We start from the raw sequence: 57,464 nt of genomic DNA on the forward strand, positions 1-57,464 counted from the left end.
GGCACCCACGGGCCGCGCCTGGAACGTCTCCCGGGACTGCTCCGGCTTGCGCCAGTACCCCTGTGCGACACTCCCACCGGACACCCAGATCTCACCCACCTCGCCCCGAGCCCGCGGCACCCGCGTCTCCGGGTCCACGATGAGCAGGCGCTGCTCGGCCAGCGTCGCGCCGCAGCTCACGTGCGCACGCACCCCCGCCGCATCCGGGGCCACCCGCACCGCGCTCCCACGCGACAGCGCCGCATCCTCCAGATGATGCACGCGCGGCACGCGGCCCTTCTCCTCACCGGTGACGATGAGCGTGCCTTCCGCCAGGCCGTAGCAGGGATAGAACGCCTCGCGACGGAAGCCCGCGGGCGCGAACACCTCCGCGAAGCGCTCCAGCGTGGCGGCGCGAATCGGCTCCGCGCCACAGAAGGCCACCTCCCACGCGCTCAGGTCGAGCGCCTTCACCTCATCCGGCGTCGCCCGCCGCGCGCACAACTCGAACGCGAAGTTCGGTCCGCCGCTCACCGTCCCGCGGAACCGGGACACCGCCTCCAGCCACCGCATGGGGCGCTGGAGGAACGACATCGGTGACATCAGCGTCACGGTGAAGCCGCCGTACAGCGGCTGGAGGATGCCGCCGATCAACCCCATGTCGTGGTACGGCGGCAGCCAGATGACGCCCACGCTGTCGCGGCGCACCTGGAACGCCCCGGAGATGAGCCCCAGGTTGTGCAGCAGGTTCGCGTGGGACAACATCACGCCCTTGGGCGTCCCCGTGGAGCCGGACGTGTACTGGAGGAACGCCAGCGCGTCGGGGCCCACGTCGGGCTCCTTCCACGTGTCCTCCGGGCCCTCGGGCAGGTCGTCGGTGGACAACCACTGGAGCGCCCGGAAGTCCGGCGCCTGCTCGAACACGAAGTCCGCGAGCCCCAGGATGCCCGAGGTCGTGAGCACCACCGTGGCCTGCGCGTCGTCGATGATGGCGCGCAGGCGGGGGAGGGTGCGCTCCAGGCGCGTCGGGTCCGGGGGATAGGCGGGCACCGCCACCGCCCCCGCGTACAGACACCCGAAGAAACCCGCGAGGTAGTCGAGCCCTGGCGGATAGAGCAGCAGCACGCGCTGCCCCACCGCGCCACGGGACTGCAACACCGCGGCAATCCGCCGCGCCTGGCGATCCAGCTCGTACGCCGTCAGCGCGGCTTCGTCGCCGTCCGACTCTCCCAGGAACGTGTAGAGCGGCTGGCGCGACGACTCTCCAACTGCGCGCACACGGAGAGCGTCATTCAGGATTCGATAAGGAGCGTGCATGGGGTGTGGGGCTCGTCGGGGCTGTTTTCGGCCGGCGGCTTAATAACAGGCGAGCCCGACAATCGCGGCCCACAACGACTACCCACATGCAGCTTCATTAGCGGTGTGAAAGTGGAGCACGGGCTGATCCACTCTCAGCATGAAATCGCGCTTCAGGCGCGACCGAACAAGCCCTTCAGCCACTTCATGAAGCCACGCTGCCGCGGCGGGCTGACGAGCGCAGGTACCGCTGGAGCGGCGGTTTGCTGCGCGGCTGTCGGACGCGCCGCGGGCGTGCGATTCACCGCAGGCGTGGATGCCGCGGGTTTCATCGGCACCGGATTGACGACGCGCGCACCGGACGTGCTCGTGGTGCGCGCGGAGGGTGCGGTGGGTTGAGGCGGTACATTCGCCGCCGCACTCTCCGTGTCGAGCTGTGCGAGGCGGGCCTTCACCGCCTCCGGTGTGTCCTTCGTGGAGAACGTGCTCGTGACCTCGCGCCCACTCGAGGACTCGCGCGCGGTCACCTTGAGGAGCGACTCGTTGTTGACCTCGAAGGTCACCGTCACCTGCACCGCGCCGCGAGGCAGCTTGGGCAGGCCGGCGAGCTTGAGCGTGCCCAGGTACTCATTGTCGGACGCTCGTTCAGAGTCGCCCTGGAACACGGTGAGCTCCAGCTCCGTCTGGCCGTCACGGTGCGTGGACAGCGTGTAGCTCTTGGTGGAGGGCAGCGACGTGTTGCGCTCCAGCACGGGCTTGAAGCGCCCGCCGGGCAGCCCCACGCCGATGGCCATGGGCAGCACGTCGATGAGCACCACGCCCTCGAGCTGTCCCAGGCTGTGCGCCAGGAGCGCCGCGCCCAGCGCCACGGCCTCGTCCGGGTGGACGCCCTTGCTCGGAGCCTTGCCGAAGAAGCGGGTGATCTTCTCGTGCACCAGCGGGAAGCGGCTCTGGCCTCCCACGAGGATGACCTCGTCGATGTCCTTGGGCCCCAGGTTCTTCGCCTTGAGCACCTCGTCGCAGACCTTCACCGTCCGGTCGACGAGCCCCTCCGTCAGCTCCACCAGCTTCTGCCGGGTGAGCGTGACGTCCAGGTCGTAGGGCTTGTCGTCGATCATCGTGACGAAGGCCACATGCACCCGCATCTCCGAACGCTCGGACAGCGCGCACTTGGCCCGCTCCGCCGCGTCGTTGATGCGCTGGAGCGCCACGCGGTCTCCCTGGAACGTGCGGCCCGTCTTCTTCTGGAACTCCTCCAGCAGGTACGTGACGATGGCGTTGTCGAAGTCGATGCCGCCCAGGAACGTGTCGCCGCCGGTGGAGATGACCTCGTAGACGTTGTCGGCCAGCTCCAGCACGGACGCGTCGAAGGTGCCGCCGCCCAGGTCGTAGACCAGCACGCGCTGGTTGAGCTTGCGCCCGTACCCGTACGCGAGCGCCGCCGCGGTGGGCTCGTTCAGGATGCGCTCGACGTAGAGGCCCGCGAGCTTGCCGGCCTCCCGCACCGCGTGGCGCTGGTTGTCGTTGTAGTACGCGGGCACCGTGACGACGGCGCGCGAGACGGGCTGGCCCAACTGGTTCTGCGCCACCTCGCGCACCTCGCGCAGGATGAGCGCGGAGATCTGCTGCAGCGAGTAGACCTTGTCGGACAGCTTCACGCCCGCATCGCCGTTGGCGCCGGCGGTGATCTCGTAGTGGAACTTGTCCTTGATGTTCTCGACGATGGCCGAGTCGTACGCGCGGCCCACCAGCCGCTTGGCGCCGTACACCGTCTGTCGAGGGTTGGTGAGCATCTGCCCCTTCGCGGGGTGGCCCACCACCAGCTTGCCGCGCGTGTTGACGGCGATGATGGAGGGCACCGTGTTGTGCCCCTCACGACTGTTGAGCACGCCCGGCTTGCCGTTGCGCACATACGCGGCGCAGGAGTTCGTCGTCCCCAGGTCGATGCCGATGACCACGCCCGCGCGCTTGGGCTCCTGCGTGCTCAGGTCCAGCGCCTCGTCCGACATCATCGTCACGGGCGCGGCGGCCACCGGAGCGCTGGCGGCCTGCTGCTGGGTCACCACCTGCGGGTTGGCCTGCTCCGCGGGAGGTGGGACGGTGTAGTCCGGGGCCCCGACACCCGAGGGGACGGGAGGCACGTCCGACTGGGCGTGGGGCAGGGCGGCGACCGCGGAGTCGAGGAAGCGGCGCGTTTGCGGGTCCAACGACAGGAAGCGCAGGCCCATGCCGGCCACGCCCTGGCCTCCCTGTCCGGTGACGAAGTGGACCACGGCCTGGGCGTGGATCAACCGCTCGCCGCTGGCCAACCGCAGGTCCAGGGTGACGGCCGTGCCGGGCGGCTTCACCGCGCGGGCGCGCAGATAGATGCCACCGCGCGTGACGTTGCCGCCGTACTTCGCCAGGAACTCCTCTGGCGTCGCGAATGGCAGCTTCACGACCAACCCGACCGCCGCCTGATTCGATTCCGTCAAAGCCCGGTTCCTGAGACGTGAGTGGAAATTCCGGTCGGATTATCGCTTGAAGTGCGAGTGAACGGGCGTCAAAAAGTCCGCCCTTCCAGGTTGCGTGGCGGCAACGTACCTCGTATGGAACCGCACCCGCAGGGCGCTGGTGCCTCGCGGGCCCCATGCCCCGGGAGCGCCGCCCATGTTGAACCCCGAGATCCGGCTCGCACTCACCTTCGATGATGTCCTCCTGGTGCCCGCCGAAAGTTCGGTTGTCCCCAAGGACACCGACCTGACGACCCGCCTCACCCGCAACCTCCGGCTGAACATCCCGCTGTTGTCGGCGGCGATGGACACCGTGACGGAGGCCCGGACCGCCATCGCGATGGCGCAGGAGGGCGGCATCGGGGTCATCCACAAGAACATGACGCCCGAGCAGCAGGCGCTCGAGGTGCTCAAGGTCAAGAAGTTCGAGAGCGGCATGGTGGTGGACCCCGTCACCATCGACCCAGAGGCCCCGCTGGGCCGCGCCCTGGAGCTGATGCGCCAGCACGGCGTGTCCGGCATCCCCGTGGTGAAGGGCAAGCGCCTGGTGGGCATCGTCACCAGCCGCGACGTGCGCTTCGAGACCAACCTCACCCAGAAGGTCGAGGCCATGATGACGCGCAAGCTCGTCACCGGCCGCGAGGGCATCAGCCAGGGTGACGCGCAGAAGCTCCTGCACGAGCACCGCATCGAGAAGCTGCTCGTCGTCAACGACGACTTCGAGCTGCGCGGCCTCATCACCATCAAGGACATCGAGAAGCGCCGCACGCACCCCAACGCGGCCAAGGACGCCAAGGGCCGGCTGCTCTGCGCCGCCGCCGTGGGCGTGTCCCCGGACCGCGAGGCGCGCATCGACGCGCTGGTGAAGGCGGGCGTGGACGTCATCGTGGTGGACACCGCGCACGGGCACTCCAAGGGCGTGGTGGATGGCGTGCGCGACACGCGCAAGAACTTCAAGGGCTTCGAGCTCATCGCCGGCAACGTCGCGACGGCCGAGGCCACGCGCGCGCTCATCCAGGCGGGCGTGGACGCGGTGAAGGTGGGCATCGGCCCCGGCTCCATCTGCACCACGCGCGTGGTGGCCGGCGTGGGCGTGCCGCAGGTGACGGCGGTGGATGACTGCTGCCGCGAAGCGGATAAGCACGACATCCCCATCATCTCCGATGGCGGCATCAAGTACTCGGGCGACATCGTGAAGGCGCTGGCGGCCGGAGCGAGCACGGTGATGATCGGATCGCTCTTCGCGGGCACCGAGGAGGCCCCGGGCGACGTCATCCTGTACCAGGGCCGCAGCTACAAGAGCTACCGCGGCATGGGCAGCCTGGGCGCGATGAAGCAGGGCGCCAAGGACCGCTACTTCCAGTCGGACGTGGACGCGGTGAAGCTGGTCCCCGAGGGCATCGAGGGCCGCGTGCCGTACAAGGGCACGCTCGCCATGAACGTGCACCAGATGCTGGGCGGCATCCGCAGCGGCATGGGCTACGTGGGCTGCGGCACCATCGAGGAGCTGCGCAAGAACGCCACCTTCGTGCGGATCACCTCGGCCGGGCTCAAGGAGAGCCACGTGCACGACGTCATCATCACCGAGGAAGCGCCCAACTACCGCGTGGAGTAGGCCTCCCCGCGGGGAAACGAAAAGAGGGCCCGCGCCAGGAGGCACGGACCCTCGAAGGGAGCCAGCCCCTCAGGAGCCGGCTCGGACGGCCTGGCTACTTGCGGCCCTTGCGGCCACCGCCGCTGGGCTCCTCGGCGGGCGACGCGGCGGAGATCTTCTTCTCCGCGTTGGCCACCCGGCCCAGCAGCGAGTCCTTGTCATCCGGCTCCAGCGCCTCGATGGCCTGGCGCAGGGTGCCGAAGTCCAGGCGGGCGATGGTGACGGCGTTGCCGCCCTTGATCTCCTGCACGGTGGGCACCTCGACCAGCTCCCGCACGTAGGTCTCGAACTCGATGCGGATGTCGGCCGTCTGCTGGATGCAGTTGTCCTTGGCGTTGACGAACTGCTGGCTGCCCTCGCGGTAGCTCAGGTCCGGGTTGCGGTTCATCGCCTCCTCGAAGGTGGCGGTGCGCTTTCGCAGCGAGCCGTACAGCTCGATGTAGTCCACCAGCCGGTCCGTCTCGGGCCGGTTGACGTTGCGGGCCTTGACCAGCGCGTCGTTGGTGTCGTCACAGGTGAGCTTCTGGAGCTCGGCGACCCCTGGCGTGTCCTTCACCGCCATGTTCTGGGTCTCGCGGTCGAGCCGCTCGTCAGAGGAGATTTCCTTCACGCATCCAGTGGCGGAGAGGAACAAGAGGGTCGCAGCAGTGGAAGCGGACAGGCGGCGGAGCATCCGGACCTCGAACACTTGAGGGGACTTGGGCGTTGCTTTCCGGAAGTTTGTAGCGATAAGGGCCCCCAGCCGTCAACGACGCCCCCTTGGAGAAACTCCGGTGGACCTGCACGCCGAGAAGATCCTGATCCTCGATTTCGGGAGTCAGTACACCCAGCTCATCGCCCGCCGGGTCCGTGAGCTGGGCGTTTATTGTGAAATCCACCGCCCGGACCTGCCGGCCGAGGACATCCGCCGCTTCGCCCCCCGAGGCATCATCCTCTCGGGAGGCCCGGCGTCCGTGGAGGCGCCCGGCTCCCCCCGGTGCGACCCGTTCGTCTTCGAGGCGGGCGTGCCCGTGCTCGGCATCTGCTACGGCCTGCAGCTCACGGCCAAGCTGCTGGGCGGCCGCGTGGACCGGGGCGCCCACCGCGAGTTCGGCAACGCGGAGGTGGAGGTGCTGGCCCCCCGCGGCCCCTTCTCGGAGTTCCGTCCGGGAGACCGCGTCCAGGTGTGGATGAGCCACGGAGACCGGGTGGAGGAGCTGCCCCCGGGCTTCGAGGCGATCGGTCGCAGCGGCAACTCGCCCTTCGCGGCGGCGGCCCACCAGAGCAAGCCCTTCTACGGCCTCCAGTTCCACCCCGAGGTGGTGCACACCCCGCAGGGCAAGGCCATGCTGCGCGCCTTCCTCTTCAACGACTGCAAGGTGTCCGGCTCGTGGACGATGAAGGGCTTCATCGACGAGGCGGTGGCCACCATCCGCAAGCAGGTGGGTGAGCACGGCCGGGTCATCTGCGCCCTGTCGGGTGGCGTGGACAGCTCCGTGGCGGCGCTGCTCCTGCACCGCGCCATCGGCCCCCGGCTGCAGTGCATCTTCGTGGACAACGGGGTGCTCCGGCAGGGCGAGCGGGCCCAGGTGGAGGCGCTCTTCGTGGACCGCTTCCACGTCCCGCTGAAGACGGTGGACGCGCGGGCCCGGTTCCTGGACGCGCTGGCCGGGGTGACGGACCCGGAGAAGAAGCGGAAGATCATCGGCCGCGAGTTCATCGCCGTGTTCGAGGAGGCCTCGCGCGACATCCAGGACGCGGAGTTCCTGGCCCAGGGCACGCTGTACCCGGACGTCATCGAGTCCGTCTCGTACAAGGGCCCGTCCGTCACCATCAAGAGCCACCACAACGTGGGCGGCCTGCCGGAGACGATGAAGCTCAAGCTGGTGGAGCCGCTGCGCGAGCTGTTCAAGGACGAGGTCCGCGCGCTGGGTCGCGAGCTGGGGCTGCCCGAGGAGATGGTGTCCCGTCAGCCGTTCCCCGGTCCGGGCCTGGCCATCCGCGTGCTGGGCGAAGTGACGGAGGCCCGCCTGGAGCTGGTGCGCCGCGCGGACGCCATCGTCCAGGAGGAGATTCGCGCCGCGGGGCTCTACAAGGAGGTGTGGCAGGCCTTCGCCGTGCTGCTGCCGGTGCAGAGCGTGGGCGTCATGGGCGACGAGCGCACCTACGAGTCCACCTGCGTGCTGCGCGCCGTCACCAGCGTGGACGGCATGACGGCGGACTGGGCGCGGCTGCCGTACCCGGTCATCGAGCGCATCTCCACGCGCATCACCAACGAGGTGCGCGGCATCAACCGCGTCGCCTACGACGTGTCCTCCAAGCCCCCCGCCACCATCGAGTGGGAGTGAGCGGGGCAGGGCGGGGCGCGCGACCGGCGGGCCCCGATACCCGCTGAAGAAAACGAGAGAGGCTGCCTGGCGTGGATGCCCAGGCAGCCTCTTCTTGCTTCAGGGGCCGGGTCTTCGTCTGAAGACCCGGTCCGCTGGAGGGTGCATCACCCCGCCGGCTTGGTGGGGACGGTGGGCACCTGGGTGCTGCCCGGGCGCAGCTCCTCGAGGACGCGGGTGGCGCCGTAGATCTTCTTCAGCGACTCGATGATGGCGTCGCTGTGCACTGCCACCGTGCGGTTGACGCTCTCATCGAAGCCGTACTCACCGCCCAGCGACTGGATGTTGCCGTCGAACACCAGGCCGATGATCTCCGCGTCCTTGTTGATGACGGGGGAGCCGGAGTTGCCGCCGATGATGTCGTTGGTGGTGACGAAGTTCATCGCCGTGGCGCCATCGAGGTTCTTCTGGTTCTTCAGCCAGGACGGCGGCAGCGCGAAGGGCTCCTCGCCCGTGGCATGCTCGAAGGTGCCCGCCATCTGGGTGATGGGCTCCACCTTCTTGCCGTCCTCCATGTAGCCCTTCACCGAGCCGTACGACAGGCGCAGCGTGAAGGTGGCGTCCGGGTACTGGTTGGTGCCGTAGACCTCGAACTTCGCCTTGGCCACCAGCTCCGCGTTCTTCTTGATGACGGCGTCGACGTTCTCCTCGTAGTTCTTGCGGACCGCGCGGCCATCCGCGTCGAGCGCCAGCGCCAGCTGGATCATCGGATCCTTGGAGGCCGCGATGGCCGCCTTGCCGCCGTCGAACAGGCTCTTGCGGGCGGACACGTCACACACCTTGGAGCCCTTGACGTCCTTGAGGACGCACAGCTTGGAGCCCTTCACCAGGCGGGCCGCCAGCTTGTCGGGGGACTCGTTGCCCAGGACCTTCTTGACGAACGGGTGGTTGGAGCCCAGCTCCTCGCGCATCTTCGTCAGGCCGAAGCTCAGGCGGAGGATCTCCAGCTCCGGGTAGATGGGAGCGGGGCTCAACAGCTGAGCCTGGAGCGCGGGCAGGTTGGCCTGGTTGAACTCGCGCAGGCGCTGACCGTTCTCCTTGGGGAGCTCCTCGGAGGCGCGCACCAGCGTCTTGGCGATGCTGTACAGGCTGGAGGAGAGGCCCGCGCCCTGCTCGACGAAGGACAGGTCCTTGCGGATGTTGACCATCTGCGCCTGGGCCTTGGCGATCTCATCCCACGCGGCGCCGTACTTCTTCTTCATCTCCGGGTTGGCTTCGACCTTCTTGCGCAGGTCCTGCTCGGCGGCGACCTTCTGGCCGAAGAACTTCTTGTCCTGCAGCGCCTCCAGGCGGCCCTTGGTCGCCTTCAGGCCGTTCTCCACGCCGAACAGCAGGTTGTTGGAGATGCGCTTCTGCTCGGGGCCGCGCTTCTGGAACTCGGACACCATGCCGCGCAGCTCGGACATCATGAACAGCATCTTCGGCATGGCCACGTCGCGCTGGTACTCCAGCTCCGCGATGGTCAGCCCGCGCGAGGTGCGGCCGGGGTGGCCGGACACGAAGGTGATGTCACCCTCCTTGGCGCTCTTCTCGGACCACTTGAAGTAGTTGTCCGTCTTGGCCGGCTTGCCGTCCTGGTAGACGCGCAGGAACGTCACGTCCAGGTCCCACCGGGGGAACTCGAAGTTGTCCGGGTCGCCGCCGAAGAAGGCGATGGCGTGCTCGGGCGCCATGACCAGGCGCACGTCCTGGAAGCGGCGGTACTTGTACAGGTTGTACTTGCCGCCCTGGTACAGGGTGACGGCGTCACAGCGCACCTTGGCGTCGCCCGCGGAGCACGCCTGCTCCAGCTCGGACATCTTCGCCTTCAGGGTGTCGGCGTACTGCTTGCCGGACAGGCCCTGGGTCGCCTTGTTCAGCGTCTCGGTGATGTCGGTGATCTGCTCGAGCTGGTTGATCTCCATCGCCGGGCACTGCGTCTCCTCGGCTTCGGTCTTCGCGTAGAAGCCGTTGGCGATGTAGTCCTTCTTCGCGCCGGAGAGCTGCTCGATACAGCCGCGGGCACAGTGGTGATTGGTCATCACCAGGCCGTTGGGGGACACGAAGCTGGCCGAACAGCCGCCCGCGAGCCGCGCGGACGACAGCCGGGCCTTGTCGAGCCACTGCTGGGTGGGCTCGAAGCCGTACTTCTCCTTCACCTTCGCGGACGGGAAGTTGTTGTACGTCCACATGCCTTCGTCGGCCAGGGCCGGAGCGGCGCCGACGAGGGTGGCAATCAGGAACAACCGTTTCATGGACAGGTCCTTTCCAGGGCCGGGGGTGTCGCGGTTCTGCGGTAACCCATTGCGTGGGTCAACCGGGAAAAAAGCCGGGAAGAATTCCCAACCACCCTGAACATCCGAGCGGCCGGAGGATTCCTCGCGCTGGGGCCATACGTGGGGGCTTGGGCTGTGATTTCCAGGGTGTTCGCGCCCGTTCCTGGGATGAGGTCGCTCCCCGGGCCGCCCGTCGCGGTGCGTCGAGGGCGGCCTCGGGGCGACTCAGGTCCGCATGGCGACGAGCGGGTCCACGCGGGTGGCCCGTCGCGCGGGGAGCCAGCAGGCCAGCAGGGCGACGAGCGCGAAGAGGGTGGCCACGGCGATGAAGGTCAGCGGATCTGTCGCCGTGACGCCGTAGAGCTGGCTTTCGAGCATGCGGGTCAGCGCCAGGGCGCCCACGAGCCCCAGGGCGATGCCTACGCCCGCGAGCCTCGCGCCCTGGCCCAGGACCAGCCTCAGGACATCGCTCGGCCGGGCGCCCAGGGCCATGCGGATGCCCAGCTCACGGGTGCGCTGGGAGACGAGCAGCGAGATGACGCCGTAGAGCCCGTAGGTGGAGAGCACCAGGGCCAGCGCCGCGAAGCCTCCGAGCAGGCCGAGCACGAGCCGGCGGAAGCCGAGCGATTCGGTGATGACCTGGTCCATGGTGAGGGCGCGGAAGACGGGCAGTCCCGAGTCGACGCGGCGCACGGCCTCGCGGACAGAAGGCAGGAGGGTTTCGGGGGGCACCGACGTCCGGGCGACGAGGACCAGGCTGTCATCGCCCCAGGGGCGTCCGTATGGGACGTGGAGCTCCGCGAGCGGCGTCTTGTCGAGCCCGGCCTGCCGAACGTCGCCGACCACGCCGATGATGGTGTGCGGCCCGGTACCCAGGCGGAGCTGGCGCCCCAGGGCCTGGCCGTCCGGGAAGTGCCGGCGCGCGAGCGTCTCGTTGATGATGACGGTGGCGGGCTGGCCGGGGGCGGCGTCGGAGGCGGTGAAGTCCCGGCCCTGGCGCAGCGGGATTCCGACGGTGGCGAAGAACCCGGGGCTGGTGGAGCGTCGCTCGGCGCGGGGCTCGGTGCCGGGCTCCGGCGGGGGCTCGCCCTCGATGACGTAGCGGGCGTTGTTCCAGGCGCGCTGGATGGGCAGGAGCGAGGTCATCGCCGCGGCGCTCACGCCCGGGAGGGCTCGGACCTCCTCGAGGATGGGCTCCAGGAGCGTCTGCGGGACGCGGGCGTCCAGACCTTGCTCGTTGAAGAACCGGCTGTCGGGGATGGCGATGTGCAGCGTGAGGAGCTGCTCGGAGGCCAGGCCGGGCGAGGTCCCCAGGAGCTGGAGGAAGCCTCGGCCCAGCAGGCCCGCGCCGACGAGCAGGACCAGACAGAGGGCCAGCTCCAGAACGACCAGCGAGGAGCGGAGCCGACGGCCCGATGACGGCACGGAGCCCCGGAGGTCGAGCCGGGACAGTTGGAGCGCGGGAAGCAGTCCGAAGACCAGGCCGCTGGTGATGGAGATGGCCGCGAGGAACAGGAACGACGTCCCATCGAGGGCGATGGCCGCCCGGTGAGGCATCGACTCGGGGGCCACGGCGAGCAGGCCGTCCAGGCCCCAGCGCGCGAGCAATCCGCCGAGCGCGCCGCCCATGAGCGCAAGCAGGAGGCTCTCGACGAGGAGTTGCTGGATGACGCGGGCGCGGCTGGCCCCGAGGGCCACGCGAACGGCGAGCTCCTGATGCCGGGCGCCGGCTCGCGCGAGCAGGATGTTCGCGACGTTGGCGCAGGCGATGAGGAGGACCAGGGCCACGGCGCCGAGCAGGAGCTTCAAGGGGCCGCTCCAGAGGCGGGTCCGGGCCTCGGAGAGCGATTCGACGCGGGAGGTGCGCTCCTTGAGGGCGTCCGGGCTCGCGGCGGCGATGGCGGCGGTGACGGCCGCGAGTTCCTGGTGGGCGGACTCGACGGTGAAGCCCGGGGCCAGCCGGGCGCGGACCGAGAGCAGCGTGGAGAAGCGGCCACGGGCATCGGCGGGAGCGACCAACGGGAGCCAGACGTCCGTCTTCGGGTCGAAGGACTCGGGGACGACGCCAATCACGGTGTGAGGAATGTCATCGAGGAGCACCGTGCGGCCGAGGACGGCGGGATTGGCGCCGAACCGGCGACGCCACAGGGCCTCGTTGAGGACGGCGACGGGCTCATGGCCGGGCTGGTCGTCGCCGGGGACGAAGGTGCGGCCGAGCAACGGGGGCACGCCGTGGACGGCGAAGTAGCCGGAGGTGCCACGGGTGGCCTCGAGGCGCTCGGAGTCGCCATCGGCGCGGAGGATGGAGCCGCCAACGGTGAAGGCCGTGATGTGCTCGAAGGCCTTGGCCTGGTCGCGCCAGTCCCAGAACGTGAGCCAGGACACCGGGCCGCCGCTGCCGTGGGCACGGAACTCGACGAGCGAGACGATTCGCTCGGGTTCGGCGTACGGCAGCGGGCGGAGGAGGACGCCGTGGACGGCACTGAAGATGACGGCGTTCGCGCCGATGCCCAGGGCGAGGCAGAGGATGGCTGCCGCGGCGAAGCCGGGCGCGCGACGGAACGTGCGGAACGCGAAGCGTGCATCCGCGAGCAGGCTGTCGAGGACTCTCATGGGGCCGTTCGGGGTGAAGCTGGTGGGTGGGCGGAGGCCCGCATCTTGGCGGATGGAACGGCCGGAACGGCGCCCGGAAAGCCCGGGGGGCAGCGGGGCGGAACCCGACGAAATCGACCCCTGGTTCCCCAGGGGCTTAGTTTACATAACGCATGTTATCGGACGTTCCGACAGAGGGAGACCAGGGTGGACGGCGGGCTCTCCTGGGCCATCCCCGGGCCTCCTGGCGTCCCTCCCGAAGCCCCTGAATTGGGGCCCCACCGGAGCCTCTGCCCGTACCTCCGACACTTGAGCCGACATGCCGTCCCAGACCTTCCGCACACTGTTCGTCGTCCCTCGTTCCGGATCACGCCGGACCTGTCCGCGCACCGTTCACCGAACCTCGTTCCGGACCGAGCGCCTGCCCGGCTGGGCACTGGTCGCGACTCCTCGCTTCTCGCGGCCACGCTGGACGCGTACCGTGCCCGCCATGCGTTTGCTTCGACGAACCGCGCTGGCCTCCGCGTTCTGCTGCGGCCTGCTCGCCCTGACTGGCTGCCCGGACAAGACGGCCCCCGGAGCCCCCGATGCGAGCGTCGCCGCCGTGCCCGAGGCCCCCAAGACCCCGCCTCCGACCACGTTCGCGCTGCGCTACCAGCCCCTTGCCGATGCCGGCACGAGTGACCTCGCGGAGATCTCCCTCGAACCCGGCGACAAGCCCCTCATCCAGCCCACGTCCAGCCTCGAGCTCACGGCCTCGCACGGCCTGCGCAACTACCGGGTCCGCCTGTTCGACGAGGCCGAACGCGCCATGGTCTCCGACGACGTCGCCGAGGAATCCGACGACAAGCTCGTCTACCGCATCGTCCTGCCCCAGCCGCTGAAGACTGGCTTCTCGTACACGCTGGTCGTCGATGCCCAGAGCGGCACCGCCTTCACGGACACCCTGGGCCGCGAGGTCGATGAGCTCCGGACCACGTTCCAGATCGCCGGCGAAAAGGAGAAGCCGGCGCCGGCTCCAGCGCCCTCGAAGAAGAAAAAGCGCCGGTAAGCCGGCCCTCGGAACATTCCTGGGACGCGGAGAATGTTCCGCGGCCCCTCAGGAATGTTCGAACCGGCCCCAAGAACATTCTTCCGGTGCCCAGGCGGCCCCAGAACATTCACGCCCGCAGCCCAGGCCCGGAACATCCCGGTTCCAGGATGTAGCGCCCTCCCGGGCCCGCTAACGCTCCGCCACGGGCGGCAGCTCCAAGGCAGTCTGAAGCTCCTTCAGCTTCGCCTGGATGACCCGGATGTTCTGCGGACCCATTCGCAGCAGGTGCTTCTGCGCCTTGCTCAAGCCCTCCAGCTCGGGCGACGCGTAGACATAGAGCCCGGCCTGAGGCTGGACCTCCAGCGCGCCCTCCGGAACCGGAACCGAGAGCAGATGCTCGATGGCCCGGTTGAGCGTCGAGTCGAACGACTGTCCCGGCGGCGCAATCTCTCCGTGGGCCTGGTCGATGAGCGGCTTCAAGTCCTTGAACAGGCTCCGAGCCACCTGCGCATCGAACGTCCCGAACACACGCGCGACCAGGTCGTACCGGGCATGGCTGCGCGGGTCGATGGTCACCTTCCTATCCTTGCCCTCGACGACCTGGAACCCACCGGCCGGCGCCAGGAACCCCAGCACCATCCGAGGACTCGTGCCGTCGGCGACGTTGTTCACGGCCGCCGTCACCCGGCGCACCAGGTCCTTCTCCTGGAGCCAGCGCTGGAGCTCGGCTTCCTCCGACATCCGGCTCGCCAGCTCACGGACCCGGCCGTCACTCTCCGGAAGCGACGTCGTGGGCGCCACGGGCGCGGCCCCGGCATCGACGGGCGTCGGCGCCTCCGCCACCACGGGCACAGGCACCGGCTCCTGGCGGAACACCCCCATCGCCACGGCCACGCCCACTCCCACGGCCACCAGGGGACCTCCGATCAGCGCGGCCTTCTTCCCAGCCGAGCCGGGCTTGGGCGTCTCCGAGCTCTGCATCGGGTCCGTCGGTTCGCTCATGTGCGCATCCCTCCAGGGTGAGTCACACCCTACAAACGACTCCCCGGCGCATTCCACGGCCCCGGCCACGCGCCGACGCCCGGTTGTTCACCGGAAGAGACTCCAGAAGGGTGACGACACGAAACCACCCTGCCCGCTCCGGCTCAGGGAAGCTGCTCCTCGGCGCGGACCCGGGCAAGCGTCTGCAGATCCCGCTCCGTGGGTCCCAGCTCCAGGATGATGCGGCTCACGTCGTACAGGACATCCCCGCGCTCGAACACGGGCAGCCGGGGCACGTCCTGGTTCAAGTCATCCGCGCCGCGGTTGTACGCCACGTCCATCAGCGTGCGGAGCTGGAACGAGTCATACAGGTTGTACTCGACCAGGAACCGCAGGGCCTCCACGTCGCCGCGCCGCGTGTACGCACGCCACAGCAGCACCGCGTCATAGCCGTTCACACCCTTCATGTGCGGCGGACGCTCGGCGCCAATCTGGCCCTCGATGTCCTTCAGCCCGCCGCCCATCCCCAACCGCCGCGTCACGAAGCGCAGATCGATGTGCGCCTCCGGCACCGGGAAGCGCGCCGGCCCGAAGTAGTTCTTCAACACCGGCACGTCGAAGGTGGAGCCGTTGAACGTCACCCACAGCCGGCGGGCCGCCATCGCCTGCGGCAGCGCATCCATGTTCCGCCCCTGGATGAACACGTGCAGCCCGGTCGAGTCGAACAGGCTCACCACCGTGGGCGCCTGTGCCTCCCGGCCATCCGTCTCGATGTCGAAGTAGACGGCGTCGTGCTGGAACTCGGGATACAGCCGCCAGTGCTCCCGCGGAGGAACCAGCTCCGCGAGCCGCCGCAGGTCCCGGCGCTCCAGCGCCTCACGGGCCTGGGCAATCCGCTCGCGCGCGATGTCGTCCGTCTTCCGGGTGATGGCCACACCCTGTCCGGCCGCCGGAAAGTCATCCCAGCTCTTGATGCCCCGCGCCCACAAGTCCTTCTCACGCCAGGGCCCCACGCCGGGGATGTGCTGGAACGTCCGCTGAAGCATCAATCGAGCGCGCCCAGCCTTCCCGCCACCAGCTCGTCCAGCAGCGGGATGTCCGCCTCGCAGAACGGCAGGGCCTGCATCTCCACCGGCGTGTGGAACGCCAGCGCATGCGCCCCCAGCGGCTTCGGCTCGCCCGACACCACCCGCGCCGCGTAGAGCACCAGCTCCACCGTCAGGTCCGGGTACGGGTGCTTGCCCTCCCACAGCCGCCGGCCCACGGAGAGCTCCACATCCAGCTCCTCGCGACACTCGCGGGCGAGGGCCACCTCGTCCGTCTCCCCGGCCTCCACCTTGCCGCCGGGGAACTCCCACAGGAGCGCGCGGCTCCCACCGGGGAGCCGCTGCTGCACCAGGAAGCGCTGGGTGTCGACGGGACCGGGAATCAGCGCCGCCACCACGCGGACCGTCCGGGTCGTCACCGCCGTCACCCCTTCAATCCGTTGAAGTCCAACGCGTAGAGCCAGCCGTTGTTGGAGAGCACGAACAGCTTCGAGCCCGCCACGAAGGGCGTCGCCGAGACGCCGTCCCCAGGGTTCCACGACACGCGCGCCTGACCCGTCTTCGGGTCCAGGAACAGCAGCGAGCGCTGGATGGGGACGATGAGCATTCCCTTGGCGAACACTGGAGCCTGCGCGGCCCTTTCACCCAGGGGGTGCGTCCACAGGAGCCGCCCGTCCTCCGCCAGGTAGGCGTCCACACGGCCATCGCCCACCGCGAAGAGCATCTTCCCCTTCGACAGCAGCGCCGTCATGCCGCCCACGGAGCTGGTCCAGACCAGGTCACCGGACTCCGCCTCGAGCGCGTAGATGCCGCTCTTGTACGAGGCCACGTAGAGCTGACCGTGCTCGTCCATCACCGGCGTCGAGTCCACATCCAGGAACTCGTTGCCGCTGCCGGACAGGGACTTCTCCCAGTTGGCGCTGCCGTCCCGCATGGTCAGCGAGACGACGTAGCCGTCGGAGAAGCCCACGTAGACATTGCCCTCGCGCACCAGCGGCGTGGACGCGCCGCGCACCGAGAAGCCCGACGGAGGATCCCTGCGGTACTGCCAGGCCCACACGCCATCCGCGGCCTTCACCGCGAACAGGGTGTCGCTCTCCGAGGCCACCAGCACCAAGCCCTCGGCCACGACGGGCACCGTCGCCAGCGACTCGCCGGCCGCGTACTTCCACTTCTCCTCGCCCGTGGCCGCGTCCAGCGCGTACAGCGTGCCGTCGCCCCCGGGGATGAAGGCGACGCCGTCGCTCACCCGGGCGCCCGCCGCGAAGCGCGTGCTGGTCTTCTTGGACCACTTCACCTGGCCGTCCGGCCCGATGCCGCGGATGAACCCGTCCCGCGTCAGCGCGATGACCGTCCTGCTCAGCCCGTCATACGCCGGCGTCGCGACCTCGCGCGGGGCGTACTCCATGAGGGTGGGCGTCACCAACGGCGCCCACCAGGCCACGGAGAAGTAATCCAGCGGCGGGGCCTGCTCCGTCCGAGGCAGCTCCGGATTGCCGTAGCGCGGCAGGCTGCTGCACCCGCCCAGGAGACCGAGCGCCACAGCGCTCCCCAGCCAATGCTTCCAGCTCACGCGCTGCTTCCTCATCGTCCGTGCTACCCCGCGTCCGTACCAGTGGCGGCGGGCTGCGCCGGCACCGGAATCTTCACGCCCTGCGAGGCCAGCACCGCCAGCCGCTCGCTCGACAGCCGCGCCGCGGTGGTGTTCGGGTGGTCCGTCGACACCTTCGACAGGACGCTGGCCGCCTCGTCCTTCTTGTCCTGCGCGATGAGCATGCGGCCCTTGTGGTAGTCGCCCATGCCCGCCAGGAACTCCCCACCGCCCGCGGCGCCCATCTGCTCGAAGGCCTTCAGGGCCTCGTCGAACTTCTTCTCCGCCTCGAAGGCGTAGCCCTGACCCTCGAACGCGCCCGCGCGGAGCGGATCATTCTGGGCGGCGCCCTTGAGGAACTCGCCGAAGGAGGCCTGCGCGTCCGCGAAGTTGCCCAGGCGGAACTGCGCCTCGCCCAGCGACAGCGCGGCCGTGGTGGCCGAGCGGGTGCCGCCGTGCTCCTTGCGGAAGTCCGACAGGGCCTTCACCAGCGCCTCGTCGCGCTCCTTGACGCTCTTGAAGGGCGTCTCGGTGTCGCCGGGCTGCGCGGGCTGCACGCCGTCGATGGGACGGTCCAGCACGGAGAGCGCCTGGCCCAGGGCCTGGGACGCCTTCTCCTCGCCGCGCTTGGACAGCTCGCTGGCGATGGCCGCGCCCACGCCGCCGAGGATGATGACGGCGACGACGATGCCGATGAGCTTCTGCCGCTGGGCCAGCCAGTCACGCGCGTCGTTGCCCACCTTCTGGAAGGTGTCCGGCTGACGAAGCTCCTGCTGGCGAATCTTCTCGGTCTTGGTTCCAGCCACGTCGGTCAACCTCTCTCTGCGCTTCGATGCTCTACCCTGTCGGAGAGCGGGAGGGCGGCGCACTGTACGGAGCGCGCGCCGCGAGTGTCAACGCACGGACGCTTCAGTGTTTGCCCTGGAGGTGGGGCTTCTTTCGCGCCTCTCGCTTGGCCTTGCCGGGGCGCTCCTTGAAGAAGAGCCGGATGGGCACGCGCAGGTCGAACGTCTTGCGGAGCTGATTGGTGATGTAGCGCTTGTACATGTCCGGAACGCCCTCCGGGTAGTTGCACGTGAGCGCGAACGTCGGGGGCGCCGCCGCCACCTGGGTGATGTAGTACAGCCGCAGGGGCTTGCCCCGGGCGATGGGCGCCGGGTGGTTGTCCACCATGTGCTCCAACAGGCGATTGAGCTGGGGCGTGGGCGCCCGGAACCGGAACTGCTCGGCCAGCTCCACCGCCACGTCCACCACCTTCTCCACCTTCGAGCCCGTCAGCGCGGACGTGAAGAGGATGGGCGCGTAGCCCACGAACTTCAGCGCGTGCTTGAGCGACTCGCGGTAGGCCTCCTGGCGACGCTGGTCCTGGTCCACCAGGTCCCACTTGTTCACCACGATGACCAGCGCGCGGCCCCGCTCCTCGGCCAGGCCCGCCAGCTTCGCGTCCTGGTCCACCGCGGGCTCCGTGGCGTCCATCAGCAGCACCGCCACGTCGCTGCGCTCCATCACCTTCAGCGCCGCGATGACCGAGTACTTCTCCACCTGGTGGGCAATCGTCTTCTTGCGCCGGATGCCCGCAGTGTCCGTGAGGAGCAGCTTCTTGCCCTTGTACTCGAGCGGCGAGTCGATGGGATCTCTCGTCGTGCCCGGCACGTCGCTGGCCACCACCCGCTTCTCCTTCAGGATGGCGTTGACCAGGGTGCTCTTGCCCACGTTGGGCCGGCCGATGATGGCCACGCGGATGATGCCGTCGTCCGGGGGCGCGGTGTCGTCCTCGCCCTCCTCCTTCGGCGGCAGCTTCTCCACCACCTCGTCGAACAGGCCGTTGATGCCCAGGGCGTGCTCGGCGGACAGCGCGTGCACCTCGCCCAGGCCCAGCTTGTAGAAGTCCGCGGCCAGGGCCTGCATCGTGCCCGTGGTGTTGTCCAGCTTGTTGGCCGCGACGATGACGGGCTTGCCGCTCTTGCGCAGGTAGCCGGCCACCGCCTCGTCCGCGGGCGTGACGCCGTCGCGCCCGTCCACGACGAAGACGATGACGTCACACTCCTCCACGGCCAGCTGCGCCTGCTCGCGCACCTGCTGCAGCAGGGAGTCCTTCTCGCCCGGGACGAAGCCGCCCGTGTCGATGAAGGTGAACGAGCGGCCTCCCCACACCGCGTCCGCGTAGTGACGGTCTCTCGTCACGCCCGGCTGGTCCTCGACCAGCGCGAGGCGCCTGCCGATGAGACGGTTGAACAGCGTGCTCTTGCCCACGTTGGGGCGTCCGACAATGGCGACCAGGGGCTTCATCTCAGTCGTATCCCAGCTTCTTGAGGCCTTCGGGGCGCTCGCTCCAGCGCGGCTCCACCCGGACGCGCAGGTCCAGGTAGACATGCGCTCCCAGCAGCCGCTGCACGGACTTGCGCGCGTCGGTGCCAATCGTCTTCAACATCTGTCCCTGCTTGCCGATGATGATGGCCTTCTGGCTGTCGCGCTCCACGTAGATGGACGCGGCGATGCGGATGAGTCCGCCCAGCTGGCCCGGCGGCGTGCCCGGACGGGGCTCGCGCTCGGATTCATCGAAGATGTCCACCAGCACCGCCGTGGAGTACGGAATCTCCTGACGGCAGTGACGCAGCACCTGCTCGCGGATGTACTCCGCCACCAGCGTGCGCTCCTGCTGGTCGGTGAGCATGTCCTCGTCGAAGATGCGCTCGCCTTCCGGCAGGTGGCCCAGCACCGCGTGGAACAGCCGCTCCACGCCGTCCTTCTCGCGGGCGGAGATGGGCACCACCTCCGCGAACGGGAACTCCTGCCGGTACAGATCAATCAGCGGCAAGAGCGCCGCCTTGGGCAGCGAGTCGATCTTGTTGATGACCAGGAAGGTGGGCTTGCCCAGCTTCTGCAGCCGCTCGAGGATGGTGCGGTTGCCCGGGCTCACCTCGAGCTTCTCGCCGGCGGGCGGCTCGATGAGGAAGAGGACCAGGTCCACCTCCTCCGCGGCCTGCAGCGCCGTCTCCACCATGTAGCGGTTGAGCTCCCCCTTGGCCTGGTGGATGCCGGGGGTGTCGATGAAGGCGACCTGCCCCTCGGGGCGCGTCACCACGCCGAGGATGCGGTTGCGGGTCGTCTGCGGCTTGCCGGAGACGATGGCGATCTTCTCACCGGTGAGCGCGTTGAGCAGGGTGCTCTTGCCCACGTTGGGGCGTCCGATGAGCGCGGCGAAGCCGCTGCGGTGGTTCTTGGGAGAGGCCATTGCTTCGAAGGTGGTCTGGGAGTCCCGCGATGCCGGGAGCCCCTGAGGGGAGACTTCCAAATGAACGCCCTATAACAGACCCGCGTCCCTGGCTTCTGCCGGGGAGCGGCGGGCAGGCGGGCGGCCTACGGCTGGGACGTCGGGCGGCTCACCGTCCGCGGTGCGTCCTCCATGTAAAACGTCACGACACTCCTCCCATCTACCAGAGGCCCGCCGAAGTCGCAGGCCCGTCTTTCACGTCTCACCACGGCCGGGTCGACTCGGGCTGCTGCGACCCCTTCCGCTTCGGCGTCGCCCCGGGCCGGGTCGGCGCATCCGCCGGGGCCTGCGTCGCGGCGAGGCCCGGGGGCGCCTTGTCGCTCAGCTCCACCTTGGTGAGCACCACCGCCTCGCGGGGCCGGTCGCGGTTGTCCCGGGGCAGGCCGCCGATGCGCTCCACCACGTCATAGCCCTTCACCACCTCGCCGAAGATGGTGTGCCGGTTCGTCAGGTGGTCCGGCGTGCTGGTGGTGATGAAGAACTGGCTGCCGTTGGTGCCCGGCCCCCGGTTGGCCATGGCCAACAGGCCCACCTTGTCGAAGGTGCGGCCGGACTGGAACTCGTCCTCGAAGCGGAAGCCCGGGTCACCCGAGCCCGTCCCCGTGGGGTCTCCGCCCTGAATCATGAAGCCCGGGATGACGCGGTGGAACACCGTGCCGTCGTAGAGGGGCTTCCTGGACATCTCCCCGGACTTGGGGTCCCGCCACTCCTTCTCCCCGGCCGCGAGGCCCACGAAGTTCGCCACCGTCTTGGGGGCGTCCTTGGAGAAGAGCCGCACGGTGATGTCCCCCGCGCTCGTCTTGAGGGTGGCGTAGACGTCCTTGCCGGCCGCCACCTTCTTCGTCCACTTGCCCGACGCCGCCGGCGCCGCGGCCAGGGCGGCCCCTGCCCACAGGCAGGCCACCAGGGCGAGCGACAGACGGAAGGGGGCGGAGGGACGCATGGGCGCGGCACCTTATTCCCCACCCCTCTCCCCTCCAAGGGGTTTCACGTCGGGTTGTCGTCCGGTGGCACTTCCGGGGTCGCCGGCGCGGGGGCCACGGTGCCCTCCTCGGAGGTGGGGGCCTGCCCCTCGGGGCCGGGGGGCGGGCTGGCGGCGGCCTCGCGCTTGAGGCGCTCCAGGGTGACCTGGGCCGCGCACTGCTCCGCCTCCTTCTTGCTTCGCCCGGTGGCCCGAGCGAAGGGCGCCTCACCGAGCGACACCTCCACCTCGAACACCTTCGAGTGCTCCGGCCCCGCCTCGGACACCACGCGGTAGCGCGGCGACACCTTCAGCTTCTCGTGGGCCATCTCCTGCAGGAGCGTCTTGTAGTCCAGCCGCCCCTGGCCGCTGGAGACCTCATCCAGGAGCTCCGCGAAGCACTTGTCCACCAGCTGCGCGGCGGTCTCCAGGCCCGCACACAGGTAGATGGCACCGAAGACGGCCTCGAGCGCGTCCGCCAGCACGGAGTTCTTCTCGCGCCCGCCCGACAGCGTCTCGCCCCGGCCCAGCAGCAGCAGATCACCCAGCGGCACGCTCCGGGCCACGCGGGCCAGGCCGTCCTCGTTGACGATGCGGGCGCGCAGCTTGGTGAGGTCGCCCTCGGGCATCGTCGGGAAGCGATCCATCAGCCGGTGACTCACGGCCAGGTTCACCACCGAGTCCCCCAGGAACTCCAACCGCTGGTTGTCCTTGAGGTCCTTGTCCCGCGTCTCGTTGACGTAGGTCTTGTGGGTGAGCGCCTCGAGCGCGACCTCCCTGCGCGAGAACACGAACCCCAGCCGCTTCTCCAGGGCCTCCACCCGCTCCGACGGACTGAGCTTCTCCACGGACGTCTCTCACTCCTGCGGCGCGTCGGGGCCCACCAGCCTCACGGCCTCCGGACGCACCTTCAACAACGACGCCACCATCCGGACGATGCCGGGGAACTCATCCAGCTCGAACCGCCCCGCCCACACCTTGCCCTGGGCTCCCGCCAACAGGCCCCGGAAGGTGCGCCCCGCGACCCTCGCGGCGGCGAAGCGGTACGGCCGGCCCTCCACCTGCAACTGCGCCAGCAACTCCAGGCTGCTCCTGGGCGGCACCAACGACTCCGCGCCGAACTTCTCCACGATGTCCGAGAAGCGCACCAGCCCCGTGGGCGTCGGCTGGGGACGGCTCGCCGGCTCCCCCAGGAGGGCCGCCAGATAGCCCGTCAGCGCCGCCCGCTCCCGGAACTCCGACAGCTCCAGCGTGTGGCCCGCACCGCCGGCCACGTCCACCTTGTCGCGCTGCACCCGCGCGATGCGGAAGTTGCCCAGCCGGTCCGCCGCGAGCAGGACCGACAGGTCCCCCTCCACCACGTCCGTGGTCAACTCCAGCGTGTCCGCGTCCACCCTGGGCGACAGCCCCAGGACCTGGAGCTCCGCGGAGCGGCGCTGCACGTGGAAGATGTGCTCGTTGAAGGCGTCCGACAGCAGCGCCTCGATGTCCGCCACGTCGCTCAGCGCGCCGATGAGGATGGGCGCCAGTCCCACCACCGCCGCCGGGGAGATGGGGATGAGCCGGTCCCCCATCACCTGGAAGGTCACCTCGGCGATGAACGCCTTGGTCACGGGATTGACGAGCGGCGACGACTCCAGGTCCAGCACCGCCTCGGTGCCGGCCACGTCCTCACGGACTTGAAGCCCGAGTCCCTCCAGCCGTGCGGTGTCCATCAAGCCCCTTTGAAGGTCTCTCTCGCGATGATGGTGCGTTGGATCTCGCTGGTTCCTTCGCCAATTTCACACAGTTTGGCGTCGCGGAGGTAGCGTTCAACCGGGAATTCACGGGTGTAGCCATAGCCCCCGTGGATCTGCACGGCCTTGGCGGCCGAGCGGGTGGCGACCTCGGAGGCGAAGAGCTTCGCCATGGAGGCCTCCTTGGAGTACGGCTGGCCCGCATCGGCGAGCCTCGCGGCCCGGTGGACGAGCAGCCGCGCGGCGTCCGTCTCCGTCTTCATGTCCGCCATCATCCAGCGCAGGGCCTGGAAGTCCGCGATGGGCTGACCGAAGGCGGTGCGGTCCTTGGCGTAGCGCGCGGACTCCTCCAGCGCGCCCCGGGCCAGCCCCACCGCCAGCGCGCCGATGGTGATGCGGCCCTTGTCGAGGATCTTCATCGTGTCGATGAAGCCGTGGTCCACCTCGCCCACGCGGTGCGAGTCGGGGACCTCCACGTTCTCCAGCACCAGCTCCGCCGTGTCCGAGGAGCGCATGCCCAGCTTGCCGTGGATGGCGCGCTGGCTGAACCCGGGCATCCCCTTCTCCAGCAGGAACGCGGTGATGCCCTTCTGGCGCTTGTCGGGGGACGTCACCGCGAGCACCACGAAGACGTCGCCCACGGTGCCCTGGGTGATGAACATCTTGGTGCCGTTGAGCACCCAGCCGTCGCCCTTGCGCACCGCCGTGGTCTTCATGCCCGACGCGTCCGAGCCCGAGCCCGGCTCCGTCAGGCCCCAGGCGCCCAGGAACTCGGCGGAGGCCAGCTTCGGCAGGTACTTCTCGTGCTGGGCCGGGGTGCCGAAGACCCGCAGGTGGCTGGTGCCCAGGCCGTTGTGGCTGGCCACGGTGAGGGCGAGCGAGCCGTCGTAGCGGGCGATCTCCTCCACGGCCACCGCCACGGCGAGCGAGTCCATGTCCGCCCCGCCGTACTGCTCCGAGACCAGGATGCCCATGACGCCGAGCTGTCCCAGCTCCCGCACCACGTCCATGGGGAACTTCTCCTCGCGATCCCACTGGGCGGCGTACGGCTTCACGCGGGCCTCGCAGAAGTCGCGAAGCGAGGACTGGAGGGCGCGGTGACTCTCGGGAAGTTCGAAGTCCATGTCGGGCGGATCTATCGCAAAGGGTCCCCGCGCGGCGACCTTCTCGCACCGCCTGGAGGCCCGGGGAGCGCCCGGCGACATACCAGAAAGCCCCGAGCCTGGCTGCCCCCTCTCCAAGGGGGTGGGCCTGGGAGTGCGTCCAAACGGCGACGCGACGAACGACCCCCAGGGCGCGGGGGGTGGCGACACGGGCTCCCCTGCCTACCTTCAAGGCTCATAGGGGTCACGCCGCGCCCGCGACGCGGCCCCGACCACACTGGCCCTGGAGGGATGCATGTTCGCGAAGAAGAAGGCGAAGTGGACGGCGAAGGGTTTGGCCAAGAGTGAGCTGTACCGCAAGTGGGTGGCCCACAAGCTCCTCGACGAGCTTCCCCGCGTGGCCAAGGACCGCTGGGATGACTTCGAGCCGGATGATGCGCTGCGCCACATCGGCCTGACGACGTACAAGCCGGCGCGCTCCGGCCTGGGCGGCCTGGGGCTGTTCGTCATCGGCGCGGTGGCCGGCGGCGTGGCGGCGCTGCTGCTCACGCCCAAGACGGGGGATGACCTGCGCACCACCGTCAAGGACAAGGCCATGGGCTACATGAACAAGCAGAACATCGGCCTGGCGCCCGAGAAGAGCGCCAGCGCCTGAGCCGGTGGCCGCGGGCCCCTCGCGAGCGGGGGGCCGACGGCGGCCGGGCACTTCACGGGGCGGGGTCCGCGAGCTGCTCGCGGGCCGCCGCCCTTCGTGCGTCGCGGCTCAGCGGCCCTTGTAGACGGGGGCGCGCTTCTCCGCGAAGGCGCGCAGGCCCTCGAGGCGATCCTCCGTCTTGAGGACCTCCTCGTACTTGCGCAGCTCCAGCGCGAGCGCGTCGTCCAGCTCCAGGCCCGTGCCCTCGTCGATGGCGTGCTTGGCGGTGGCCACGGCGATGGGCGCGTTGTCGACGACGGACTCGGCCAGGGCGTGCGCCACCTCCAGGAGATGTCCCTCGGGCGCGAGCCGGTTGACCAGGCCGATGGCGAACGCCTCCGCCGCGTTGAGCCGGCGCGCGGTGAGGATGAGGTCCTTGGCCCGACCCGGTCCCACGAGGCGAGACAGGCGCTGCGTGCCGCCACCGCCGGGGATGATGCCGAGCTTCACCTCGGTGAGGCCCAGCTCGGCCGCGGGGGCCGCCACGCGCAAGTCACACGCGAGCGCCAGCTCGGTGCCTCCGCCGAAGGCCGCGCCGTTGATGGCGGCGATGAAGACGCAGTCGCTCTTCTCGATGGCGCGGAAGGTGCGGCGCAGGCCGTCGAGGAACGCGCGCACCTCGGCCTCCTGCATGCCCGCGCGCTCCTTGAGGTCCGCGCCCGCGCAGAACGCCTTGTCGCCCGCGCCGGTGATGACCACCGCGCGGACCTGATGACCCGACGACACACGCTCGACGAGCGCGCCCAGCTCCTGGAGCATCGCGCGGCTGATGGCATTGCGGCGGCCCTCGCCGTCGATGGTCCAGATCTCGATGGCACCGCGTGCGTCGACCTTGAATTCCGGCATATCCGCTCCCCTTCCAGGGCCCGCCCGGCGGGCCGCCCTGGGACGCGGCAGAGTGCGGTGGGAAGGCGGGTCTGGCAAGGCGGAAACGGTTAGCATCCCCGCATGCCTTCGCCACGCAACCTGCTCCGACAGCTCGCCCCGTGGGCGCATCATCTGCCCTCGGCACTCGCCCTGGTGGCCCTGGCCCTCGTTCCCCTGGAGGCCCTGGCCCGAGGCGGTGGCGGTGAACACTACACCCGAGGCAACTCCGACAGCCGCGATCGCGGCGGCGACGGCCTGCCCATCTGGCTGCTGTTCGAGGCGTTCCGCCTGGTGTTCCGCTACCCCAAGGTGATGATTCCGCTGCTGGTCATCGGCGGCGTCATGTACTGGCTCTACAAGCGCAACCTCCACCCGGACGCGACGACACGCAAGGCGCTGGACCAGTACGAGGCGCAGCAGCGCACCCAGGTCAGCTCCAGCGACGTGGCAGGCTGGGTCAACGCGCTGAAGCTCAAGGACCCCGCCTTCGAGCCCGGCCCAATGCTGGACCGCACGCGCCGGCTGTTCCTCGACTTGCAGCAGGCTTGGTTCCAGCGCGACATGACGCCGGTGCGGCCCTTCCTGTCGGACGCGACGTGGCAGCGCTTCGGCGTGCAGTTGAAGCTGCTCGACGCCCAGGGCGTCCGCGACGCCATCACCGACATCGAGGTGCTGGACCTCCAGCTCATCGGCCTGGAGCAGAGCGAGTGGTTCGACAGCGTCCAGATCCGCGTCCACGCGCGGATGCGGGACACGGACGTATCGGCGAGCGACTCGGACGCGCAGGCCCTCCAGTCCGCGCGCAAGGCGCCGTTGGAGGCGTTCACGGAGGTGTGGACCTTCGTGCGCAAGCCGGGCGCGCAGACGCGCATCGGCGCGGACCTGTTCCAGGGCAAGTGCCCCAACTGCGGCGCGCCCTTCCAGGGTGGCGCGGCGAACAGCTGCGAGTTCTGCGGCGCGGTGGTCAACTCCGGCAACTACGACTGGACGCTGGCGGAGATCACCCAGGGCGTGGAGCACTCGCGCTACCACCGCAACGTGGATGGGCTGATGCAGGCGCGCCAGGACGACCCGGCGCTCAACCTGGAGATGCTCGAGGACCGCGCGTCCCTGCTGTTCTGGAAGTGGATCGACGCCCAGAGCCGGGGTGACACGACGGGGCTGTCGAAGGTCGCCACGCCGGAGGCACTCGAGTCACTGGGCTCGGAGCTGGAGGGCCTGCGTCAGCAGGGACGGCGGCGCGTGTTCCTGGAGTGCGCGGTGGGCTCCGTCGACGTGCGCGCGTTGGAGATCGACCCTCGCGGGTACGACAAGGCGCAGGTGGAGATTCGCTGGAGCGCGCGCATGGGCATCGGCCCCGTCAACGAGCGGCCGCCCCAACTGCCCACCCTTCCCCAGCGCTTCGTCTTCACGCTGGTGCGCAAGCACGGAGCGAAGACGAACACCGCGAACGGTATGTCCACGGACCGCTGCCCGCAGTGCAACGCACCGCTGACGAACAGCGCGGCCACGACGTGTGAGTTCTGCGGCACGCAGCTGGCGAACGGTGAGCGGGACTGGGTGCTCGCGTCCGCGCTGCCGTTCGAGTCGTGGAACGCGCGCGAGGACGCGGGTTTCCGTGAGAGGCCGCGGCGCGCGTCGGTGCCTCGACCGCCGAGCGTCACCCGTGCCGCGGCGGCCCCCGCCTCGGGCTCGGACACGGTGATGGACCTCCAGGAGCGCCAGCGGCTCATCTACATGATGGCCGCGATCGCCTCCGCGGACGGCACCGTCACCGCGGCCGAGCGGCGCCTCCTGAAGCTGTGCGCGGAGCGGTGGAACGTGGAGTGGTCACAGGTGGAGATGGCGCTCAACGCGGGGCCGCAGCTCTTCGACCGGTTGGTCGCGCGCGGCAGCCCCGAGGCCGAGGTCTTCCTGCGCAACATCGTCGAGATGGCCCTGGTGGACGGGCGCATCGACCGCAAGGAGCGCCGGATGCTGGAGTCCGCCGCCGCCCACCTGGGCCTCCAGGAGAAGCTCGCTTCGATGATCGACGGCCGCTGACGCAACGCGGCGGCTCCTCGCCTGCCCTGGGAGCAGCCCCACCGGGCCTCGGGATGACTGGCGACCCCCACGCGCACAACCATCACTTGGAGTGAAGTGCCTGCCCGCGCCGCTCCGGTGAACGCTGGTCACCACCGACGTCACATCAGGCCCTGGGGCGAGAGCTCATCAGAGGGGGCCGGGGCGGCCGAGCAGGCGCTTGTCGGCATGCCGACCCAGACCCGCATCAATGATTACTGGGAGTGAAGTCACCAGCGCCGCGCCCTACCTGCGACGAGCGCCTCAGGTCTGCGCGCGGCGGGACGCCTTCTTCTCCCGCTCACCCAGCGCGGCCTGGAGGAACTTCCCGGCCAGCTTCCGGCCGATCAGCTCCTGGGCAATCTCCCCGGCCTCCACCAGACGGTCCAGGTTGATGCCGGTCTCCACGCCCATGCCGTGGAACATGAAGACGGCGTCCTCGGTCGCCAGGTTGCCCGCGGCGCCCGGCGCATAGGGGCAGCCGCCCAGCCCGCCGATGCTCGCGTCGAAGGTCGTCACGCCCGCGGACAAGCCGACGAGCGAGTTGGCCAGCGCCGTGCCCCGCGTGTCGTGCAGGTGCAGCGCCAGCTTCTCGACGGGGATGTGCTTGAGCAGCGCGTCGAGGATCTCCTCGGTCTGCCTCGGCGTGCCCACGCCAATCGTGTCGCCCAGGCTGAGCTGGTAGATGCCCGCGTCCACCAGATGCCGGCAGATGTCCACCACGCGCTCCACCGGGACATGGCCCTCGTAGGGGCAGCCCCACACGGTGGAGAGGTAGCCGCGCACGCGCATGCCGGCCTGGAGCGCCGCCGTGGTGACCTCGCGCGCGCCGGCCATGGCCTCCGCGATGCTCTTGTTGATGTTCTTCTTGGAGTGGGCCTCGGACGCGGAGATGAACACCGCGGCCTCCTCCAGCCCGGCCTCCTTCGCGCGCTCCAGCCCCTTGAGGTTGGGCACCAGCGCGGAGAACACCACGCCCTCGCGGCGCCCCACCAAGCGCAGCAGCTCCTCGGCGTCCGCCAGCTGGGGAATCCACTTGGGCGAGACGAACGACGTCACCTCGATGCGCTTCTCGCCCGCTTCCACCAGGGCATTGATGAGCCGCGCCTTGTCCCGCGTGGGCAGCGTGCGCAGCTCGTTCTGCAGGCCGTCGCGAGGACCGACCTCGTACACGTCCACCCGCTTCGGCAGCTGGCCCAGCAGGTTCCCGCGCGCTCGTGAATGTGAGGTCTCAGGCATCTCGCAGCACCGCTCCAACAATCAGGTCGGCCGACCGTCGCGTCAGCGGCTCGCCATCGAGTCCGCCATGCACCCAGGAGATCGAAAACCCGGTGCTTTCCAACAGCGCGGTCAGTTCCGCAAGGGGATAGTAACGAATGGAGTAGGACGCAGACAGGACACGGCCATCCCGCAGGGTGAGGGTCCGCCGTCCCTCGTCGCGCCCCGTCGCCGCGTCGAAGTGGCTCTCCTCCTCCAACACGGCCCCGTCCGGAAGTGTCCGCTGGAACGCGGCCCCCGGTGACGCGGCCAGTCGCTCGTGCGGCACCGTGTGGAACACCAGGAGCCCTCCCCGCCTCAACGCCCTCGCCACCTCCCGGAGGATGCGCACGTGCTCCTCGTCCGTGAAGGCGAACAAGGTGGAGTACCACGCGTACGCTCCGGACAGGGAACCCTCCCGGAAGGGCAAGGCCCGGAGGTCGCCTCGCACCACGGGGAACCCCGGACGTCGCATGGCCAGCGACAACGCATCCCGCTCCAGCCCGATGACGCGCCCCGCCAGGGGGCCCGAGGCCTGCAGTCGCGAGGCATGGCGCCCATGGCCGCAGCCCAGGTCCGCCACGGGCTCCGGGCCGGGCACGTCGGCGAACGCGCGCGCCAGATAGTCCGCCTCCCTCGCCGTCACGCTCTCGGACAGGAAGGGCAACGTGCTGCGCAGGTACAGCTCGCCGAAGAAGTCCACGCGCGCACGTCAGCGGCCGGGAAGAACGACGCCGCCCTCCTCTGCCGGGGGATGTAGCAACCCCGTCCCGCCGTCGCAACGCGGGGGCGCCGGCCTTCAGCGCCCGGGCCCGAGCTTCGCGCGCAGCCGGCGCACGGCCTCGTCCAGCACCGCGTCCGTCTTGCAGAACGCGAAGCGGGCGAGCCCATGGCCCAGGTGGCGGTGCTCGGGGCCGTAGAAGACGCTCGGGGGGATGGCCGCCACGCCGACCTCCGACACCAGGTGCCGGCAGAAGGCCACGTCGTCCGCGAAGCCCAGGCCGGAGATGTCCGTGAGGATGAAGTAGCTCCCCTCCGGGACATGGGCCTTCAGGCCCGCGTCGCGAAGACCCGACAACAGCCGCTCCCGCCGCGCGGCGTAGGCCGCCGACAGTCCGTCGAAGTACGCGTCCGGCAGCCGGAGCGCCGCCGCCATGGCCGCCTGGAAGGGGGACGCGGTGGCGAAGGTCACGAACTGATGCGCGCGCTGGATGGCGTCGCGCAGTGGGGGCGGCGCGATGACCCAGCCCACCTTCCAGCCCGTGAGGCTGAACGTCTTGCCTCCGCTGCTCACCGTCACCGTGCGGTCCGCCAACGAGGGCACGGTGGCCGGGCGCACGTGGCGCGCGGGGGCGAAGGTGATGTGCTCGTAGACCTCGTCGGACAGCACCTTCACGTCATGCTCGGCGCACAGCGCGCCGATGCGCTCCAGCTCCTCGCGCGTGAAGACCTTCCCCGTCGGATTGTGAGGCGTGTTGAGGATGAGCAGCCGCGTGCGTGGACTGAAGGCCGCGCGCAGCTCGTCCCAGTCGAACCACCACTGCGCATGCGCCGCGTCCGGCGGCCTCAGGGGAACCCAGCGCGCCGTGGCGCCGACGAAGGTGATGTTGGCGTCGTACGAGTCGTAGAACGGCTCGAACGCGATGACCTCGTCCCCCGGGTCCACCAGGCCGAGGATGACGTCGAGGATGGCCTCCGTGGCCCCGCTCGTCACCGTCACCATGGTGTCCGGGTCCACCGCCTGGCCGTGGAAGCGGGCCGAGTGCTCGGCGATGGCCACGCGCAGGTCCCGCGCGCCGGTGCTCATGGCGTACTGGTTGACGCCGTCGTGGATGGCGCGCCGCGCGGCCTCCTTCACGACCTCCGGCCCGTCGAAGTCGGGGAACCCCTGCCCCAGGTTCACCGCGCCGTGCTTCTGGGCCAGGGCACTGAACTCGGAGAAGACGGTGGTGCCGAACCGCGACACGCGCTGCGACGACACGGACCTGGACATGGAGCGCTCCCGACACGGCCGGCCTCGAGGGGCCGGAGCCGTGCTCAGGGGCGCAGGATAGCGTCCACCGGGACGGAACGCGCGGCCCTCTCGCTCTCGCGATGCCGCGCCGCCCGCGTCAGCGCCGTGGCCATGCCCACCACCACCATCACCAGGGGCACCGCGCACAACAAGTCGGTGGCGTAGTGGAAGCGCCCGGCGAGCGTCGCGAAGATGAGCCCCAGGCCCGGCAGCAACATCACCCAGAACACCTTCCGGGAGAACCGCCACGCATAGAAGAGCACCAGCAGCGTGGTGCCCGTGTGCCCCGAGGGGAAGCAGTCCCGCGCGAAGACGGGCCTGCGCATCAGCGAGTCCAGCCACGGCGTCAGCGTGCCCTGCAGCGGCGCATCGAACGCGTCGACGAAGAAGTAGCGCGGCCCCACGGCCGGCACCAACGAGTACGCCGAGTAGTTCAGGATGAACAGCAGCCCCAGCCCCAACAGGTACTCGTCGAACTCCGGCGAGGCGCCGCGCGCGCGCCGGTACAGGCCGATGCCCAGCACCAGCGGCCACACGAAGTGGCCGTAGTAGCAGATGAGCAGCACGTCGTTGAGCCAGCCGGGGATGACGTTCGCCAGCACCACGGAGGCCTGGAACCCGAAGATGCGCTGGTCCGCGGCCACCAGCTGCGCGTCCCGCAGGAACGGGTTGAGCGTGTCCACCACGGGGGTGAGCCAGCCGTGCGTGAGCACCGCCACGGGCAGCAACCAGAAGTCCGCCAGGACGGTCAGCCACCGCTGCGTCGGGAAGCGCGACTCGAGCGTGCGCAGCACCAGCGGGCCCGCCGCCATCGAGGCGAACAGCCAGACATGGTGGAGCGACCCCAGCGTCCACCGCCCGGGGCCGAGCAGCACCAGCGCCGCGAGCGAACAGGCGATGACGATGATGAGGTCCACGGGCCCGAGTCGGACCTGCGCCTCGCGGGAACCCTTCAACGGGACGGAGCCACGCAGCCCCTGGGCATTCAAGAGACTCACGCCGATTTCCGCTCCCCCGACGCCCCCACCTCGGAGGTGGCCGCGTCGAGATCGAGACTCCGGACGACCGCGCCCTCTTGGGTGACGAGCAGGCCCTTGCGCCCCTTCCAGCGCTCCAGGAGGGCAAGCAGCGCGGGGAAGAACACTGTGGTCCCCAGAAAGGTGCACACGACCCCGAGGAGCGCAATCTGTCCGATGCTGCGCAGGCCCTGGTGGTTGGCGACGAGCAGCGCACCGTACCCGGCCGCGTTCGACAGCGTGGCGACCACGGCCGCCAGCCCCGTGTGCCGCACCACCTTGCCGAGCGAGCCGGGGCCCTCCTCCTCGTACCGGTGATACAGGTGCACGGAGTTGTCCACCGCGATGGCCAGCAGGTTGGGCAGCACCACCGCGTTGATGAAGTTGAGCTGCACGTCGAAGAGGTACATGCCGCCCGCCAGGCACGTCATGCCCAGGAACAGCGGCCCCGTCACCAGCAGCGTCCGCTTCACGCTGCGCAGGCTCACCAGGATGACCAGGAACACCGCCGCCGCGGCCGCCCAGAGGATGAGCGGGCCGTCCGCGCTCACCAGCGCGAAGATGCGCGAGGCGATGCGGTTGCTGTCCAGCACCGCCATCTCCACGCCCGCCGCCTTCGCGCCCTCCACCACCTGGTCGATCTGCGCCGCCCAGCGCGTGAGGTCCTTGGTGTCGTAGTTCGACACGGAGGGGAACAGCAGCAGGAAGGTGCCCTGCCCGTCCGTGGCCTCGAACCGGCGGCGCACCTCCACGGGCAGCGAGTCCAGCCCATACGGCTTCGCCTCCACCATCCCCTGGAACTCCTTGAGGCGCGGATCCTCGTACGCCGCCTCGGGCAGGCCGTGCAGCAGCGTGCGGATGCCGCCAATCTCCGCGCCCCGGCGCTCCACGTCTCCGGGCACCAGGTCGTTCAAGGAGGTCGTGCGCAGGAACACCGAGTCGGCGCCGTTCTTCTGCTTCACCTCGGCGATGACCTGCTCGACCTTCGCCGCCTGCCCCAGGTCGTCCACCAGGAAGATGGCGGGGTTGAGCGGCTGGCCCAGCTGTTCGGTGACGTGGTCATCCAGCCGCGACGCGGGGGAGTCCCCCTTCAGCTTGCGCATGTCCGTCTCGAAGCCCAGCCGGGGCGCGATGGAGACGGAGAACGCGGCGAAGCCCACCACGGCCAGCGCGAGCACGACGAGGACGGACGTGGGCCACCGGCGCCACTCCCGCTCGGGCTTCGACGGCGCCACCACGGGGGCGGCGACCTCGGAGGCGGGCGCCGCGTCCACGCGGGCTGGACGCAGCCGCTCCGCGATGGCCAGCAGCGAGGGCCCCAGCGCATAGGCCGCCAGCACCGCGAGCAGCACGCCCAGCCCCGCCAGGAAGCCGAACTGGTTGAAGGCGTGGAACTGCGCCAGCATCAGCACGAAGAACGCCGCCGCGTTCGTCACCGCGGACGTCATCGCCCCGCTGAAGGTGCCGCCCACGGCGGTGGCCAGCGCGTCGCGCGCGGAGCGGGTGCGCCGCTCCTCCCAGTAGCGCATGCACAGGTGCACGCCGTACTCGATGCCCAGGCCGATGAGGATGGCGACCAGGAAGCCCGTCACCACGTTGAGGTGGCCGATGGCGAGCCACGCGATGCCGAACGTCATCAACAGGCCGACGACGACGGGCAGGCCCACCACCGCCAGCGCCGCGATGCGCCGGGTGGCCAGCAGGATGAGGCCGATGGCGATGAGCGCGGACAGCGTGCCGGCGCGCGACAAATCACCGCGCATCACCGCGTCCTCTTCGATGCGGTTCTGGAAGTTGCCCGTCGCCTCCAGCTTCACCGCCGGGTAGCGCTCCGAGGCCAGCGTGCGCCCCGTGCCCAGCGCCAGCTCCACGAAGCGACGCGCGAAGTCCAGGTCCCCCGCGGTGCCCATGGGCTTGAGCATCAGGTAGACCTCGGTGCCGTCCGCGTTCGCCAGGGACTCGTGCACCGGCGCGTTGGGCGAGTGCTTCCGGGCAATCTCCTCGAACGTGGGCGGCGGAGGCGTGGCCCCCAGGTCGATATAGAAGGGATTGGCCTGCTGCCGCTCGTAGCGCACCCGCGCCGAGAGGTCCGCGCGCAGCTCCGCCAGCGTCTCCGCGGGCAGGAGCCACAGCGCGTGGCGCTTGAAGAACTCCACATCGTAGCTGTGCTCGACGTAGCGCACCTCGGGGAGCGCCTCGAGCCGTCCCTTCAGCTCGCGCGCGTAAGCCTTCAGCCGCTCGGGTGTGTCTCCCTTCGCGACGATGACCAGGTACCCGTCCCCACCCGCCTTCTGTGACACGCGTGTCAGGTCCTGGACTTCGCGGGCACCCTGCGGGAGCAGCTCGACGAATGAACCACGGAACTCCAACCGCGACGCCAGTGCCATACCGCCGGCGGCCAGCAATGCGGAGATCAGCAGCACGTACCAGGGCCGGGAGACCGCCGTCTGGATGAACCCCTCGAACCACCGTTGCCGCAGAGACCTGGCCACCGTCCACTCCTCGATTTTCGCCGGGCATAGCAAATTCCCGGCCAGTCGTAGCCCCCTCAAACAACGGGCGACCGGAAAGCCTTCCGTCCCTGGGTCGGCTGCTTGCGCACGAAGGCGGGCGGGCGACCTCGCTTCCCATTATCCACTGGAAGACGGTCTGCGTCGGCGGGGTGCCACCAATGCAACGGTGCTGTCAAGCCGAGGGGACTTTTGGCCCCTCTCGCAAGGGTCCCAAGCAACGGTCCGCGCCTTGACACTGCCCCTCGGCCTCTTTATTCACGGCCCCGCGTCCCCCGAGGGAGGTCGTCGGGCGCATGGTTGCCCCCGGCTCGGGAACGAGCCCTGCATGGTGAGTGGCGACCGCAGTGCCGCACTCCGCCTCTCCTGAAGAGGCCCAAACCCTCCCCCGACGCAGGCCTACAGAAAGAGCACCATGAGCGACGTCTTCGACAAGTGCAGCAATTGGAAGGACTACCGCATCGCGAAGGCCACCGGCCTCTACCCCTATTTCCGCGTCATCGAGGCGTCGCACGGCGCCACCGAGGTGGAGATCGAGGGCAAGCGGGTGATCATGGTCGGCTCCAACAACTATCTGGGCCTGTCCGCGGACCCGCGCGTCAAGGAAGCCGCCATCAAGGCGACGGAGAAGTTCGGCACCACGTGCTCGGGCTCGCGTCTGCTCAACGGCACGCTGGCGCTGCACGAGGAGCTCGAGGGACGGCTGGCCAAGTTCCTCAACCGCGAGGCCGCGGTGGTCATCTCCACCGGCTTCCAGACGAACCTGGCGCTGTCCTCCATCCTGGGCCGCCACGACATCGTCTTCAGTGATCGCCAGAACCACGCGTCGCTGGTGGACGGCATCCGGCTGTCGTTCTCCACGGAGCGCAAGTTCCGCCACAACGACATGGACCACCTGGAGCAGCTGTTGTCCCAGGCCGATCCCAACGCCGGGAAGATCATCATCACCGACGGCGTCTTCTCCATGGAGGGAGACGTCTGCAACCTGCCGCGCATCGTGGAGCTGGCGAAGCAGTACAACGCCCGGGTGATGACGGATGACGCCCACGCCATGGGCGTGCTGGGCGAGAAGGGCCGGGGCACCTCCGAGTACTTCGGCCTGGAGAAGGAGACGGACCTCGTGATGGGGACGTTCTCCAAGAGCTTCGCGTCGCTGGGCGGCGTGCTGGCCGGCCCGTTCGACGTCATCAACTACATCAAGCACAAGTCGCGCTCGGTCATCTTCTCCGCGTCCATGACGCCGGCGTCCATCGCCTCGGCGCTCAAGTCGCTGGAGATCATCGAGGCGGAGCCCCAGCGCCGCGCGCGCCTGCTGGACATCGCGGAGAAGATGCACAACGGCTTCCGCGCCATGGGCTTCGACACCGGCGTGTCCGTGACGCCCGTCGTCCCCGTGCACATCGGCGACCAGACGAAGTGCTTCCGCTTCTGGCGCGCGCTGCACGAGGCGGGCGTCTTCGCCAACCCGGTGATTCCGCCGGCGGTGGAGGCGGGCCACGCGCTCATCCGCACCTCGTTCATGGCCACGCACACGGACGCGCAGCTGGACCGTGTGCTGGACACCTTCGAGACCATCGGCCGCAAGCTGAACGTGATTCCGCAGACGCGCCCCACGGTGTACGAGCCGGTGCAGATCGCCCGCCCGGGCACGTCCGTGCGCTCCAACAAGGCGAGCGAGAAGTGGGCGGCGGGCTCCGCGGGCCTCCTGGCGGACAAGGGCGGCATCACCCTGGACCAGCTGTCGCGCATGTCGTCGCGCGAGGTGGCCGGGAAGATCTTCGACGCGGTGGAGCAACTCACCTGGCGCGCGGCGAACCTGCAGCCGGAGGACCTGCGCCAGCTGCGCGCCGCGCCCATGAAGCTGTGGGAGAAGCGCGGCGAGCTGCCCGGCTTCCTGCTGGAGAAGGGCGCGCACTTCTTCCTGAAGAACGGCACCGACGGCAACTCCGCCGAGAGGACCTGATTCCACCATGGCCCTGCCCGCCGAGCCGCCCGCAGTCCAGCCCGCCCTTCCGCCCCTCCCCTCGGACGTCCTGGTGACGCCCGTGCGGGACGCCGCGGCGCGGATGACGTTCATCCGCTTCCCGTTCTCGCTCTACACGGGGGACCCGAACTGGGTCCCTCCGCTGGAGATGGAGCGCAAGGACTTCCTGGACCCGAAGAAGAACCCCTTCTTCGAGTACGGCGAGGTGGAGCTGTTCCTCGCGTGGCGAGGCCAGGACGTGGTGGGCCGCATCGCCGCCATCCGCAACCCCCGGCACCAGGAGATCCACGGCACGAAGGAGGGCTTCTTCGGCCTCTTCGAGTGCGTGAACGACGCGGGCATCGCGCGGCTGCTCCTGGACGCCGCGGCATCGTGGCTGAAGGAGCGCGGGCTGGACAGCATGATCGGTCCGGCCAACTTCTCGTCCAACCAGGACTGGGGCCTGCTCATCGAGGGATACGAGTCACCCCCGGCCATCATGATGCCGTACAACCCGCCCTACTTCGCCACGCTGCTGGAGGCGTGCGGGCTGGTGAAGGCGAAGGACCTGTTCGCCTTCGATCTGTCCTCGTCCGCGGAGCCGCCGGAGAAGGTGGTGCGCATCGCTGAGAAGATGCGGCAGCGCGAGGGCATCACCGTGCGCGCGGTGAACCTCAAGGACTTCCCCGCCGAGGTCGAGCGCATCCGGGAGATCTACAACTCCGCCTGGGAGAAGAACTGGGGCTTCGTGCCCTTCACCGACAAGGAGTTCGACCACCTGGCCAAGGAGATGAAGACCATCGTCCGGCCGGAGCTGGTGCTCATCGCCGAGGTGAAGGGGGAGCCGGTGGCCTTCTCCATGACGCTGCCGGACGCCAACGTGGCCCTCAAGGCCGCCAACGGGCGCCTGACCACCTTCGGGCTGCCCATCGGCCTGACGAAGATGCTGTTGGCCTCGCGCCGCATCCACCGGCTGCGCCTCATCACCCTCGGCATCAAGGAGGGCTACCGGCGCCGGGGCCTGGACGCCATCCTGTACCTGGACACGCTGCGCACCGCGCACCGTCTGGGCTACTCGGGCGGGGAGATCTCCTGGACGCTCGAGGACAACCACCTCGTCAACCGCGCCATCGAGTCGATGGGCGGCAAGCGCTCGAAGACGTACCGCCTCTACCAGCGTTCGCTGTAACCCCAGGGAGTCCTCGCCGTGCGTTTCCTGCTCACCGGTGGCACCGGCTTCATCGGCCAGCGGCTCGCGAGCCGCATCGTCGAGCGAGGCGACTCGCTCACCGTGCTCGTGCGTCCCAGCTCGCGTCGCGACGCGCTGGCGGCGCTCGGCGCCCGGTTCGCCGTGGGGGATCTGACCACGGGAGAGGGGCTCACCGAGGCCGTGCGCGACGTGGACTGCGTGCTGCACCTGGCCGGCGTCACCAAGGCCCGGGAGCCCGCGGGCTACTTCGAGGGCAACGCCAACGGCACCCGCCGCCTCGCCGAGGCCATGGCCGCCCTGCCCCACCCGCCCCGGCTCGTCTACTGCTCGTCGCTCGCCGCGGCGGGCCCGTCCACCCCCGAGCGCCCCCGTCGCGAGGAGGACCCGCCGGCCCCCGTCTCCACCTACGGCCGCAGCAAGCTGGGGGGCGAGGAGGCCGTGCGCGAGCTGGCGGACAAGGTGCCGTCCGTCATCGTCCGTCCGCCCATGGTCTACGGGCCGGGCGACGTGGAGTTCATCCCCTCCGTCATCCCCATGGCGAAGAGCGGCTTCGCGCTGAAGAGCGGCTTCGGCCCCAAGCGCTACTCGCTCATCCACGTGGATGACCTGAACACCGCGCTGCTCGCGGCCGCCGAGCGCGGCCCGACGCTCGACAAGGCCGACGCGGCGCGCGGTGTGTACACCGTGTCCGACGGTCGCGAGTACACCTGGGAGGACGTCTGCGCCGCGGTGGCCCGGGCCCTGGGCCGCAGGCCCCCCACCGTGCTGCCCGTGCCCGACACCGTCGGATACTTCCTGGGCCTGGGCTCCGAGGCCATGGCCCGCCTGCGCGGCACCGTGCCCATCCTCAACCGCGACAAGGTTCGGGAGATGAAGTGCGCCGCGTGGACGTGCACCACCGAGCGCGCCACCCAGGAGCTGGGCTTCGCGCCCACCATCCCCCTGGACCAGGGACTCGTCGGGACGCTCGCGTCCTACGGCCACGCCTGAGCCCTGGAACGACGAAGGCCGAGGCTCTCTTTCGAGGAGCCCCGGCCCGAAGTCAGCGCGAGCTGTGTTCAGCTCACTTCGCGGGCGCCGCGGAGCCGCCGGTGCCCTTGGCGGACTGGGCCGCGTTCTCCTTCTCCAGCTGAGCCCGCTTGGTCTTCAGCGTGGAGAGCAGGCCGTCGAACCCCTTGGTGCTCAGCAGCTTCTGGAACTGGCCCTTGTACGTGTCCACGAGGGACACCTCATCGGTGACGACGTCGTAGATGCGCCAGTCGTTCTTCACCTTGTAGAGGCGATAGTCGACGGGGATCTGGTCCTTCTTGAGGGTGAGCGTCGTGTCGACGGTGGCCTCGGAGTCCTTGATGGTCTCCTTGCCGTACTTCACGTCCGCCTGGGCCTGGCCGATGGCCTTCTGGGCGTAGGAGGCGCGAAGCAGGCCCGTCATCGTCTCGGAGAAGTCCTTGCGCTGGGCGGGCGTGAGCGAGTCCCACGTCTTGTCACCCAGGGCGCGCCTGGCCAGCTCCTGGAAGTCGACGAACTTCTCGACGACGCTGGCGAGCGACTCGACGGTGGCGCCGGGAGCATTGGCCGCCTTCTGGACATCCGCGTTCCCGGACTTGACGACGGTGAGGGGCGTGGGCGCCGCGGCCAGCAGGGTTGCGGCGAGCAGGGAAGCAATCATGGTTTTCGGCTCCGTGCAGAAGGTCGATACAGCGGACAGGCGCGTGGCCCCGATTATTCACGCAGGGCCGGGGGCGTCCCGGTGACACGAGAGAGGGCCGCCATTCCCAACCGGACGTCGAACCAGCTCTTCGCCCGGTCGCCTGTAACCTGCGCATAGGCGGTGAAGGCGTCCACCAGGTCTCTCGTCTCCCCGGTGCCCAGGTCGAAGGCGGCGAAGGCGGAGGTCACCCAGCGACGGGCGCTCTTCTCCGCGTCCGTGAAGGCCTTGGCCTTGGCCCACGCGGCCACCAGCTCGCCGTGGACCTTGGTCACCTCCAGGCGGATGGCGGCGTGGATCTGCTTCTCCTGGGCGCGCAGCTTGTCGAGCTCCGCGCGCGCCTGGTCCAGCTGCGCGTCCTTGATGGGGATGTCGAACGTCCCCCGCATCACCAGGCCGACGCCCGCGGTCCGGTCGTTGTAGGGGTCATACGCGAAGGGGCTGCGCTGCCGCGTCGCGCTGGTCGTGAAGCGCAAATCGTAGAAGCCCGCGAGGCCGAAGTCCGGGAAGTAGCTCCGCTCGCGAATCAACACTTCGGACTCGCGCGCGACGATGCCGGCGGCGACCGCGGCGAGCTCGGGGCGGTACTGCTCGGCCAGCTCCAGCGCGCGCTCCAGCGACGGGGGCTGCACCTCGTCCTCGAGCGGCAGGTCCTCCTCGACGACGGCGACCTCCTCGCCCGGCGGCGCGTTGGCGAGCAGGCCGATGGCCGTCATCGCGAGCGCGCGCCCCTGGATGACGTCCGCCTTGCGCGCCTCCACCACCTGCCGGAAGAAGCGGACCTTGTACGTGTCCACCTGGGCCACCTGCGGCGACTCCTCCTTCAGGAGCGCGGCGATCTTCTCGGCGGCGTCCTCCAGGCGCTTGGACACCTCCTCCATCTGCTGGAGGCCGGCGCGCGCCAGCTGATAGCTGTAGTACGCCTGCGCGGCCTGGAAGCCGACCTCGTCCCGCACACGCTCACGCAGCGCCGCGCCGAGGATGGGCCCTTGGGCCCCGGCCTTCTCCAGCGCGGACAGCTTGCCGAAGGTGTAGATGGGCAACACCGCGTTGCCGTTGGAGAATACCGTCACGCCCACCTTGCCGAAGTCGAGGTCTCCCTCGAGCGAGGCCTTGGTGGTGGGCGGGCCGCCGAGGCCATCGTTGCGCGCCTCGGGGATGGGGCCGCCCATGCCCACGGTGATTTCGAACTTGGGGAACCAGGCCCACCGCGCCTGCTTGTAGAGCGCCTCGAACTTGCGCAGCTCCGCGGAGGCCTCCTCCACCCGCAAATCAGACGTGCGCGCGCGCTCCACCAGCTGAGCCAGCGTCAACGGACCGGCCTTCCGCGGGGCCTGTGTGTCGGGCACGTTGGCGACGCCCTGCTTCACCTGCTGGGCCTCGCGCGCGGGCTCCTTCATCGGAGCCGGAGACACCGTCCGTCCGCCGGAGGGCGTCGATGCCGAGTCCACCGACTCGGGAGCAATTGTCGGAGGCCCCGGAGGAAGCGTGCCGCCACCGGCGCCCGTCGGCGGCGCGGGCGTCTGCGGCCCCGAGACACCAGGCGCCGCGGAGCCAGTCCCCGGAGTCGGTGTCGCCGTGCCCGTGCCCGAGGTCGTCGGAGTCCCAGACGCGCCACCCGTGGTGCCCGTGCCGGAGGTGCCGGACGTCGTGCCGGTCCCCGTCGTCCCTGGCGTCGAACCGCCACCCTGCCCCGCTGAGCCCGGTGTGAACTGCGCGGCCGACATCCCGGCCGCGAGCACCAGCGCCACTGTCACGCCTCGATCCAGGTGTCTGCGCATCACTCGGCCTCGTGCGGGCCCCATACCCGAGAACCCAACGACGGCGCAGCATCTTCGTTCGCCGACGCCCAGTCATTGACCAACTTCGTTCGCTGTCGAGAGTCGCCCGTCAACGCGCGCCCCTGTCCCGCACCACGCCGTCGCACCGACAGATGCGTGATGAAGCAAAACGCAGCGGTGATTTCTGCGGGACATCCGAACCGGAGCGACGTGAGCCAACCGTCGCGGTGACACATCCGGTGGCTCGGGAACAAAGGGCCCGCGGAGTGGCCGCGCGAGCGAGCCGTCCACGCGCCTCGCGACGCCCGCCGGAAATGAAAAAGGCCCGCCGGGTTTCCCAGGCGGGCCTTCCTACTTCAGAGTGGAGCTAACCGGGATCGAACCGGTGACCTCTTGAATGCCATTCAAGCGCTCTCCCAGCTGAGCTATAGCCCCGTCTTTTGCTGCCGGCCGCCTTGGGGAGCGGCCTGACGTCGAAAGTGGGTGCCTTCTACCGCCTCTTGCTCCCAGGGCCAAGAACTGTTTGCGGCTTCGGTGCGTTTTTTCCAACCTTCAACCGCTCAGCGACTTCTTCCCCTTCCCGGAGGATGTCCGTCAGCTCGCGCGCGTGCGCCTCGGCCGCCTGCTCGGCGGCCTCGATGGCCTTGAGCGCGGACGCGAAGCCGGCCGGCAGCTCCAGCCTGCCCTTCTGGATCTGCCGGTAGACGACCTCGCCGAGTTCCTTGAAGGCGCGCTCCTTCTGGTCCTTCAGCACCGTGGCCTTGGCGTTCGCCCGGGCCAGGTCCGAGTTGCGCTCCACCGCCTCGCGCAGCTGCGCCAGTCGGGCCTGCGCCGCCTGGAAGGCCTCGTTGATCTGCTTCACCACCTCGGACTGCTTCGGGTCGGCCGGCACGTCGGTGACACCCCTTGAAGGACCTACGCTGGCGTAGCGTGTGGCCTCGTGGACTGTCAACCCTGCCCGGTCCGGCGGAGCCGCGCCGCGAAGAAGCCGCCCCCGGGCACGCGAGGAGGCAACGCCTTGAGGTACGGCCCCTGGGCGGCGAGCGCCGCCCGTTCCGCTCCGAGCACGTCCGCCACCGGCTCCAGCGTGAACTCCGGGTGCTTCGCGAGGAAGCCCTCGACGACGGCCTCGTCCTCGTCCGGCAGCACCGAGCACGTGGCGTAGACCACCAGCGCCCCGTGCTTCGCCTGACGACTCACCTCGTCGAGCAGCTCCGACTGGGTCGTCTGGTACTTGGCGATCTCCGCCGCGTTCAGCTTCCACTTCTGATCCGGCTCGCGCGCCAGCGAGCCCGTCCCGCTGCACGGCGCGTCGATCAGCAGCACGTCCGCCTCCGACAGCGGCAGCGGATGGGGGAAGGCCACCTGTCTCAAGGAGAAGTGGCGCACGCGCTCCCGGGCCTCGGCCAGCCGGCGACGGGAGCGATCTCCCGCGAGCACCTTCCCCGTGGGACCGACGAAGTCCGCCAGCGCCAGCGTCTTGCCGCCCGCGCCCGCGCAGACATCCGCCACGGTGAGCCCCTGCAGCGAGCCGCCCACCGGACGACACACCTCTGAGATCAGCTGGCTGCCCACGTCCTGGACCTGGAGCCGCCCGGTCTTCATCACCCGCGTCTCGAAGATGCGGTGGCTCGCGTCCACCACCCGCACCGCGTCCGGCGCCGCGAGCACCGCCTCCGCGGCGACGCCCTCCTCCTGGAGCGCGGCCAGCACCGCGTCGCGAGTCCCCGGCGGCCGCACCCGGAAGTGCAGCCCGGGCTCCTCGTCGAGTGAGGACAACAGCCCCTCCAGCACCAACTCCGGATAGGCCTGCGCCAGCTTCTGCACCAGCCAGTTGGGGAACGAGTAGCGCACCGCCAGCCGCTCCGCGTGGGTGTCCGGCAGCGGCGCCTCCGGCAGCGGAGACTCCACCACCTTCTGGAGCACCTCGTCCTTGAGGGTGCGTGGCCTCACCGGCCCGGGGAGCCGGACCTCCGGGCCGATGCGCGTCCAGCCCTCACCACAGAAGATGCGCCGCCACAGCGCGTAGCGCACCAGCGCCTGGTCCTCCGTGAGCACCAGCTTCCCCGGAGGATGCCCCAACAGCTTCGCCGCCAGGTCCAGCAGGCGCTGATGCCGGGACAGCTCGCGCACCACGAGCGCGGCGAACCGGCGCTCCTGGCCTCCGAGCCCATCCGCGTCGCGCAGCGCATTGGCCAGCGCGGCCTTCAAGGGTTCGCCGCGCAACACCGCGATGTGCGCCTCGAGCGCCGCCGTCGCGCCCCGCCTCGAAGGACGACCGAGCCGCGCCGCCTCCAGCGGATGTGTGGGCCAGACAGTGTCCACGGATGCCAACCTGCCCTTTCAACCGTCCACGCCGAGCGTGATGACCAGGCACCCGGTGGCCGTACGCACCTCGGGAGAGTCCTCCGCGCCCACGAAGAATGACGCCGGGGCCACGAAGCGCGTCCCCTCGACGTCCAGCTCACCCTCGAGCAGCAGCGCCGCCTCGCGTCCCCGCGGCCGCGCCGCCCAGGCCCACTGGCCGCCCGCCACCAGCCGCACCCAGATGGCGCCGCCCGCCCCACCCCCTGGCGACGCCAGGTGCACACCGGGCGAGCACTCCACCCAATCTCCCTCCGAGGGAACCGTCGTCCCCCGAGACGCCGCCTCCACGCCCCGGTGCACGGCGAGGAAGCGCTCCACCAGCCCGAGGATGTCCTCGATCTGGAAGGGCTTCACCAGGATGCCGTCGGGGACATGGGGACGCAGCGCCCGCGCCACCTCATCCGGGGACGCCGCGCTGACCATGGCCACCGCCTGGCGCCCCTTCCGGGCCGCCTCCAGCACGGCCCGCCCGCCCGCCTCGCTGCCGCCGATGCGCAGGTCCGTGAGGACCAGCTCGAAGCGCTCCTGGGAGAGGACCTCCAGCGCCTGGGCCACGTCGCCCACCGAGCGGACCTCCGCCAGGTCGGCGATCAACTCGCCCATCCCTTCCCGGAGGCTCGCGTCGTCCTCGACCAGCAGAACCTTCATCGCGGGGTATCTCCGACGCCCCTGACGGGAGCTCGTCCTCCACACTCCCGGGCAGGGGGGCCGCCCAGCGGATGCTGGCAGCCCGCCCCTCGTGGGAAGTGGCCCTCCCCGGACTCGAACCGGGACGCGGGGTCAGCCGCAGCGGATTTTGAGTCCGCCTCGTCTACCAATTTCGACAGAGGGCCGTTTGTTGGTGAAGCGGCCAGACGTATACCGCGATGGCCGCGCGGATGCATCCGAAGATTGCGGTGCTGCACGTACATCGCTATGAGGGCCCCCGCATGTACAACCTTCTTATCTCGCTGGCAGTGGGAATCGTGGTCGCGCTGCTGGTGAAGCTCGCCAACTTCTCCATCTGGGCCGGGCTCGTCCCGGGCCTCATCGCGGCCGTCATCACCTTCTTCTTCCTGGGCCGCCGGGTCGCCGGGCAGATCCAGGCGCTCATGACGACGGTGCAGTCGGACCTCCAGTCCCAGCCCACGAGCAAGAAGGACGCCGAGGGCCGGGTGGAGCGCGCGGTGAAGACGCTGGAGAAGGGCCTCGTCTACGACAGGTGGCAGTTCATGGTGGGGCCGGAGATTCACGCGCAGATTGGAATGTTGAAGTACATGGTGAAGGACCTGGACGGCGCGCTGGTCCACTTCAAGCAGGGCAGCTCGCGCAACTACATGGCCAAGGCCATGGAGGGCGCCCTGTACTTCCAGCGCAATGACACCCCGGCCATGAAGGCCGCCTTCGAGGCCGCCGCCAAGAGCGGGAAGAAGGAGGCCATCGTCTGGGCGGTGTACGCCTGGTGCCTCCTGCAGAAGAAGGAGAAGGACGAGGCCCTCAAGGTGCTCGGTCGCGGGGTGGAGGAGAACCCCAAGGACGAGAAGCTCAAGGCCAGCCTCGGCCAGCTCCAGAACGACAAACGACTGAAGATGAAGCCGTACGAGCCCATGTGGTGGCAGTTCGGCCTGGAGACCCCGCCGATGATGCCCCCCATGGGCGGTGGCGGTGGCCGGCGCATGCAGTTCGTTACCCGACGTTGATCCGCCGCGACGGGCCGGAGTGGAGGGCGCCCCGCCCTCCTCCGCCCGGGAATTCCTACCGGTTCCCCACGACGCACGCTGGAACGACTTCCGCCTGGCTCCTGCTGGCGGCGCCGCGCGCGAGTGCAACCCCCTGAAATGACGTCCGCTCGGATGCCCTCCTCGAGGGCATGCAGCTTGCTCCACGCCCACGCGCGTCGGTGGGGGTGACTCCCCGTCGGGCAAGGGCGATGGGCTTGGCGGCCGGAGGTCTCGGGTGAAGGTTGCGGGAGGCGGTGGGTGCTCGCAGGACCGGGAGGCGGCGGATGCGCCTGGGGCGCAGGGGCGGCGGGAGCACCTGGTGGGGCGTGGCATCCGAGACCTCTGGACCGCCAATCATCAGGAGCGCAACGAAGCGGAGAGGTTCATGCAACGGCGAGGGCGCACCTCGGAGCGGTCCCTCCTCCTGGTCATCGAGGACGACGCGAGCGTGCTGGAGAGCCTGTCGGATCTGCTCGCCTCGCGTTTCGACGTGCTGGGGGCGGCGGACGCGGGCGTGGGGTTGGAGCTGGCGAGGGAACACCGGCCGGACCTGGTGCTGCTGGACAGGTTCCTGCCCAGCGGGGATGGGCTGGCGGTGCTGGAGGCGCTGCAGGAGGACTCCCGGACGGAGTCCACGCCGGTCATCTTCCTGACCGGGGACGCGGACGAGGCCACCCTGGAGCGCTGCCTGGAGATGGGCGCGGTGGACTTCATCCACAAGCCGGCGAGCGCGAGGGAGCTCATGGCACGGATCGACCGGGCGCTGCGGCAGAGTGAACAGCAGCGGCGGCTGCAGATCCTCGCCCAGACGGATGCCCTCACGGGGCTGGCGAACTTCCGGGCGCTCACCGTGCGGCTGGAGGAGGAGCTGCGGCGCGCCCAGCGCTACGGCTACCCGCTGAGCGTGGTGATCATCGACCTGGACCACTTGAAGGCCATCAACGACGGCATGGGCCACGACGTGGGCAACCGGGCCATCCTCGCGCTGGCCAACCAGCTCAAGGGCAACCTGCGCGAGTCGGACTTCGCGGCGCGCTTCGGCGGCGACGAGTTCGTGGCGCTCCTGCCCCACCAGACGGCGCTGGAGGCGGCGGTGTTCGCCGAGCGCATCCGCTCTGGCCTGCGCTCCGTGGGCGTGCAGAAGAGCGACGGCCGCCCCGCCTCCTTCGGGTTGAGCGTGAGCGTGGGCATCGCGGACCACACATTGGAGACACCCCGGGGCGACACGGAAGGGCTGATGAAGGCCGCCGACGCGGCCCTCTATGAGGCCAAGCGCGAGGGGCGCGACCGGGTGGTGGTGTTCGGCCGTCCGGCCATGGCGCCTTCCGTGCAACGGCACTGAGCGCGGGCACGACGCAGCAGGCGACGGCGGGAAGCAAGAGGGCGCGGATGATTCTGGGCAACAGGCTGACGAGCGGTTCGAGGGTGGCGGTCGTCGGAGGCGGTATCGCGGGTGCGGGGCTGGCGGCCTCGCTGCTCTTCAATGGCAGGGCGCGGGGGCTGACGCTCGATGTGCGCGTCTACTCGGGTGGCCTGTCGGAGCGCACCGCGCCGCCCGCCGTGCTGACGCCGGAGTGTCGCTCGCGGCTGGCCGCGCTGGGCTGTCGCATCCCCACCGAGTGGCGCGCCCACGAGCTGCGCGGCGTGGAGATCATCTCCGAGGGGCGGCGCGAGCTGCTCCCCTCCTCTCCCGGTGGCCTGTGGGTGGTGGACGGCTGGCCCCAGGGGCAAGGCGGGCTGGCCCAGGTGCGGGACGTGCTGGCCACGGCGGCCAGCGCCCAGGGCGCGCGCTTCCTCGAGCGGCACGTGGACCGGGTGGAGCGGCAGCCCGCGGCCCCCGATGCGCCGGCGTCCGTGCGAGGCGCGGGCCCCCTGGTGGTCCGCGCCCAGGGAGGCGGCGAGCGCTTCCACGCGGTGGCCCTGGCGGGGGGTGCGGGGCCCCTCATGGGCGACCACTTCTTCCCGGGCTTCCGGCCCGCGCCGACGATGCCCGCGGTGCAGGCTCGGCTGCGTCATGCGTCGTCGCGGCTGGAGATCGCGCCGGTGGCGCGGCTCTGGGTCGCGCCGCTTCCCACGGTGGATGGCTTGTTCCTCCTGCCGGGCGCGGACTCCGTCTACGCGCTGGCCTTCGGGCCCGCGGTGACGCCGGCCGACCTGTGCCAGGCGCTGATGATGGCCTCGCGGGATGGGCTGCTGGAGGAGGGCTTCGAGCTGGCGGCGCTGGAGACCACGCGGCTGCCCTTCGGGCCCGGGCGCACGCTGGTGGCTCCGGGGCAGATTGCCGTGGGTCCGGCGGCCTTCGGACATCCGCTGCAGGTGGGGCTGTCGGAGACGCTGGCGTCGTGCAGCCGGGCGGCGGTGGCGCTCCTGGATGGGGGATTGGACGCGGGGGCCCTGGAGCGCCGGTATGTGCGCGAGGGCCTGTGCGAGCTGATGGAGGACGCGTCGGCCGGCGCCCGGGCGGTGGGCTGGTTGCGGCGCGCCGGCAAGCGGGCGCCCTCCGCCTTCGTCGCGGCGAAGGGGCGGCGCACGTCCGTGGGCGTCCATGGCGGTGGTGTGCTCGGGTTGAACGCTCCCACGCCGCTGGCCCTGCTGGGGGCCGTGCGCTGGGCGGGCCTGCGCGAGACGATGAGCAACTGGCTGCGGATGTCGCTGGAGCCGGTGCCCCTGGCCATCCCGGAGCTGGAGCCGGACCTGTACTACGTGGTGGATGACGACGCCGATGCCCGCGAGGCGCTCACGGCGCTCCTGGAGAGCACGGGGGCCAAGGTCGTCGCCTTCGCGGACGAGCTCGCGCTGTTCTGCGCGGTGGCGCGCAGACCTCCGACGGCCATCGTCCTCGACGTCGTGCTGCACTGGGTGGATGGGCTGCGGCTGTGCGAGGGCTTGAAGCAGCATCCCCTCACGCGCAACACGCGGGTGGTGGTGATGAGCGGGCTGAACCGGCCCCACGTGCGTCAGCGCGCGCTCGACGCGGGGGCGGAGGCCTTCCTGCCCAAGCCCGTGGACCCGGAGCTGCTGATGCGCATCCTCACGGGCCGACTGACTTCGTCCGGCGGCACGAACGAGCGGGTCGCGCCCCCGCCCCCGAGCGAGACGGGCGCATCGGACCGCTACGCCGCCTATTAGTCACACGAGGCGTCTGCGCGAAGAACAAGGGCACGGTGGCCAGACGGTCACCGTGCCCTTTCAATCTGGAATCAGCGGCCTGGGGTCAGGGCGACACGGAGACGCTCCGCATCGCGCGACGCAGCTCCAGGGAACCCGCCATGAGGGCGATGCCGCGCATGAGGATGGAGATGCCCACCAGGGTGCCCACCAGCCACACCGCGGAGATGGGCCACTGGGCCATGACGATGACGCCCAGCGCGATGGAGATGGCGCCGTAGGCGAAGTCCCAGCCCCACTTCGGATAGCGGTCCATCAGCGACGTCACCACGTGGAAGAGGCCGCTCGCGAAGAAGTAGCCCGCGAGCAGGAGCGTCAATGCGCCCAGGCCCGCCGCGGGGTTCATGAGGACGAAGATGCCGACCACGGTGGAGAGCACGCCGTTGAGCAGGTAGAGCCAGAACGGGCCTCCGGACTTCCGCACGCGGAAGGAGGAGACGATCTCCGCGATGCCCGTCCCCGCGAGCAGCGCGCCGAAGAGGATGACGGAGACCATGCTCGTGATGAACGAGGAGCCCAACGCCACCAGGCCCAGGATCGCCATCAGCACGCCGAGGACGAAGAGAGGTCCCCAGGCCGCCGAGGTGGCTCTTCCTCCTTCGGTCGAGATGGGGTCACGTCTGAACTGTGTATCCATGTCGCTCCGCTCCCGCGTCGAGAAAGGATTCAGCGGCGAACATGGGTGCCTCACGTCGCGGGGACAACGTCGCGCCTTCCCGGTCCCTCCCCTCCTCGCCCCTCCCTCGGGGGCAGGCCTCACCCACGGGGGGCGAGGCACCAAGGCCTCACCCGGGGGATTGCGGTGAGTGCTCGCGGAGCGCGGCGTACGGAGGCTGGACGAAGACGGCGCCCGCCTCCTTGCGGAACCAGGTGAGCTGACGCTTGGCGTACCGGCGTGTCTCCTGCGCCGTGTCCTGGATGGCCTCCGAGAGGCTCATGCGTCCGTCCACCACCGCGCGCGCCTGCACGTAGCCCACGCTGCGCATGGGGGCCGCGTCCGCGAACCCCCGCTCCATCAACGCGCGTGTCTCGTCCACGAGGCCCGCGGCGAACATGGCCTCGGTGCGCGCGTTGATGCGCGCGTACAGGTCCTCGCGAGCCGGCTCCAGGACGAAGAGGCGGAAGGGATAGCGGTCCGGGAGGAACGCATGGGCCTTGCGGAACTCCGAGGCGGGCACGCCCGTCTGCGCGTGGATCTCCAGCGCCCTGACGACACGCACCAGGTCCTGGACCGGCAGCTTCGCGGCCGTCTCGGGATCCACGGCGGCCAGTCGACGGTGGACGGCCTCACGTCCCTGCTCGGCCGCGACCGCCTCCATCTCGGCGCGCAGCGCGGGGAGCGCGCCTGGAGCCTCCACCACGCCGTGCAGCAGGATGCGCAGGTAGAGCCCCGTCCCGCCCACGACGATGACAGGCCGACCGCGGCCGGCGATGTCCGCGATGGCCGCGTCCGCGCGACGCTGGTACTCGGCGGCCGAGAACGTCTCCAGCGGGTCCACCACGGACAGCAGGTGGTGCGGCACCGCCGCGAGTTCCTCCACGGACGGCTTCGCGGTACCAATGTCGAAGTGCCGATACACCTGCTGCGAGTCCGCGCTGACGATCTCTCCGCCCAGGCGACGCGCCAGCTCGATGCCCAGCGCCGTCTTCCCGGAGGCCGTCGGCCCCGCGACCACCGTCAACACCGGCCCCTTACCCATGTCGCGACGCTCCCAACGCAGCCCTCACCACCGTGACGGCGGACTCATCCCGAGAGAACACCAACCGCGCCGACTCCACCTCGGACAACAGTCGACCCGCGGACGCCAGCATCGCGGCCCTGCCCGCTGGGGACGCCTCGGGCAACAGTACATTGTGCACCAGCATCCGCCCCGTCTCTCCCCCACCCTGACGCTCCCAGCGCGAGCTCGAATCCCACGCCAGCGTCCCCACCGCCCCCAGTCGCGCCTCGCGAGGGAAGCCCACGTTCCACGGCGTCCCCGAGGCCCGCCACAGGCCCGGTGCCTCCGGCCATATCGCGACCAGCTCGTCCGAGAGCAGTGACTCCCCCGCCCCCATCCACAGTCCGCCCAGCGTGCTCTTGCCAGCGCCCGAGTGCCCCGTGAACAGCGCCGCGGCCCCGTCATGCACGAGCGCCACGCCGTGCACCAACAGCCCACCGCGCCGCGCCAGCTCCGCCGCCAGCATCACGCGAAGGACCACCTCCACCGGGAAGCGCCCCGCGCCGACCACCGCGCCCCGCGCACCACCCGCCTCGATGCGCGCCGAGTAGTCCTCCCCCTCGAGGACGAGCGCGCCATCCTCCGCGCGCCAGGGACGGGGAAGCGCTCGCGTCGCCGGCTCTGCGCGCGGCACCTCGGGCGGACGCACCTCCAACCGTGAGACGCGAGCACCCGCCGGAGGCGCGTCGACGATGAAGCCCGCGAGCGAGCGCCGGAGCAGCTCCTGGACGCGGGCTTCCGGCACATGAAGCCCCACCGTCCAGCCCGCCAGCGTGAGCCAGGGGCCGGACGTCTCCTGCGAATCATCGAGGCGGCCCGAGCGACGGGGACCGGACGGGCCGGCTCCCGACGAGCTCAGGGCGTGCACTCCGACTCGCCAGGGATGTTGCACTGCGACATCGCCGCGAGCGCGACGAAGGGCTGCTCCCACAGGATGGCGGGCGCCTCGTAGCGAGGCGTGACAACGGACGACGGAGACGTCTCCACCGCCGGGGACTGCGGGGCCGAGGGGGTCGAGGGAGGGTTCACGGGAACGGTACCGGGAAGGCGCAGATGCGGCCGTCCTGAGAGCCGACGTGCAGTCGGGAGACAGTGGTGTCGATGGTCGGCGTGCCGATGAGCTGCGTACCACCGATGGCGACCTGGCCGGAGTCCACGCCGCCGATCATCTCGAGCTGGTGCACGTTGCCATCGGAGCTGCCCGCGTAGATGCGGACCACGCCGGCCTGGTTGAGGGTGAACGTACCGGACGGGTTCGCGATGGGCGTGGTCCACACACGCGTGGGCGCCGTCGCGCCGGGCGCCGAGTAGTCCCAGAACTCCACGGCGCCGCTGGCCAGGCTCGCCACGAAGCCGCCGCCGAGCGGGCGCACGAAGCTGGTGAAGGCGGGCGTGCTCGGCGAGGGCCGGGTCCCCACGTTCACGCTCCACACGGCCTGCATCGTGTTGCCGTCGACGGCGTGCACCACGCCGTCGCTGTTCGTCGCGAAGATCTGATTCGCCACGCCGTTGCGCACCAGGCTGTGCTCCAGATCCCCCAGTGACAGGCGCCCCACCTCGGCGCCGTTGAGCGTGTTGAGCACACGGAACGTGGCCGCGGACCCGTTCGCCTTCGCGCCGATGAACAGCCGGTTGGTGGTGTAGTCGACCACCATGCCGCCGCTCACCATGCCCAGGTCCCCGGGCTGGTAAGTGAAGACGGGCGCACCCGTGCGCGCATTGAGCGCCACCACGCGGTTCTGCGCGGCGTTCGCCAGCCGCGTCGCGAAGAACACCAGGTCCGTGTTCGGACGCGCGGCCTTGTACGCCGCGTTCGCGTAGTCGTGGAGCTGCGTCACCGGGAACGACTGGATGGTGCCGATGGGCGCGCCGTTGTTGTTCCAGCGCCACAGCACCGTGCCCGTGGTCGCGTTGAGCGCATACGCCACGCCGCTCTGGTCCGCCGTGAGGATGTACTGGCCCGGCAGGCCATTGAGCGGCACCACCGGGAAGCGGCTGCCGATGAGCCCCGACAGCGGCAGCGGACGCCAGCGCTCCGCGCCATCCGCGGAGGGGTGGGTGACGTTCGTCAGGTTGGCGACCACCGAGTCATTGAAGGAGCTGAAGATGCCCACGCCCAGCTCGGTGATGGGCTGCAGCCGCGCGTCCAGGCCCACCGAGTAGCACCACAGCGGCGCCGAGCCCACGCGCGCCCGAGGCGTGGCCATCAGCGCCACCGAGGCCGTGGGACGATTGCCCGCCGAGTACAACCCCACGTCATCCGTGTTGTAGACGCGGTAGTAGTACGTCGTGCCGTTGACGACGCCCGTGTCCTCGAAGGATGTCGCCGAGCTGAACGACTCCGACAGGACGACGGTGGCGTTGCCCAGCGTCGCACCGGCCGCGTACGTCTGGCCCGCGACGGGCGCCGCGTTCGGCGCGGCACCGGCGGAGCGGAGGATGAGCACCCCGTTGTGCACCGAGGGGTTGTCCCACGTCACCGTCACGCTGGCATCGCGAGCCACCGCGGTGAGGCGCTCGACCTCCGGCGCCAGGCCCGTGGCGAGCACCAGCGGCGTCTCGATGCGGGCAGCAGCATCCGACGCGTAGGCCAGAGGGAGGTGCACGCGGTGTCGGAACACGGTGGGCGCGTTGACGTTGGCCACGGAGGCGTACGTCACCGTGAAGGTGCGCTCCTGGTTGGGCATGATGCGCACCGCGTTGGTGTTCGCCAGCCACGTGTAGCTCGCCGTCGCCGTGTCGTAATAGGACATCCATCCGGTGGGCGCGGGCGGGTTGCCGGTGATGCCGAAGAAGTTCACCGGCGGCCGGAGCAGCTTGACCTCATCGAGCGGCACCGTGCCGCGGTTCTGCACCGTGTACGTCACCGTCTGATTGCCCTGCCCCGGCACCAGCACCGACGGGCTGACCTTCACCCGGTGCGCGACGACGCGGCCCTCGGCCGAGCGCACCACCGGCGTCGAGACGGTGGCGCCATTCAGCGTCGCATCCGCCTGGACATCGAACGCATAGGTCGAGAGCTCCGCGCCGGTGACGGTGTAGCTCCAGATGAAGTGCGCGGACGCTCCCGGCGCCAGCCGCGCCACGTTGGCCGGACTGGGCCCCGACGCGAGCGCAACCTGCGCCGAGCCGACCAGCACGGGCGCCCGAGGCGTCACGTTCAGATACGCGTTCGTGGGGGACGTGTTGGTGACGCTCAGGCGCACCTTGACCGTCTCGCCCGTGAAGGCCTGGGTGTTGTCCACGTCTCCGGCGGCGGCCAGCGGCGCCACGTTCACCATGGGGGTGTCCGCGACGTTCGACGTGACGGAGCCCGAGCCGTTGCGTCCCCGCACGCTGGCCACCATGGTTCCCCCCGTCTGCGTCGTGGCCCGGGCGGAGAGGATGCCCGCGCCACGCTGGGGGATGGTCACCGCGAAGTTGGCGGGCTGCACCTCGACGACCTGGAACGTCACGCCACCGGCGCCCGTGCTCGGACCCTCGGCCGTGATGTTGGTCTGGTTCGCGGTGGAGGAGCGGTTCTCGATGACCAGCCGCGCGGTGATGTCGTCCCCCACGCCCACGGCGCGCGGGGAGATGTCCACGCGCGTCGCCAGGCTCACGCGCTGCCACTCGGCCTCATCCTGCGTGCGATTGGTGCCGAACGACAGGTTGCCGCAGGCCTCGTGCGCGGAGAGCTGTGTCGTGAACTGCTGGCCCGTGGCGTTCGTCGCGCTGATGTTCGGGATCATCCGCAGCGTGAACGTCGCGGACTCGTCGAACATCAGCCCGGCATCCGCGCCCGCGCAGTTCACCGGGAGGTTGTAGCGGACGCTGCGCGTCGCCACGTTGTGGGTGGCGACCCATCCGGCGGGCGCGGGGCTCTCCAACAGCGTGTAGCCCGTGGGCAGCACGAAGTTGACCTGGTTGATGGGACGGAACTGCGGCGAGTTGGCGCGCGTGTTGTTGCGCACCCGGACGCGCAGCTCGGACACCTCGTCCATCACCACGGTGGCCACCGTCTCCCCGGGTCCAGGGAGCGTGGTGAAGACGGCGGCGCGCGTGGTGCTCTGCGCCAGCGCGGCCGAGGGCAGCACGAGCGCGGCGACGAGCGCGGCGAGGCGGGCGTTGACGGACTTCAGGGGGGCGGGGCTCACGTCACGGCTCCAGGGTGAAGGCGGCCGTGGTCAGCGGCGCCCCGTCGAAGAGGAAGCGCACCTGCCAGGTGCCGATCATGGCGGAGGTGGCCACCGTCGTCCCGGCCACGGGCAGCGAGAAGCGCAAGGTCCGCGTCATGTCCGGCTTCGCCACCACCACGCTCGTCCGCCGCTCATACGGGTGGCCGGCGGGCGACACGAACTCCACCTCCACCGTGCCCTTGCCGCGCACGCCCGTGAGCGTCAGGTCCACGTCCACCTGGGACACGTCGGACAGGCCTCGCGAGCCGGACTCCACCACCTCGGCGTGCCCCGTCAGGGGCGCGGGCATCGGCTCGCCGACGACGGGAACCTCCGCCGCGGGAGGCCGGGCCGCCACGTCCTCCTCGCCCAACACGTCCGTCGGGGACACCGGCGGCACCTCCCGGGAAGGCGCGTCCGTCCACTCCGACACCTTGGGCGCCACGCCGCCCTCCGTACAGGCCGCCAGCAGCAGCGCCGCCGCCGAGAAGCCCGCAATGCGCGCTCGCATCACCGCACCTCCTGAAGCTCTTCGATGAGGCCCAAGCGGGCCAGTTCCGTCAGAAATCGCAACGTGTCCGCGAGCACCGCGCCCACGTCCATGGAGAACTCACGGGCCACCACCTCGGCCACCGAGCGCGCCGAGCGCGTCCCGTCGCTGAGCTCCCAGATTCGCACCGCCGTCGCGTTGAGGCCCCGCAGCGTGCGGCCCTCCGCGTCCAGCAGCAGGAAGTCCGCGCCGAAGCGCTGCCCCTCCGCTCCCGAGCGACGCCGGGGATGACTGTCCCCTCCGAAGTCGCCGCTCATGAGCGCCGCCCCAGCCACCGCGCCACCCGCCCGCGCACCAACGCGCGCAGCCGTCCCAGGCGCGACGGCCCACCATCCCACGCAGAGCCCAGCTCCACGCCCCTCCTGCGCACGCGCGCCACGCACCCGAGGATCCGCGACGCGGCGATGGGAGGGTCCTCTCCGGCCGCGTTGTCCCCGCGCAGCGACAGCACGCCCTCGCGCACCGCGCACACCCGATGGAGCACCAGCACATCGTCGAACCGCGCCAGCACGACCTCACCAGGGCGGGGCTCGCGAGACAGCGGCTCGACACCCGCCACGTCTCCATCCCGCAACGACGGCCACATGCTGTCTCCCCGAACGGGAATCCAGCGCAAGGCCTGGGACGGAGCGGAGCTGGGGGACTCACTCGACATTGACGGCGGAAGTCTACCGCACCGGCCAAGGTCACGCGACTGAGTCGCCCGGAGTTCTCCCTGAATTTCCCGGAGGTTACAGACCACCTCCAGGATTCATGGAAATATCAGGGATTCAACACAATCCCTGACTGAGACATCAGGTCGCGTTGCCGCGCTGCGCAACCTCGGTCGCCGCCGAATGCTCACGCACCGCGGCGGCGAGGCCGCTCAGGCTCACGGGGATCAGCGAGCCATCCGCCATCCGCTTGAGCTTCGCCTCTCCCGAGGTGCGCTCCTGCTCACCGAGCACCAGCGTGAAGCGGGCCCCGCTCTTGTCGGAGCGCTTCATCTGGCTCTTGAGGCTGCCGCCCCGGGTGTCGAAGTCGACGCGCAGGCCCTCGCGCCGCAGCTTGCTGGCCAGGGTGAAGGCCGTGTCCTGCGAGCCCGGATCCGCCACCGCGATGAACAGGTCCGGCGACACGCCGAACTTCCGGGTGCCCTCCTTCAAGAGCAGCACCAGCCGGTCCAGACCACACGCGAAGCCCACGGCGGGCACGTCCGGCCCGCCCAGGCTCTTCACCAGCTTGTCATAGCGACCACCGCCGCCCACCGTGCTCGCGGTGCCGAGCGCCGGGTGCGAGGCGATGAACTCGAAGACGGTGCGCGTGTAGTAGTCCAGGCCGCGCACCATGCGCGGGTTGACGACGTACTTGATGTCCAGCGCCGTCAGCTTGCGCTGCACGTCGTCGAAGTGCGCCTTGCACGGCTCGCACAGGAACTCGAGCACGTTGGGCCCCTTGCCGGCGACCTCCTGGCACTTGGGGTTCTTGCAGTCGAGCACGCGCAGCGGGTTCGTCTCCATGCGGCGGTGACAGTCGCCGCACAGCTCGTCGATGTGCGCCTTGAGGTACTCCACCAGCTTCGCGTGGTACGCGGGCCGACAGGCCTCGTCGCCGAGCGAGTTGAGGTTGAGCGCGATGTCCTGGAGCCCCAGCGCCTGGAGGAACTGGGCCACCATGTCCATCACCTCGACGTCCTGGGCCGGCTCCTTCGAGCCGTAGGCCTCCGCGCCGACTTGATAGAACTGCCGGTAGCGGCCCGTCTTCATCCGCTCGTACCGGAACATCGGCCCCGTGTAGAACCAGCGCGTCAGCGGCTCCTGGTTCAGGATGGAGTGCTCGATGTACGCGCGCGCCGCGGGCGCCGTGCCCTCGGGACGCAAGGACAGGCTGCGGCCACCCTTGTCGTCGAAGGTGTACATCTCCTTGCCGACGATGTCCGTCTCCTCGCCCACGCTGCGCACGAAGAGCGCGGTGTCCTCCACCATGGGCGTGCGGATCTCCCCGTAGCCGAAGCGCCCGAACAGCTCCCGGGCCAGCCCCTCCACGTGCTGCCAGATTTCAATCTCCCCTGGCAGGAGATCATTCATGCCCTTGACGGCGGCGAGCGTCTGGCTCACGGCACCACTCCGATGCGCTGCCCCAGCCGCAGCACCGCGTCCTCCTGCAGCACCGGGTCCCACTTCACGCGGCCCGGCTCGAACAGCAGGATGACGGTGGAGCCCATCTCGAAGCGGCCCAGCTCGCCGCCCTTCTCCACCTTGTAGCCCTCTTGATACCGGTGCACCTTGCCCGGCTGGCCCGTGTGCGTGGTGACGTCGTCGTACGCCGCCTTGATGCGCGACACGCAGGTGGCGCCCACCTTCACCACGGCGCACTTGCCCG

Annotated in this window: 48 protein-coding genes and 2 tRNA genes (2 of these 50 only partly in view); 11 read left to right on the forward strand and 39 right to left on the reverse strand. The window is 69.9% G+C overall.

Features of this window, described 5'->3' with window-relative positions; genetic code table 11:
• Both AC6JA9_RS21950 and AC6JA9_RS21955 read right to left on the reverse strand, forming a co-directional pair.
• Positions 1–1,296: the 5' portion of a non-ribosomal peptide synthase/polyketide synthase gene (locus AC6JA9_RS21950; protein ID WP_497957775.1), read on the reverse strand. It extends 42,201 nt beyond the left edge of the window; 1,296 of the gene's 43,497 nt are visible here — the first part of the coding sequence; the start codon lies at positions 1,294–1,296; its stop codon lies beyond the left edge, outside the window.
• 152 nt (positions 1,297–1,448) lie between these two features.
• Positions 1,449–3,749: a TIGR02266 family protein gene (locus AC6JA9_RS21955; protein ID WP_497957776.1), complete on the reverse strand. Its 2,301-nt coding sequence runs from the start codon at positions 3,747–3,749 to the stop codon at positions 1,449–1,451.
• A 175-nt stretch (positions 3,750–3,924) separates the two neighbouring features.
• Between AC6JA9_RS21955 and guaB the strand changes: the two genes are divergently transcribed.
• On the forward strand, positions 3,925–5,382 hold the full coding sequence (gene guaB, locus AC6JA9_RS21960) for an IMP dehydrogenase (RefSeq protein ID WP_141324073.1): 1,458 nt from the start codon (positions 3,925–3,927) through the stop codon (positions 5,380–5,382).
• A gap of 94 nt (positions 5,383–5,476) precedes the next feature.
• On the opposite strand, the gene AC6JA9_RS21965 is transcribed toward guaB, so the two are convergent.
• On the reverse strand, positions 5,477–6,109 hold the full coding sequence (locus tag AC6JA9_RS21965) for a hypothetical protein (protein WP_223748984.1): 633 nt from the start codon (positions 6,107–6,109) through the stop codon (positions 5,477–5,479).
• A gap of 85 nt (positions 6,110–6,194) precedes the next feature.
• Here AC6JA9_RS21965 and guaA point away from each other — a divergent pair, with 85 nt between their 5' ends.
• Positions 6,195–7,748, forward strand: a complete 1,554-nt coding sequence (gene guaA / locus AC6JA9_RS21970; protein WP_223748985.1) for a glutamine-hydrolyzing GMP synthase — start codon at positions 6,195–6,197, stop codon at positions 7,746–7,748.
• Between the two features lie 146 nt (positions 7,749–7,894).
• Here the strand turns inward: guaA and AC6JA9_RS21975 are convergent, their stop codons facing one another.
• Positions 7,895–10,021 carry a S46 family peptidase gene (locus tag AC6JA9_RS21975; RefSeq protein WP_223748986.1) on the reverse strand — a complete coding sequence of 709 codons (2,127 nt, stop codon included), beginning with the start codon at positions 10,019–10,021 and terminating at the stop codon, positions 7,895–7,897.
• Positions 10,022–10,267: 246 nt separating this feature from the next.
• Positions 10,268–12,655: an ABC transporter permease gene (locus tag AC6JA9_RS21980; protein WP_223748987.1), complete on the reverse strand. Its 2,388-nt coding sequence runs from the start codon at positions 12,653–12,655 to the stop codon at positions 10,268–10,270.
• Positions 12,656–12,953: 298 nt separating this feature from the next.
• Between AC6JA9_RS21980 and AC6JA9_RS21985 the strand changes: the two genes are divergently transcribed.
• Complete coding sequence (locus AC6JA9_RS21985) at positions 12,954–13,685, forward strand: hypothetical protein (protein ID WP_497957777.1); 732 nt, start codon at positions 12,954–12,956, stop codon at positions 13,683–13,685.
• A 171-nt stretch (positions 13,686–13,856) separates the two neighbouring features.
• On the opposite strand, the gene AC6JA9_RS21990 is transcribed toward AC6JA9_RS21985, so the two are convergent.
• The 11 genes from AC6JA9_RS21990 to AC6JA9_RS22040 all read right to left on the reverse strand — a co-directional run bounded on the left by AC6JA9_RS21990 (position 13,857) and on the right by AC6JA9_RS22040 (position 24,380).
• Entirely contained in the window at positions 13,857–14,669 is an 813-nt protein-coding gene (locus tag AC6JA9_RS21990) for a DUF3014 domain-containing protein (protein ID WP_483577931.1), read from the reverse strand.
• Positions 14,670–14,812: 143 nt separating this feature from the next.
• Positions 14,813–15,694, reverse strand: a complete 882-nt coding sequence (locus AC6JA9_RS21995; protein WP_497957778.1) for a ribonuclease H-like domain-containing protein — start codon at positions 15,692–15,694, stop codon at positions 14,813–14,815.
• On the reverse strand, positions 15,694–16,122 hold the full coding sequence (locus tag AC6JA9_RS22000) for a (deoxy)nucleoside triphosphate pyrophosphohydrolase (protein WP_223748991.1): 429 nt from the start codon (positions 16,120–16,122) through the stop codon (positions 15,694–15,696). The genes AC6JA9_RS21995 and AC6JA9_RS22000 overlap by 1 nt, the downstream gene beginning before the upstream one ends.
• A complete protein-coding gene (locus AC6JA9_RS22005; protein ID WP_483577932.1) occupies positions 16,119–17,267 on the reverse strand; it encodes an outer membrane protein assembly factor BamB family protein in 1,149 nt (382 codons plus the stop codon). The genes AC6JA9_RS22000 and AC6JA9_RS22005 overlap by 4 nt, the downstream gene beginning before the upstream one ends.
• Before the next feature lie 23 nt (positions 17,268–17,290).
• Entirely contained in the window at positions 17,291–18,091 is an 801-nt protein-coding gene (locus tag AC6JA9_RS22010; RefSeq protein WP_223748993.1) for a tetratricopeptide repeat protein, read from the reverse strand.
• A gap of 103 nt (positions 18,092–18,194) precedes the next feature.
• Complete coding sequence (gene der, locus AC6JA9_RS22015) at positions 18,195–19,574, reverse strand: ribosome biogenesis GTPase Der (RefSeq protein WP_141324063.1); 1,380 nt, start codon at positions 19,572–19,574, stop codon at positions 18,195–18,197.
• Position 19,575: 1 nt separating this feature from the next.
• Positions 19,576–20,520 carry a GTPase Era gene (gene era / locus AC6JA9_RS22020; protein ID WP_223748994.1) on the reverse strand — a complete coding sequence of 315 codons (945 nt, stop codon included), beginning with the start codon at positions 20,518–20,520 and terminating at the stop codon, positions 19,576–19,578.
• Positions 20,521–20,761: 241 nt separating this feature from the next.
• Positions 20,762–21,502, reverse strand: a complete 741-nt coding sequence (locus tag AC6JA9_RS22025) for a peptidylprolyl isomerase (protein ID WP_497957779.1) — start codon at positions 21,500–21,502, stop codon at positions 20,762–20,764.
• A gap of 44 nt (positions 21,503–21,546) precedes the next feature.
• Positions 21,547–22,368, reverse strand: coding sequence for a ribonuclease III (rnc, locus tag AC6JA9_RS22030; protein ID WP_408890364.1), 822 nt, complete (start codon positions 22,366–22,368; stop codon positions 21,547–21,549).
• A 9-nt stretch (positions 22,369–22,377) separates the two neighbouring features.
• Entirely contained in the window at positions 22,378–23,235 is an 858-nt protein-coding gene (locus AC6JA9_RS22035) for a hypothetical protein (protein WP_174816821.1), read from the reverse strand.
• The gene (locus AC6JA9_RS22040; RefSeq protein ID WP_223748997.1) at positions 23,235–24,380 is read right to left on the reverse strand and encodes an acyl-CoA dehydrogenase family protein; all 1,146 of its coding nucleotides are present in this window, start codon (positions 24,378–24,380) and stop codon (positions 23,235–23,237) included. The genes AC6JA9_RS22035 and AC6JA9_RS22040 overlap by 1 nt, the downstream gene beginning before the upstream one ends.
• Before the next feature lie 274 nt (positions 24,381–24,654).
• On the opposite strand from AC6JA9_RS22040, the gene AC6JA9_RS22045 reads away from it, so the two are divergent.
• Complete coding sequence (locus AC6JA9_RS22045) at positions 24,655–25,014, forward strand: YtxH domain-containing protein (RefSeq protein WP_223748998.1); 360 nt, start codon at positions 24,655–24,657, stop codon at positions 25,012–25,014.
• A 108-nt stretch (positions 25,015–25,122) separates the two neighbouring features.
• On the opposite strand, the gene AC6JA9_RS22050 is transcribed toward AC6JA9_RS22045, so the two are convergent.
• The gene (locus AC6JA9_RS22050) at positions 25,123–25,899 is read right to left on the reverse strand and encodes an enoyl-CoA hydratase-related protein (protein ID WP_223748999.1); all 777 of its coding nucleotides are present in this window, start codon (positions 25,897–25,899) and stop codon (positions 25,123–25,125) included.
• A gap of 102 nt (positions 25,900–26,001) precedes the next feature.
• Between AC6JA9_RS22050 and AC6JA9_RS22055 the strand changes: the two genes are divergently transcribed.
• Positions 26,002–27,963, forward strand: coding sequence for a TIM44-like domain-containing protein (locus AC6JA9_RS22055; RefSeq protein WP_497957780.1), 1,962 nt, complete (start codon positions 26,002–26,004; stop codon positions 27,961–27,963).
• Between the two features lie 282 nt (positions 27,964–28,245).
• Here AC6JA9_RS22055 and AC6JA9_RS22060 read toward each other — a convergent pair whose 3' ends face one another.
• From AC6JA9_RS22060 to AC6JA9_RS22080, 5 genes are all read right to left on the reverse strand, one after another.
• Positions 28,246–29,220, reverse strand: a complete 975-nt coding sequence (locus tag AC6JA9_RS22060; protein WP_046713845.1) for a hydroxymethylglutaryl-CoA lyase — start codon at positions 29,218–29,220, stop codon at positions 28,246–28,248.
• The gene (locus AC6JA9_RS22065) at positions 29,213–29,941 is read right to left on the reverse strand and encodes a class I SAM-dependent methyltransferase (RefSeq protein ID WP_223749001.1); all 729 of its coding nucleotides are present in this window, start codon (positions 29,939–29,941) and stop codon (positions 29,213–29,215) included. The genes AC6JA9_RS22060 and AC6JA9_RS22065 overlap by 8 nt, the downstream gene beginning before the upstream one ends.
• Positions 29,942–30,037: 96 nt before the next feature.
• Complete coding sequence (locus AC6JA9_RS22070; RefSeq protein ID WP_223783323.1) at positions 30,038–31,231, reverse strand: methionine aminotransferase; 1,194 nt, start codon at positions 31,229–31,231, stop codon at positions 30,038–30,040.
• A 44-nt stretch (positions 31,232–31,275) separates the two neighbouring features.
• On the reverse strand, positions 31,276–32,241 hold the full coding sequence (locus AC6JA9_RS22075; protein ID WP_223783376.1) for a phosphatase PAP2 family protein: 966 nt from the start codon (positions 32,239–32,241) through the stop codon (positions 31,276–31,278).
• A 5-nt stretch (positions 32,242–32,246) separates the two neighbouring features.
• On the reverse strand, positions 32,247–34,760 hold the full coding sequence (locus AC6JA9_RS22080; protein ID WP_497957781.1) for an efflux RND transporter permease subunit: 2,514 nt from the start codon (positions 34,758–34,760) through the stop codon (positions 32,247–32,249).
• A 433-nt stretch (positions 34,761–35,193) separates the two neighbouring features.
• Between AC6JA9_RS22080 and AC6JA9_RS22085 the strand changes: the two genes are divergently transcribed.
• Genes AC6JA9_RS22085 through AC6JA9_RS22095 form a run of 3 tightly spaced genes read left to right on the forward strand, consistent with a single transcriptional unit; the run spans position 35,194 to position 38,941 of the window.
• Positions 35,194–36,741 carry an aminotransferase class I/II-fold pyridoxal phosphate-dependent enzyme gene (locus tag AC6JA9_RS22085; RefSeq protein WP_141324050.1) on the forward strand — a complete coding sequence of 516 codons (1,548 nt, stop codon included), beginning with the start codon at positions 35,194–35,196 and terminating at the stop codon, positions 36,739–36,741.
• 7 nt (positions 36,742–36,748) lie between these two features.
• Positions 36,749–37,930, forward strand: coding sequence for a GNAT family N-acetyltransferase (locus tag AC6JA9_RS22090; protein ID WP_223749004.1), 1,182 nt, complete (start codon positions 36,749–36,751; stop codon positions 37,928–37,930).
• An 18-nt stretch (positions 37,931–37,948) separates the two neighbouring features.
• Positions 37,949–38,941, forward strand: a complete 993-nt coding sequence (locus tag AC6JA9_RS22095; RefSeq protein ID WP_223783324.1) for an NAD-dependent epimerase/dehydratase family protein — start codon at positions 37,949–37,951, stop codon at positions 38,939–38,941.
• Between the two features lie 73 nt (positions 38,942–39,014).
• Here AC6JA9_RS22095 and AC6JA9_RS22100 read toward each other — a convergent pair whose 3' ends face one another.
• The 7 genes from AC6JA9_RS22100 to AC6JA9_RS22130 all read right to left on the reverse strand — a co-directional run bounded on the left by AC6JA9_RS22100 (position 39,015) and on the right by AC6JA9_RS22130 (position 44,640).
• The gene (locus AC6JA9_RS22100; RefSeq protein WP_223749006.1) at positions 39,015–39,620 is read right to left on the reverse strand and encodes an MlaC/ttg2D family ABC transporter substrate-binding protein; all 606 of its coding nucleotides are present in this window, start codon (positions 39,618–39,620) and stop codon (positions 39,015–39,017) included.
• Between the two features lie 53 nt (positions 39,621–39,673).
• Complete coding sequence (locus AC6JA9_RS22105; RefSeq protein ID WP_497957782.1) at positions 39,674–41,440, reverse strand: TolC family protein; 1,767 nt, start codon at positions 41,438–41,440, stop codon at positions 39,674–39,676.
• Positions 41,441–41,802: 362 nt separating this feature from the next.
• A tRNA-Ala gene (locus AC6JA9_RS22110) sits at positions 41,803–41,875 on the reverse strand.
• A 55-nt stretch (positions 41,876–41,930) separates the two neighbouring features.
• Positions 41,931–42,332, reverse strand: coding sequence for a hypothetical protein (locus AC6JA9_RS22115; RefSeq protein ID WP_223783326.1), 402 nt, complete (start codon positions 42,330–42,332; stop codon positions 41,931–41,933).
• 56 nt (positions 42,333–42,388) lie between these two features.
• Positions 42,389–43,669, reverse strand: coding sequence for an RsmB/NOP family class I SAM-dependent RNA methyltransferase (locus AC6JA9_RS22120; protein WP_497960731.1), 1,281 nt, complete (start codon positions 43,667–43,669; stop codon positions 42,389–42,391).
• 114 nt (positions 43,670–43,783) lie between these two features.
• Complete coding sequence (locus AC6JA9_RS22125) at positions 43,784–44,455, reverse strand: response regulator (RefSeq protein ID WP_223749010.1); 672 nt, start codon at positions 44,453–44,455, stop codon at positions 43,784–43,786.
• A gap of 99 nt (positions 44,456–44,554) precedes the next feature.
• Positions 44,555–44,640, reverse strand: a tRNA-Leu gene (locus AC6JA9_RS22130).
• Between the two features lie 96 nt (positions 44,641–44,736).
• On the opposite strand from AC6JA9_RS22130, the gene AC6JA9_RS22135 reads away from it, so the two are divergent.
• From AC6JA9_RS22135 to AC6JA9_RS22145, 3 genes are all read left to right on the forward strand, one after another.
• Positions 44,737–45,486, forward strand: coding sequence for a tetratricopeptide repeat protein (locus tag AC6JA9_RS22135; RefSeq protein ID WP_223749011.1), 750 nt, complete (start codon positions 44,737–44,739; stop codon positions 45,484–45,486).
• Between the two features lie 406 nt (positions 45,487–45,892).
• Positions 45,893–46,849, forward strand: a complete 957-nt coding sequence (locus AC6JA9_RS22140; RefSeq protein WP_255653393.1) for a diguanylate cyclase — start codon at positions 45,893–45,895, stop codon at positions 46,847–46,849.
• 47 nt (positions 46,850–46,896) lie between these two features.
• Positions 46,897–48,636, forward strand: coding sequence for a response regulator (locus AC6JA9_RS22145; protein ID WP_223749013.1), 1,740 nt, complete (start codon positions 46,897–46,899; stop codon positions 48,634–48,636).
• 85 nt (positions 48,637–48,721) lie between these two features.
• On the opposite strand, the gene AC6JA9_RS22150 is transcribed toward AC6JA9_RS22145, so the two are convergent.
• The 10 genes from AC6JA9_RS22150 to asd all read right to left on the reverse strand — a co-directional run.
• The gene (locus tag AC6JA9_RS22150) at positions 48,722–49,312 is read right to left on the reverse strand and encodes an HdeD family acid-resistance protein (RefSeq protein WP_141330825.1); all 591 of its coding nucleotides are present in this window, start codon (positions 49,310–49,312) and stop codon (positions 48,722–48,724) included.
• Positions 49,313–49,460: 148 nt separating this feature from the next.
• The gene (gene miaA / locus AC6JA9_RS22155) at positions 49,461–50,375 is read right to left on the reverse strand and encodes a tRNA (adenosine(37)-N6)-dimethylallyltransferase MiaA (RefSeq protein WP_223749014.1); all 915 of its coding nucleotides are present in this window, start codon (positions 50,373–50,375) and stop codon (positions 49,461–49,463) included.
• Entirely contained in the window at positions 50,368–51,264 is an 897-nt protein-coding gene (locus AC6JA9_RS22160) for a hypothetical protein (RefSeq protein ID WP_267700913.1), read from the reverse strand. Before AC6JA9_RS22160 ends, miaA begins: the two co-directional genes overlap by 8 nt.
• The gene (locus AC6JA9_RS22165) at positions 51,252–51,425 is read right to left on the reverse strand and encodes a hypothetical protein (protein WP_223749016.1); all 174 of its coding nucleotides are present in this window, start codon (positions 51,423–51,425) and stop codon (positions 51,252–51,254) included. The genes AC6JA9_RS22160 and AC6JA9_RS22165 overlap by 13 nt, the downstream gene beginning before the upstream one ends.
• Positions 51,422–54,532, reverse strand: coding sequence for an outer membrane protein assembly factor BamB family protein (locus AC6JA9_RS22170; protein ID WP_497957783.1), 3,111 nt, complete (start codon positions 54,530–54,532; stop codon positions 51,422–51,424). The genes AC6JA9_RS22165 and AC6JA9_RS22170 overlap by 4 nt, the downstream gene beginning before the upstream one ends.
• A 1-nt stretch (position 54,533) precedes the next feature.
• Entirely contained in the window at positions 54,534–55,064 is a 531-nt protein-coding gene (locus AC6JA9_RS22175) for a hypothetical protein (RefSeq protein ID WP_223783330.1), read from the reverse strand.
• Entirely contained in the window at positions 55,064–55,360 is a 297-nt protein-coding gene (locus AC6JA9_RS22180; protein WP_223749019.1) for a PqqD family protein, read from the reverse strand. The genes AC6JA9_RS22175 and AC6JA9_RS22180 overlap by 1 nt, the downstream gene beginning before the upstream one ends.
• Positions 55,357–55,758 carry a S24 family peptidase gene (locus AC6JA9_RS22185; protein WP_497957784.1) on the reverse strand — a complete coding sequence of 134 codons (402 nt, stop codon included), beginning with the start codon at positions 55,756–55,758 and terminating at the stop codon, positions 55,357–55,359. The genes AC6JA9_RS22180 and AC6JA9_RS22185 overlap by 4 nt, the downstream gene beginning before the upstream one ends.
• Before the next feature lie 139 nt (positions 55,759–55,897).
• Positions 55,898–57,169, reverse strand: coding sequence for a histidine--tRNA ligase (gene hisS / locus AC6JA9_RS22190; RefSeq protein ID WP_497960733.1), 1,272 nt, complete (start codon positions 57,167–57,169; stop codon positions 55,898–55,900).
• Positions 57,170–57,195: 26 nt separating this feature from the next.
• On the reverse strand, positions 57,196–57,464 hold the 3' end of the coding sequence (asd, locus tag AC6JA9_RS22195) for an archaetidylserine decarboxylase (protein WP_141330837.1). It continues 574 nt past the right edge of the window; the window shows 269 of its 843 coding nt (coding positions 575–843); the start codon falls outside the window, past its right edge; its stop codon occupies positions 57,196–57,198.

The sequence above is a fragment of the Myxococcus sp. MH1 genome (genome assembly GCF_059738865.1).

What these genes read in the sequence shown, in the direction of transcription:
- hisS (WP_497960733.1), bottom strand. Translation starts at nt 57,169, where the DNA reads ATGAATGATCTCCTGCCAGGGGAGATTGAAATCTGGCAGCACGTGGAG.
- AC6JA9_RS22105 (WP_497957782.1), bottom strand. Translation starts at nt 41,440, where the DNA reads ATGCGCAGACACCTGGATCGAGGCGTGACAGTGGCGCTGGTGCTCGCG.
- AC6JA9_RS21985 (WP_497957777.1), top strand. Translation starts at nt 12,954, where the DNA reads ATGCCGTCCCAGACCTTCCGCACACTGTTCGTCGTCCCTCGTTCCGGA.
- AC6JA9_RS22050 (WP_223748999.1), bottom strand. Translation starts at nt 25,899, where the DNA reads ATGCCGGAATTCAAGGTCGACGCACGCGGTGCCATCGAGATCTGGACC.
- AC6JA9_RS22145 (WP_223749013.1), top strand. Translation starts at nt 46,897, where the DNA reads ATGATTCTGGGCAACAGGCTGACGAGCGGTTCGAGGGTGGCGGTCGTC.
- AC6JA9_RS22040 (WP_223748997.1), bottom strand. Translation starts at nt 24,380, where the DNA reads ATGGACTTCGAACTTCCCGAGAGTCACCGCGCCCTCCAGTCCTCGCTT.
- AC6JA9_RS22045 (WP_223748998.1), top strand. Translation starts at nt 24,655, where the DNA reads ATGTTCGCGAAGAAGAAGGCGAAGTGGACGGCGAAGGGTTTGGCCAAG.
- era (WP_223748994.1), bottom strand. Translation starts at nt 20,520, where the DNA reads ATGGCCTCTCCCAAGAACCACCGCAGCGGCTTCGCCGCGCTCATCGGA.
- guaB (WP_141324073.1), top strand. Translation starts at nt 3,925, where the DNA reads ATGTTGAACCCCGAGATCCGGCTCGCACTCACCTTCGATGATGTCCTC.
- AC6JA9_RS22125 (WP_223749010.1), bottom strand. Translation starts at nt 44,455, where the DNA reads ATGAAGGTTCTGCTGGTCGAGGACGACGCGAGCCTCCGGGAAGGGATG.
- miaA (WP_223749014.1), bottom strand. Translation starts at nt 50,375, where the DNA reads ATGGGTAAGGGGCCGGTGTTGACGGTGGTCGCGGGGCCGACGGCCTCC.
- AC6JA9_RS21975 (WP_223748986.1), bottom strand. Translation starts at nt 10,021, where the DNA reads ATGAAACGGTTGTTCCTGATTGCCACCCTCGTCGGCGCCGCTCCGGCC.
- AC6JA9_RS22055 (WP_497957780.1), top strand. Translation starts at nt 26,002, where the DNA reads ATGCCTTCGCCACGCAACCTGCTCCGACAGCTCGCCCCGTGGGCGCAT.
- AC6JA9_RS22150 (WP_141330825.1), bottom strand. Translation starts at nt 49,312, where the DNA reads ATGGATACACAGTTCAGACGTGACCCCATCTCGACCGAAGGAGGAAGA.
- AC6JA9_RS22185 (WP_497957784.1), bottom strand. Translation starts at nt 55,758, where the DNA reads ATGTCGAGTGAGTCCCCCAGCTCCGCTCCGTCCCAGGCCTTGCGCTGG.
- AC6JA9_RS21990 (WP_483577931.1), bottom strand. Translation starts at nt 14,669, where the DNA reads ATGAGCGAACCGACGGACCCGATGCAGAGCTCGGAGACGCCCAAGCCC.
- AC6JA9_RS22070 (WP_223783323.1), bottom strand. Translation starts at nt 31,231, where the DNA reads ATGTCCAGGTCCGTGTCGTCGCAGCGCGTGTCGCGGTTCGGCACCACC.
- AC6JA9_RS22180 (WP_223749019.1), bottom strand. Translation starts at nt 55,360, where the DNA reads ATGAGCGGCGACTTCGGAGGGGACAGTCATCCCCGGCGTCGCTCGGGA.
- AC6JA9_RS22090 (WP_223749004.1), top strand. Translation starts at nt 36,749, where the DNA reads ATGGCCCTGCCCGCCGAGCCGCCCGCAGTCCAGCCCGCCCTTCCGCCC.
- AC6JA9_RS22025 (WP_497957779.1), bottom strand. Translation starts at nt 21,502, where the DNA reads ATGCGTCCCTCCGCCCCCTTCCGTCTGTCGCTCGCCCTGGTGGCCTGC.
- der (WP_141324063.1), bottom strand. Translation starts at nt 19,574, where the DNA reads ATGAAGCCCCTGGTCGCCATTGTCGGACGCCCCAACGTGGGCAAGAGC.
- AC6JA9_RS21995 (WP_497957778.1), bottom strand. Translation starts at nt 15,694, where the DNA reads ATGCTTCAGCGGACGTTCCAGCACATCCCCGGCGTGGGGCCCTGGCGT.
- AC6JA9_RS22100 (WP_223749006.1), bottom strand. Translation starts at nt 39,620, where the DNA reads ATGATTGCTTCCCTGCTCGCCGCAACCCTGCTGGCCGCGGCGCCCACG.
- AC6JA9_RS21980 (WP_223748987.1), bottom strand. Translation starts at nt 12,655, where the DNA reads ATGAGAGTCCTCGACAGCCTGCTCGCGGATGCACGCTTCGCGTTCCGC.
- AC6JA9_RS22135 (WP_223749011.1), top strand. Translation starts at nt 44,737, where the DNA reads ATGTACAACCTTCTTATCTCGCTGGCAGTGGGAATCGTGGTCGCGCTG.
- AC6JA9_RS22140 (WP_255653393.1), top strand. Translation starts at nt 45,893, where the DNA reads ATGCAACGGCGAGGGCGCACCTCGGAGCGGTCCCTCCTCCTGGTCATC.
- AC6JA9_RS22060 (WP_046713845.1), bottom strand. Translation starts at nt 29,220, where the DNA reads ATGCCTGAGACCTCACATTCACGAGCGCGCGGGAACCTGCTGGGCCAG.
- AC6JA9_RS22035 (WP_174816821.1), bottom strand. Translation starts at nt 23,235, where the DNA reads ATGGACACCGCACGGCTGGAGGGACTCGGGCTTCAAGTCCGTGAGGAC.
- AC6JA9_RS22175 (WP_223783330.1), bottom strand. Translation starts at nt 55,064, where the DNA reads ATGCGAGCGCGCATTGCGGGCTTCTCGGCGGCGGCGCTGCTGCTGGCG.
- AC6JA9_RS22085 (WP_141324050.1), top strand. Translation starts at nt 35,194, where the DNA reads ATGAGCGACGTCTTCGACAAGTGCAGCAATTGGAAGGACTACCGCATC.